Annotated in this window: 53 protein-coding genes and 4 tRNA genes (2 of these 57 cut by a window edge); 29 read left to right on the forward strand and 28 right to left on the reverse strand. The window is 56.2% G+C overall.

The genetic code is table 11. From position 1 onward, the window contains the following. The 22 genes from rsmH to KP705_RS06605 form a co-directional block, all read left to right on the forward strand. Positions 1-185: the final stretch of a 16S rRNA (cytosine(1402)-N(4))-methyltransferase RsmH gene (rsmH, locus tag KP705_RS06500; RefSeq protein ID WP_215764193.1), read on the forward strand. It extends 787 nt beyond the left edge of the window; the window shows 185 of its 972 coding nt (coding positions 788-972); the start codon falls outside the window, past its left edge; it ends in the stop codon at positions 183-185. Continuing rightward, positions 182-982 carry a hypothetical protein gene (locus KP705_RS06505; protein WP_046901377.1) on the forward strand — a complete coding sequence of 267 codons (801 nt, stop codon included), beginning with the start codon at positions 182-184 and terminating at the stop codon, positions 980-982. The genes rsmH and KP705_RS06505 overlap by 4 nt, the downstream gene beginning before the upstream one ends. Positions 983-1,067: 85 nt before the next feature. Further along, the gene (locus KP705_RS06510) at positions 1,068-3,035 is read left to right on the forward strand and encodes a penicillin-binding protein 2 (protein ID WP_046901376.1); all 1,968 of its coding nucleotides are present in this window, start codon (positions 1,068-1,070) and stop codon (positions 3,033-3,035) included. Between the two features lie 8 nt (positions 3,036-3,043). Beyond that, positions 3,044-4,495, forward strand: a complete 1,452-nt coding sequence (locus KP705_RS06515) for a UDP-N-acetylmuramoyl-L-alanyl-D-glutamate--2,6-diaminopimelate ligase (RefSeq protein ID WP_046901375.1) — start codon at positions 3,044-3,046, stop codon at positions 4,493-4,495. Beyond that, complete coding sequence (gene murF / locus KP705_RS06520; RefSeq protein WP_215764194.1) at positions 4,492-5,868, forward strand: UDP-N-acetylmuramoyl-tripeptide--D-alanyl-D-alanine ligase; 1,377 nt, start codon at positions 4,492-4,494, stop codon at positions 5,866-5,868. The genes KP705_RS06515 and murF overlap by 4 nt, the downstream gene beginning before the upstream one ends. Continuing rightward, positions 5,868-6,959 carry a phospho-N-acetylmuramoyl-pentapeptide-transferase gene (mraY, locus tag KP705_RS06525; protein ID WP_215764195.1) on the forward strand — a complete coding sequence of 364 codons (1,092 nt, stop codon included), beginning with the start codon at positions 5,868-5,870 and terminating at the stop codon, positions 6,957-6,959. Before murF ends, mraY begins: the two co-directional genes overlap by 1 nt. Continuing rightward, positions 6,956-8,302 (forward strand): UDP-N-acetylmuramoyl-L-alanine--D-glutamate ligase, encoded by a 1,347-nt coding sequence (gene murD / locus KP705_RS06530; protein ID WP_215764196.1) that lies wholly within the window; start codon positions 6,956-6,958, stop codon positions 8,300-8,302. Before mraY ends, murD begins: the two co-directional genes overlap by 4 nt. A gap of 5 nt (positions 8,303-8,307) precedes the next feature. Beyond that, entirely contained in the window at positions 8,308-9,501 is a 1,194-nt protein-coding gene (locus KP705_RS06535; RefSeq protein ID WP_086633620.1) for an FtsW/RodA/SpoVE family cell cycle protein, read from the forward strand. Next, positions 9,498-10,595, forward strand: a complete 1,098-nt coding sequence (murG, locus tag KP705_RS06540) for an undecaprenyldiphospho-muramoylpentapeptide beta-N-acetylglucosaminyltransferase (protein WP_215764197.1) — start codon at positions 9,498-9,500, stop codon at positions 10,593-10,595. The genes KP705_RS06535 and murG overlap by 4 nt, the downstream gene beginning before the upstream one ends. 41 nt (positions 10,596-10,636) lie before the next feature. Further along, positions 10,637-12,073 (forward strand): UDP-N-acetylmuramate--L-alanine ligase, encoded by a 1,437-nt coding sequence (murC, locus tag KP705_RS06545; protein WP_046901369.1) that lies wholly within the window; start codon positions 10,637-10,639, stop codon positions 12,071-12,073. After that, positions 12,070-12,984, forward strand: coding sequence for a UDP-N-acetylmuramate dehydrogenase (gene murB, locus KP705_RS06550; RefSeq protein ID WP_215764198.1), 915 nt, complete (start codon positions 12,070-12,072; stop codon positions 12,982-12,984). The genes murC and murB overlap by 4 nt, the downstream gene beginning before the upstream one ends. After that, positions 12,981-13,892, forward strand: a complete 912-nt coding sequence (locus tag KP705_RS06555) for a D-alanine--D-alanine ligase (protein ID WP_215764199.1) — start codon at positions 12,981-12,983, stop codon at positions 13,890-13,892. Before murB ends, KP705_RS06555 begins: the two co-directional genes overlap by 4 nt. After that, positions 13,892-14,836 (forward strand): cell division protein FtsQ/DivIB, encoded by a 945-nt coding sequence (locus tag KP705_RS06560; protein WP_211516637.1) that lies wholly within the window; start codon positions 13,892-13,894, stop codon positions 14,834-14,836. The genes KP705_RS06555 and KP705_RS06560 overlap by 1 nt, the downstream gene beginning before the upstream one ends. Continuing rightward, complete coding sequence (ftsA, locus tag KP705_RS06565) at positions 14,833-16,230, forward strand: cell division protein FtsA (protein ID WP_215764200.1); 1,398 nt, start codon at positions 14,833-14,835, stop codon at positions 16,228-16,230. The genes KP705_RS06560 and ftsA overlap by 4 nt, the downstream gene beginning before the upstream one ends. Before the next feature lie 58 nt (positions 16,231-16,288). Next, a complete protein-coding gene (gene ftsZ / locus KP705_RS06570; protein ID WP_064273095.1) occupies positions 16,289-17,833 on the forward strand; it encodes a cell division protein FtsZ in 1,545 nt (514 codons plus the stop codon). 135 nt (positions 17,834-17,968) lie between these two features. Then, complete coding sequence (gene lpxC / locus KP705_RS06575) at positions 17,969-19,006, forward strand: UDP-3-O-acyl-N-acetylglucosamine deacetylase (protein WP_215764201.1); 1,038 nt, start codon at positions 17,969-17,971, stop codon at positions 19,004-19,006. A 68-nt stretch (positions 19,007-19,074) separates the two neighbouring features. Beyond that, positions 19,075-19,968 (forward strand): outer membrane protein assembly factor BamD, encoded by an 894-nt coding sequence (locus tag KP705_RS06580; protein WP_046901363.1) that lies wholly within the window; start codon positions 19,075-19,077, stop codon positions 19,966-19,968. 45 nt (positions 19,969-20,013) lie between these two features. Then, a complete protein-coding gene (recN, locus tag KP705_RS06585) occupies positions 20,014-21,732 on the forward strand; it encodes a DNA repair protein RecN (protein WP_046901362.1) in 1,719 nt (572 codons plus the stop codon). After that, a complete protein-coding gene (ligA, locus tag KP705_RS06590; protein WP_215764202.1) occupies positions 21,729-23,765 on the forward strand; it encodes an NAD-dependent DNA ligase LigA in 2,037 nt (678 codons plus the stop codon). Before recN ends, ligA begins: the two co-directional genes overlap by 4 nt. A gap of 86 nt (positions 23,766-23,851) precedes the next feature. After that, entirely contained in the window at positions 23,852-25,195 is a 1,344-nt protein-coding gene (locus KP705_RS06595; RefSeq protein ID WP_046902044.1) for a hemolysin family protein, read from the forward strand. Between the two features lie 95 nt (positions 25,196-25,290). Beyond that, entirely contained in the window at positions 25,291-25,851 is a 561-nt protein-coding gene (locus tag KP705_RS06600) for an isochorismatase family protein (protein WP_046901360.1), read from the forward strand. Between the two features lie 28 nt (positions 25,852-25,879). Continuing rightward, complete coding sequence (locus tag KP705_RS06605; protein WP_046901359.1) at positions 25,880-26,290, forward strand: Ivy family c-type lysozyme inhibitor; 411 nt, start codon at positions 25,880-25,882, stop codon at positions 26,288-26,290. Between the two features lie 44 nt (positions 26,291-26,334). Here the strand turns inward: KP705_RS06605 and KP705_RS06610 are convergent. From KP705_RS06610 to gpt, 3 genes are all read right to left on the reverse strand, one after another. Continuing rightward, positions 26,335-26,411, reverse strand: a tRNA-Arg gene (locus tag KP705_RS06610). A 20-nt stretch (positions 26,412-26,431) separates the two neighbouring features. Next, positions 26,432-26,508: transfer RNA gene (locus KP705_RS06615), tRNA-Pro, on the reverse strand. Between the two features lie 50 nt (positions 26,509-26,558). Then, positions 26,559-27,074 (reverse strand): xanthine phosphoribosyltransferase, encoded by a 516-nt coding sequence (gene gpt, locus KP705_RS06620; protein WP_046901358.1) that lies wholly within the window; start codon positions 27,072-27,074, stop codon positions 26,559-26,561. 61 nt (positions 27,075-27,135) lie between these two features. On the opposite strand from gpt, the gene KP705_RS06625 reads away from it, so the two are divergent. Then, positions 27,136-28,362 (forward strand): MFS transporter, encoded by a 1,227-nt coding sequence (locus KP705_RS06625; protein WP_046901357.1) that lies wholly within the window; start codon positions 27,136-27,138, stop codon positions 28,360-28,362. Between the two features lie 130 nt (positions 28,363-28,492). Here the strand turns inward: KP705_RS06625 and KP705_RS06630 are convergent. From KP705_RS06630 to ispH, 4 genes are all read right to left on the reverse strand, one after another. Next, positions 28,493-28,568: transfer RNA gene (locus tag KP705_RS06630), tRNA-Asn, on the reverse strand. Positions 28,569-28,676: 108 nt separating this feature from the next. Further along, the gene (rnhA, locus tag KP705_RS06635; protein ID WP_046901356.1) at positions 28,677-29,129 is read right to left on the reverse strand and encodes a ribonuclease HI; all 453 of its coding nucleotides are present in this window, start codon (positions 29,127-29,129) and stop codon (positions 28,677-28,679) included. After that, entirely contained in the window at positions 29,122-30,072 is a 951-nt protein-coding gene (locus KP705_RS06640; protein WP_046901355.1) for a homoserine kinase, read from the reverse strand. Before KP705_RS06640 ends, rnhA begins: the two co-directional genes overlap by 8 nt. Positions 30,073-30,078: 6 nt before the next feature. After that, positions 30,079-31,080, reverse strand: a complete 1,002-nt coding sequence (ispH, locus tag KP705_RS06645; RefSeq protein WP_046901354.1) for a 4-hydroxy-3-methylbut-2-enyl diphosphate reductase — start codon at positions 31,078-31,080, stop codon at positions 30,079-30,081. A 101-nt stretch (positions 31,081-31,181) separates the two neighbouring features. Between ispH and KP705_RS06650 the strand changes: the two genes are divergently transcribed. From KP705_RS06650 to KP705_RS06660, 3 genes are all read left to right on the forward strand, one after another. Then, positions 31,182-31,772, forward strand: a complete 591-nt coding sequence (locus KP705_RS06650; protein ID WP_046901353.1) for a hypothetical protein — start codon at positions 31,182-31,184, stop codon at positions 31,770-31,772. Then, complete coding sequence (locus KP705_RS06655) at positions 31,756-33,456, forward strand: alginate export family protein (RefSeq protein ID WP_215764203.1); 1,701 nt, start codon at positions 31,756-31,758, stop codon at positions 33,454-33,456. Before KP705_RS06650 ends, KP705_RS06655 begins: the two co-directional genes overlap by 17 nt. 73 nt (positions 33,457-33,529) lie before the next feature. Further along, positions 33,530-35,425 carry an OPT family oligopeptide transporter gene (locus KP705_RS06660; RefSeq protein WP_215764204.1) on the forward strand — a complete coding sequence of 632 codons (1,896 nt, stop codon included), beginning with the start codon at positions 33,530-33,532 and terminating at the stop codon, positions 35,423-35,425. A gap of 3 nt (positions 35,426-35,428) precedes the next feature. Here the strand turns inward: KP705_RS06660 and KP705_RS06665 are convergent, their stop codons facing one another. The 3 genes from KP705_RS06665 to KP705_RS06675 all read right to left on the reverse strand — a co-directional run bounded on the left by KP705_RS06665 (position 35,429) and on the right by KP705_RS06675 (position 37,423). Further along, positions 35,429-36,013, reverse strand: a complete 585-nt coding sequence (locus tag KP705_RS06665) for a hypothetical protein (RefSeq protein ID WP_046901350.1) — start codon at positions 36,011-36,013, stop codon at positions 35,429-35,431. 236 nt (positions 36,014-36,249) lie between these two features. Further along, complete coding sequence (locus KP705_RS06670; RefSeq protein ID WP_046901349.1) at positions 36,250-36,813, reverse strand: cob(I)yrinic acid a,c-diamide adenosyltransferase; 564 nt, start codon at positions 36,811-36,813, stop codon at positions 36,250-36,252. Between the two features lie 16 nt (positions 36,814-36,829). Further along, positions 36,830-37,423 carry a DUF4142 domain-containing protein gene (locus KP705_RS06675; protein WP_046901348.1) on the reverse strand — a complete coding sequence of 198 codons (594 nt, stop codon included), beginning with the start codon at positions 37,421-37,423 and terminating at the stop codon, positions 36,830-36,832. Between the two features lie 116 nt (positions 37,424-37,539). Here KP705_RS06675 and KP705_RS06680 point away from each other — a divergent pair, with 116 nt between their 5' ends. Next, entirely contained in the window at positions 37,540-37,968 is a 429-nt protein-coding gene (locus KP705_RS06680) for a DUF423 domain-containing protein (protein ID WP_046901347.1), read from the forward strand. A gap of 4 nt (positions 37,969-37,972) precedes the next feature. Here the strand turns inward: KP705_RS06680 and KP705_RS06685 are convergent, their stop codons facing one another. Beyond that, complete coding sequence (locus KP705_RS06685; protein WP_052750061.1) at positions 37,973-38,311, reverse strand: hypothetical protein; 339 nt, start codon at positions 38,309-38,311, stop codon at positions 37,973-37,975. A 72-nt stretch (positions 38,312-38,383) separates the two neighbouring features. On the opposite strand from KP705_RS06685, the gene KP705_RS06690 reads away from it, so the two are divergent. Further along, positions 38,384-38,908: a thioredoxin family protein gene (locus KP705_RS06690; protein ID WP_374195555.1), complete on the forward strand. Its 525-nt coding sequence runs from the start codon at positions 38,384-38,386 to the stop codon at positions 38,906-38,908. 49 nt (positions 38,909-38,957) lie between these two features. Here KP705_RS06690 and KP705_RS06695 read toward each other — a convergent pair whose 3' ends face one another. From KP705_RS06695 to KP705_RS06750, 12 genes are all read right to left on the reverse strand, one after another. After that, positions 38,958-40,646 carry a M3 family oligoendopeptidase gene (locus KP705_RS06695; protein WP_215764205.1) on the reverse strand — a complete coding sequence of 563 codons (1,689 nt, stop codon included), beginning with the start codon at positions 40,644-40,646 and terminating at the stop codon, positions 38,958-38,960. Positions 40,647-40,687: 41 nt separating this feature from the next. Then, a complete protein-coding gene (locus KP705_RS06700; protein WP_215764206.1) occupies positions 40,688-41,899 on the reverse strand; it encodes a pyridoxal phosphate-dependent aminotransferase in 1,212 nt (403 codons plus the stop codon). Next, positions 41,896-43,098: a pyridoxal phosphate-dependent aminotransferase gene (locus KP705_RS06705; RefSeq protein WP_046901343.1), complete on the reverse strand. Its 1,203-nt coding sequence runs from the start codon at positions 43,096-43,098 to the stop codon at positions 41,896-41,898. The genes KP705_RS06700 and KP705_RS06705 overlap by 4 nt, the downstream gene beginning before the upstream one ends. Before the next feature lie 165 nt (positions 43,099-43,263). Further along, the gene (leuB, locus tag KP705_RS06710; protein WP_046901342.1) at positions 43,264-44,373 is read right to left on the reverse strand and encodes a 3-isopropylmalate dehydrogenase; all 1,110 of its coding nucleotides are present in this window, start codon (positions 44,371-44,373) and stop codon (positions 43,264-43,266) included. Further along, on the reverse strand, positions 44,370-44,996 hold the full coding sequence (leuD, locus tag KP705_RS06715; RefSeq protein ID WP_046901341.1) for a 3-isopropylmalate dehydratase small subunit: 627 nt from the start codon (positions 44,994-44,996) through the stop codon (positions 44,370-44,372). The genes leuB and leuD overlap by 4 nt, the downstream gene beginning before the upstream one ends. After that, positions 44,996-46,423 (reverse strand): 3-isopropylmalate dehydratase large subunit, encoded by a 1,428-nt coding sequence (gene leuC, locus KP705_RS06720; protein WP_046901340.1) that lies wholly within the window; start codon positions 46,421-46,423, stop codon positions 44,996-44,998. The genes leuD and leuC overlap by 1 nt, the downstream gene beginning before the upstream one ends. 20 nt (positions 46,424-46,443) lie before the next feature. Continuing rightward, the gene (gene rplS / locus KP705_RS06725) at positions 46,444-46,836 is read right to left on the reverse strand and encodes a 50S ribosomal protein L19 (protein ID WP_046901339.1); all 393 of its coding nucleotides are present in this window, start codon (positions 46,834-46,836) and stop codon (positions 46,444-46,446) included. A gap of 24 nt (positions 46,837-46,860) precedes the next feature. After that, entirely contained in the window at positions 46,861-47,565 is a 705-nt protein-coding gene (trmD, locus tag KP705_RS06730) for a tRNA (guanosine(37)-N1)-methyltransferase TrmD (RefSeq protein ID WP_046901338.1), read from the reverse strand. Continuing rightward, the gene (gene rimM, locus KP705_RS06735) at positions 47,562-48,104 is read right to left on the reverse strand and encodes a ribosome maturation factor RimM (RefSeq protein WP_046901337.1); all 543 of its coding nucleotides are present in this window, start codon (positions 48,102-48,104) and stop codon (positions 47,562-47,564) included. The genes trmD and rimM overlap by 4 nt, the downstream gene beginning before the upstream one ends. 31 nt (positions 48,105-48,135) lie before the next feature. After that, positions 48,136-48,486 carry a 30S ribosomal protein S16 gene (rpsP, locus tag KP705_RS06740; protein ID WP_046902042.1) on the reverse strand — a complete coding sequence of 117 codons (351 nt, stop codon included), beginning with the start codon at positions 48,484-48,486 and terminating at the stop codon, positions 48,136-48,138. Positions 48,487-48,526: 40 nt separating this feature from the next. Further along, the gene (ffh, locus tag KP705_RS06745; RefSeq protein WP_064273075.1) at positions 48,527-49,942 is read right to left on the reverse strand and encodes a signal recognition particle protein; all 1,416 of its coding nucleotides are present in this window, start codon (positions 49,940-49,942) and stop codon (positions 48,527-48,529) included. Between the two features lie 129 nt (positions 49,943-50,071). Then, positions 50,072-50,593, reverse strand: coding sequence for a Spy/CpxP family protein refolding chaperone (locus KP705_RS06750; RefSeq protein ID WP_215764207.1), 522 nt, complete (start codon positions 50,591-50,593; stop codon positions 50,072-50,074). Between the two features lie 226 nt (positions 50,594-50,819). Here KP705_RS06750 and KP705_RS06755 point away from each other — a divergent pair. Continuing rightward, positions 50,820-50,909, forward strand: a tRNA-Ser gene (locus tag KP705_RS06755). Positions 50,910-51,278: 369 nt separating this feature from the next. On the opposite strand, the gene KP705_RS06760 is transcribed toward KP705_RS06755, so the two are convergent. The 5 genes from KP705_RS06760 to KP705_RS21105 all read right to left on the reverse strand — a co-directional run. Continuing rightward, entirely contained in the window at positions 51,279-52,943 is a 1,665-nt protein-coding gene (locus KP705_RS06760) for a glycosyltransferase (protein WP_215764208.1), read from the reverse strand. A gap of 11 nt (positions 52,944-52,954) precedes the next feature. Beyond that, positions 52,955-54,955 carry a glycosyltransferase gene (locus tag KP705_RS06765; protein ID WP_232309049.1) on the reverse strand — a complete coding sequence of 667 codons (2,001 nt, stop codon included), beginning with the start codon at positions 54,953-54,955 and terminating at the stop codon, positions 52,955-52,957. Between the two features lie 210 nt (positions 54,956-55,165). Then, positions 55,166-56,314, reverse strand: a complete 1,149-nt coding sequence (gene glf, locus KP705_RS06770; RefSeq protein WP_215764209.1) for a UDP-galactopyranose mutase — start codon at positions 56,312-56,314, stop codon at positions 55,166-55,168. A gap of 33 nt (positions 56,315-56,347) precedes the next feature. Beyond that, the gene (gene galE / locus KP705_RS06775; RefSeq protein ID WP_064273072.1) at positions 56,348-57,334 is read right to left on the reverse strand and encodes a UDP-glucose 4-epimerase GalE; all 987 of its coding nucleotides are present in this window, start codon (positions 57,332-57,334) and stop codon (positions 56,348-56,350) included. 74 nt (positions 57,335-57,408) lie between these two features. Beyond that, positions 57,409-57,671, reverse strand: partial view of an ATP-binding cassette domain-containing protein gene (locus KP705_RS21105; protein WP_203547561.1) — the end only. Its footprint extends 1,249 nt past the window's final position; the window shows 263 of its 1,512 coding nt (coding positions 1,250-1,512); its start codon lies off the right edge, out of view; its stop codon occupies positions 57,409-57,411.

The following is a 57,671-nucleotide window of genomic DNA, read 5'->3' on the forward strand; positions in this document are numbered from 1 at the left end:
ATCCGTCCCGCTATGACCCGGCGCCTGTCCGGAAAGAGCCTTCGGCTTTTTCTCTCCTGTATTCCCGCCCCCTGCCTGCCACGGAAGAGGAAGCGCGGGATAACCCCAGAGCACGCAGCGCCCGGTTGCGCGCCCTGGTTCGTAATTCCGCCCCACAACCGCCCGCCTCAGGAAACCGAGCATGATCCGGCCCTTCACCATCGCCTGCGCTGTTCTCGCCGCAGGGTCTGGCCTGTTTCTCTATACCAAGAAGCATGAGACGACGGTCCTCGACCAGAAGATCACCAAGGTCGTACAGGAGACGCAAAAAGTCCGCGCGCAGACAGCCATGATGCGCACGGAATGGGCCCTGTTGAACCAGCCGGATCGCCTGAACACCTTGGCAGCGCGCTTTCTTCCCGACCTTCACCCTATGGCCCCGGATCAGTTCATCCGCATGGCCAGTCTTGAAGCACGCCTTCCAAACCCGGGCTCTCGCCCTGTTCCAACAGATCCGCGAGAAAGCCTGCATGAAGTCGTCAACCGTGCGGCGACCGAGGCACATCTTCCGCTGCCGGCTCCTCCGGTTGTTCACCCAGTTGCGCCTGTTCAGCATGCTCCGGTTATTGCTGCAGCCACCCCTGCAGTTCCTGCACCTCATGTCATGACAGCCCGTGCCGTCACGACGCATGTTGCTCACCCTCATGCTGACCGGATTGTCCATTCCCCAGACATGGATCTGGCCTCTGCTCGTCCTGTGACGCCGCATGTCAGTGCGACAACCCGTTCGGACGTGACGCCAACCGTTCGTCTTGTGAGCTATCATGGCGCACGCCCGACACCGCTGGTCGCGGCTGCGTGGCATACACAACCCGTCCATCAGGTTCGTGAGGCGTCTTTGACCCGCGTTGCAGAAGAACGCCCACGCCCGCACCATCATGCCAGCTCTGCGCTGGGAAATGACGAAGACGCATTGCCCCCGCCAGTTCCGTTGGCTAACTGAGACCCTCTCTTCTTTATTAACTGCTCGTTCAGTATTTTCCGGATAGCTTCGGGCGAGCACCTTAGACAGGACGCAACGCCGCACGATGCCCCAGGACGTGCCACCCCCATCAGGTTCGCGTCGCGCAGCGCGCCCGGGCAAACGGGCAGAGCGGCGCGACTCACAGACGGCAGTGCGAACGCCTTCCCGCCGTCTTAATCTGGATCAGATGCATAGTCGCCTTCTGGGCGTCGGCATGGGTTTTCTGGCCATTTATGGCGCAGTTGCCCTCAAAGCCACGTTCGCAACGGTGCTGATGCCTATGGAGCCCGAGAAGCGCCAGATCGCACCTCAGGTTCCAGAAATTCCGAAAAGCGATCCACGTGGTGAAATGGCAGGCGATTTCGTCCTGCCTACAGTCAAACGCGCCACCATTACCGACCGTAACGGGCAGGCCTTGGCGCTGTCTCTCCCCGTCGCGCAGGTTTACGCCAACCCGATGGAACTGATTGATCCGGAGGACGCGACAAAGAAGCTTAAAACCGTTCTGCCCAAGCTGGATGAAGCCGAAACTGTTCGTCGTCTCTCGCTGAAGAAGCAGTTCGTTTACATCGCTCGTGATATTTCTCCTGTGCAGGAAATCGCGATCAATAATCTTGGTATTCCCGGTATTTATTTTGAAGCCGGTGAGCGCCGTCATTACCCGCTTGGCCGGACTGCTGCTCAGATCATGGGCAGCGTGGATATTGATGATCATGGCATTGCTGGCGTGGAGCGCTTTTTTGATCAGCGCCTGAATTCGGATCGCACGCCTCTACGCCTGTCTCTGGATGTTCGCGTTCAGGCTGTCGCGCATGATGAACTGATGGCAGCCAAAGACGAGTTCTCGGCTATCGGTGCTTCGGCCATTGTCATGGATGTTCGAACCGGTGAAATTCTGGCCATGGTCAGCCTCCCTGACTATGACGCGAATGATTTCAATCACGCACCGAACGACGCGCGCTTCAACCGTGCTGTGACAGGCATGTACGAGCCTGGCTCGACATTTAAGCTCCAGACAGCTGCAATGGGTCTTCAGCTTGGTGTGGTTCATATCTGGGATCGGTTTTCGACCATTCCCATTCGGGTTGGCCGCTTCACCATCCGCGACATGAAGACTGATCACTTTGCGCCATGGCTATCTCTGCCGGGTGTGCTGGCCTATTCATCCAACCCGGCTGCGGCTCATATTGCACTGGACGTCGGCGCCCAACGCCAGCAGGACTGGCTGCGGAGCATGGGCTTCTTCAACCGCGTCCCGGTAGAGTTGCCTGAAGCCGGACGCCCTCTTGTACCCGCATCGAAAAACTGGGGCCTCTCCACTGTCATGACTGTCGGCTTCGGTCATGGTGTGGCTGAGCCTCCGCTGGCCATTGTCCGTGGCACGGCGGCCACCGTGAATGGCGGCATTCTTTTGAAGCCCACACTGGTGGCCCGGGATCAGCAGGACGAAAGCCAGACACCTGATGCCAAGGTGCGTCCTGTTGTTTACAAGCCCGATGAGTCAGATAGCGGCGATGACATTGGAGCACAGACACCTGTCGGAACGCGGGTTCTGTCAGAGAAGACGTCTGCCCTGCTACGCAAACTGCTGCGTCTTGACGTTACCCTGGGAAGCGGCAAATCGGCTGAAGTTCCAGGGTATTACGTGGGTGGCAAAACAGGCACGGCTGAAAAAATCGGTGCTCATGGTGGATACCTGAAACACGTCAACGTTTCGGCCTTCACCAGTGTTTTCCCGATGAACAACCCGCATTATGCGGTGTATGTCATGCTCGATAGCCCACAGGGCACTGCGGCCACACATGGCTGGACCACCGCCGCATGGAACGCAGCGCCGACTGTCAAGAAAATCATTTCCCGTGTTGGACCTATCCTGAACCAGTTCCCGGATACGGCCAACAAGGACGCCATTGATGCATCTCTCGCCATCCCCATGAATCCGTCCGTGCCAGCGGGCTATCGTGCCCTTGGCCCTGGTAACGACCCTGGGGATCCGCGCAATCAGGCGCACACTCCCAAGACACAGCACTGAGCCTGCCCATGCGTCTCTCTGAACTCCTCCGGCAGAATGGTTCCGTTCTGTCGCCTTCCGTTGACCCTGAAATCTGCGCGGTCACAGCAGACAGCAGACAGGTCCAGCCGGGCACGCTGTTTTTCGCTCTCCGTGGCGCAAAACAGGACGGAGCAGCTTTCATCCCACAAGCGGTCGCGAATGGTGCGGCTGCCGTTATTGCTGATCATCCGGCGCAAGCCGATATTCCTGTTCTGCTCACCCCTGATGCCAAGCGCCTGCTCGCGTTGACCGCTGTAACTCTTGCTGGTCCGCAGCCGACCTGTATCGCCGCGGTCACGGGAACAAACGGCAAAAGCAGCACGGCAGAGTTTCTCCGCCAGATCTGGACGCTTCAGGGCTTCAAGGCCGCCAGCCTTGGAACGCTTGGACTGATTGCGAACGTTGACGTCCCGCCCCCACCGTCGCTCACAACGCCCGATCCCGTGTCTTTGGCCCAAACGCTTGCCTCTCTGGCACAGTATGGTGTGGATCATGTTGCGCTTGAAGCATCCTCACACGGACTGGAACAGCATCGCCTCGATGGCGTGACACTGAACGCAGCGGGCTTCTCAAATCTGACGCGCGACCATCTGGATTACCACGGCACGATTTCAGCTTATCGTGAAGCCAAGCTACGTCTCTTTGAAGACCTTTTGCCGGCAGATGGCATCGCTGCGGTCAATGCGGATATGGATCCGGAGACATTCAACGCCCTGAAGGCATTAGCAGCCCAGCGCGGTATGACACTCCGTACAGTAGGCAAGACAGGCATGGCCCTACGCCTCCTTGAAACCACACCCACACCTACCGGTCAGATCGTTCGGCTCTCCCTTTATGGAGAAGAGCTTCCGGAAATGACTTTGGCATTACCTGGCCTGTTCCAGGCTGATAATGCCATGCTGGCAGCCGCGATGTGCTGGCAGGATGAAAGCGAAGCACGAAGCATTGTGGAATACCTGCCGCAATTGACCGGTGTCCGCGGACGATGTGAGCGCGCAGCTGAGCTCTCCAATGGAGCAGCCGCCTACGTCGATTATGCCCACACACCGGATGCGCTGGAACGCGTTCTCGCCAGCCTCCGTCCACACACTCAGGGACGGCTGGTCGTCGTGTTTGGTGCGGGCGGAGATCGCGATCGTGGCAAGCGCCCATTGATGGGCGAAGTTGCAGCGCGCATGGCGGACCTGGCGATTGTCACAGACGATAATCCGCGCACGGAAGATCCGCAGAGTATTCGTTCCGCCATTCATGCAGCCTGCCCGGAAGCACACGAAATCGGGGACAGGAGGTCTGCGATCGCCGCAGGGCTGGACGCGCTTCAGCCAGGTGACATTCTGGTTGTTGCCGGCAAGGGTCATGAGCAGGGACAGATTGTTGGTCAAACCGTTCTTCCGTTCGATGACCGCAGCGTTATCCGTGAACTCGCAGGTGCAGCATGAGCGTTCTCTGGACATCCGAAGAGCTTCGTGATGCGACAAATGGCCGCCTTGAAGCCGACGTTTCCGTCACCGGAATTTCCATTGATACGCGGACACTGAAATCTGGCGACCTTTTCATCGCACTTAAGGGCGATGCCAGTGATGGCCACGCTCACATCGCGCAAGCCCTCCATGCCGGGGCAGCGTGTGTGATGGTGCATGACACCAGAGGCCTGACAGATCCACGCTTCCTGATCGTTGCCGATACGATGACGGGTCTGGAAGCACTGGGACGCTTCGCACGCGCGCGGTTCGGTGGAAAAGTCGTTGCGATTACAGGCAGCGTCGGCAAGACCACGACGAAAGACATGCTCCGCACCGCACTTTCTGCGCTCGGGCCGACACATGCTGCCATCGCCTCATACAATAATCACTGGGGCGTGCCTCTCACCTTAGCGCGCCTCCCCCGCGACGCACGTTTTTGCGTGAGTGAGATTGGCATGAACCATGTGGGGGAAATCGCCCCCTTGGCTGCGCAGGTTCGCCCGGACGTCGGGATCATTACCACTATCGGAACAGCACATCTGGGCCACATGGGAAGCGTGGAAGAAATCGCGCGTGAAAAATCCCAGCTCTTCAGTGCATTACCACCACACGGGACGGCCATTGCTCCAGACGATGCTGTGGGGCAAGACCTGTTTCAGGCAGCTCTTCCTGACCATACATCTCTTTGGTTAAGCGGCTTCTCTGCTGCCGCCCAAGTCCGGTTAGAAAACCTGGTCTGCACCGCGGAAGGCAGCACTTTTACCCTGACATTCCCTAATGCTCCGAGCGTGTCCGTCAGATTAACAGCTCCCGGCCGACATCTGGCGCGAAATACCGCGCTGGCTCTCGGAGCTGTCGCAGCCCTTGGCGAAAATGTGCAGGATGCGGCTAAAGCGTTGACCGGGTTTGTTCCAGGAGCAGGCCGCGGACAGATACGTACTGTGCTGAACGGCGTGCAGTTGCTTGATGAAAGCTACAATGCATCCACGACCAGCATTCGTTCGGCGCTAGAGACTCTCTCGCTTCTTCCCGCCAAACGGCGCGTCGTCGCTCTAGGAGACATCCGTGAGCTTGGCGAGTTCGCAGAGGCAGAACATCGTTCTCTTGCGGATGCCGTAATCGCATCAGATGCACTGGCTTTCTGCTGCGGCACCCACATGCACGCGCTTTACGAAGCTCTTCCCGAAACCGTGCGGGGTGGTTATGCCCCGGACGCGTCTTCCCTCGCCCCCCTTCTGTGTGATGCTCTCCGCCCCGGTGACCTTCTGCTTGTCAAAGGCAGTTTGGGCAGCCGGATGCGCGATGTCATTGCGGCCCTCGATAACGCTTCCAACCCGGTCTCTGCCTGATGCTGTTCAATCTCGTCGCCTCTCATGCCTCATCGCATGGCGGGTTCTTCAACCTCTTCCATTATCTGACGTTCCGCTCGGGTTGTGCGTGCCTGACGGCGCTGGTGATCTCGCTGGCGCTTGGCAACCCCTTCATTGCACAGCTCAAACGGATCCAGCGTGAAGGGCAACCTATCCGCACGCTTGGTCCGGAACGGCATATTCTGGAAAAGGCTGGCACGCCAACAATGGGCGGGATGCTGATCCTGATCGCGCTGTTCTCCGCGACGCTGTTGTGGGCAGACCTGACCAACGGTTTCGTCTGGGCCATTATGCTCACGACTGCCGCATTCGGTGCCGTTGGCTTTGCAGACGACTATCTGAAGCTCTCCCGCCGTAACACGAAAGGTGTGTCCAAGCGTGTACGGCTCGGATGTGAGTTTGCAGCTTCTCTCATCGCAGGCATCTGGCTCCAGCATCTGACGCCGCCGGAACTCCGTAATGCCGTCGCGTTCCCCTTCGTGAAGGATATCCTCCTTCCGCTCGGTTATGCCTTCCCACTTTTTGCCATGATTACGATCACAGGCTTCGGCAATGCCGTGAACTTCACTGATGGTCTGGATGGCCTGGCAATTGTTCCTGTCGTAATTGCAGCGCTCGTCTTTGCGCTGATTGCCTATCTCGTTGGTAACCATGTTTTTGCTGATTACCTCCAGCTTCACCCTGTTCCGGGCACCGGCGAACTAGCTGTGTTCTGCGCCGCACTGATTGGAGCGGGGCTTGGCTTCCTATGGTTCAATGCGCCCCCGGCGGCCGTTTTTATGGGTGATACAGGCTCCCTGTCCCTTGGCGGTGCACTGGGTGCCGTTGCTGTCGCCGTCAAACATGAGCTCGTTCTGTGCATTGTTGGCGGTGTGTTCGTCGCAGAAACACTCTCCGTCGTGATTCAGATTTTCTGGTTCAAGCGTACAGGCCGGCGTGTGTTCCTCATGGCACCGTTGCACCATCACTTTGAAAAGAAGGGCTGGCAGGAACCGAAGATCGTCGTACGATTCTGGATTGTCTCCATCGTTCTGGGGCTGTGTGGTCTGGCCACGCTGAAATTGAGATGACAGGCTTTCCGACAGATCTTCTCGCAGGCGAGCGCTATGCGGTTTGCGGCCTTGGTCGTAACGGTGCGGCCGTAGTCAGCGCGTTGCTGAACATGGGTGCCGAGGTTCAGGCATGGGATGATAACGCCCCGTCTCTGTCCCCTCATGAGCGGCTGACACTTGCACCACTGACAGACCTGTCCGGCATGACAGCGCTCGTCCTGTCTCCTGGTATTCCGCACATTCTGCCTAAGCCGCATCCCGTGGCCGAACTGGCCCGCGCTCAGAATGTGCAGATCCTGTCAGATGCAGAACTGCTTTATCGCAATGTCCGCAAAACCGGATCCAAAGCGCGTTTTGCCGCCATAACCGGTACTAACGGAAAATCCACAACAACAGCTCTGCTGGCTCATCTCCTGCAATCCGCCGGGGTTCCCTGTGTCGCGGGCGGCAATCTGGGCACTGCGTCTCTGGCACTTCCTCTTCTGGCTGATACCGGCGTTTACGTTATTGAGATGTCATCATACATGCTGGAACGGCTGGACCAGTTCCACGCTGCAACTGCCTGCCTGTTGAACATTACACCGGACCATCTTGATCGTCATGGAGACATGGATGGCTACGCGACAGCGAAAGCGCATGTCTTCGACAACATGACGTCCGAAGATCTGGCGGCAATCGGAGAAGACGATCCATGGTGCCTGACGATCGCGGAGAAAATTTCGTCACGGGGAATTCCCGTCACGATGCTGGCGCCGGATGCGGTTCCATCCTTCGACGGCCCGGCACTCCCCGGACGGCACAACCGTCAGAACGTTGCCGCGGCTTGGGCGATGGCAAAGCATCTTGGTTTGAGCGACACGGCTATTCGTGATGGATTGGCCTCATTTCCCGGTCTGGAACATCGGCTGCAAAAGGTAGCCGAGCGGGATGGTGTCGCGTTCATCAACGATAGCAAAGCAACTAATGCCGAAGCTGCGTCCAAGGCGCTTGGGTCCTACGACCGTGTGATGTGGATTGCAGGGGGAACGGCTAAAGCGGGAGGCATCGAGATGCTTGTCCCGTGGTTTGACCGCATTGCCCACGCGTTCCTCATTGGCCGAGATGCCTCTGTTCTTGCTGCAACACTTCAAGCCAATGACGTTCCCTACACGATGTGTGACACGCTTGATCGCGCAGTTCCCGCAGCGTTTGACGCAGCCGTTGCGGGTGGGGTCAAAACCGTTCTTCTGTCTCCGGCCTGTGCAAGTTTTGATCAGTTTCGCAGTTTTGAGGATCGTGGGTCACACTTTCTCCAGATTTGCGATAATATTGTGAAATCAGGCCATTCGGGCAAAATGCTCAAAGCAGAACAGGAAGGTTGACGGTCATGGCGGGCTCCTCCCGTGTCGATTCATCGGCAATCGCCCGCTGGTGGCGCAATACCGACCGGGTCACGCTCGCCTGTGTCGGAATTCTGATCGGCCTGGGTTATGTGCTGATGCTCGCGGCCAGCCCTGCCGTGGCTTCGAGAATTGGCGCATCCCGCAACATGTTCATCCTCAAGCAGGTGATCTTCCTGGCGCTGGCTGGGGCGATCGTGCTTGGTGTGTCTTATCTTTCGCGAGCCGGTGTCAAAAAGCTGGCCTTTATCGGGGGTATTCTTGCCCTCGCCGCCACAGCCATGACACTGGTGCACGGGATGGAGATCAAAGGCGCGCGCCGCTGGATCGCCCTGCCTATGATGTCCGTGCAGCCTTCAGAATTCCTTAAACCCTGCTTTGCCGTCATGACGGGCTGGCTGCTCTCCGCACGCCGGACGGTCGTTTTGCGGGGGAACATAGCGTTCCCCGGAATGCTGATCGCCTTCGCATGCTTTGGCGTCATTCTGGCGCTCCTCAAGTCCCAGCCGGACATTGGAATGTTGTCCGTCATCACCATGGTTTTCATGACGCAGCTCTTCGTCGACGGACTGCGTCTGTATTGGGTTGGGCTTTGTGTTGCAGGCATGATTGGTGCGTTCGGCATGGCGTTCGTCATGTTCCCGCACGTGCGCTCACGTGTTGAGCGGTTCCTGCATCCGGATGTCGGCGATCACTATCAGATCGACACGGCGCTTCGTGCTTTCGGAAATGGGGGTCTACTCGGACGTGGGCCGGGTGAAGGACGCGTCAAGGATCTGCTGCCTGATGCTCATGCCGACTTTGTTTTTGCCGTTGCCGGCGAAGAGTACGGCCTGTTGCTTTGCTTCGGCATTATCACCGTGTTCGGCATTATCGTTCTTCGCACCCTGCTGAAGCTTATGCGGGAAGAAGATCCTTTTGTGATTGTCTCTGCGGCAGGCCTGGTCACAGGGTTCGGACTACAGGCTTTCGTCAATATGGGGTCCACACTTCACCTCATCCCAACAAAGGGTATGACGCTGCCATTCATTTCGTATGGTGGGAGTTCCGCCATGTCCATTGCTCTGACCATGGGAATGGTCCTTGCCCTGACGCGCCATCACGTTGGTCCGGGCAAGATTGCCCAGCGTGTCGCCACCCCTTACACCCCCGGCTCCCTTCTTGAGAGAAACACCCCATGAAACGTCCGATTGTCGTTGCTGCCGGTGGAACCGGAGGGCATTTTTTCCCGGCTGAAGCTGTTGCAACCGTCCTGGCAGAACGTGGGCATGACCTTGTTCTTATGACAGACGCCAGACATGGACGGCGTGAGACCGGCCTGTTCAAAGATCGGCCTCAGTATGTGCTGGATGGTGCAGGCGTGGCTGGCAAAGGCCTTGGGGGGAAAGTCCGCGGCGTCACTGCACTTCTGCGAGGTATGCTGGAAGCACGCCGGGTCCTCAAAACACTCGATGCGGCCGCTGTTGTCGGGTTTGGAGGATATCCATCCATTCCGCCGCTTCTGGCCTCTCGCATGTTGCCAAAATCGCAACGTCCGGAAATGGTTATTCACGAAGGAAACGCGGTTCTCGGACAGGCAAACGCCTTTCTGTCGCGCTTTTCTCCGCTCATCGCCACGTCTTATGACAGCGTTGCGCGCCTCCCACAGGGCGCCCGCATCACTTTGACGGGTATGCCTGTTCGGGCCGGGATCGAAGCCCTGTTCGGGCAACCCTATACCGCCCCGACAGAGACTGTTCGGCTCCTGATCTGGGGTGGCTCTCTCGGTGCCCGCGTATTTTCAGATGTTGTGCCACAGGCTCTGGCTGCTCTGCCGGTTGGCTTCCGCACACGTCTGCATGTCACGCAACAGGTTCGTGCGGAAGACACCGATCGCGTTCGTGCCATCTATGAAGATGCTGGTATTGCGGTTGAGGTTGAACCTTTTTTCAACGACGTTCCCGAGCGACTGAAATCAGCACACCTGGTTATTGGTCGCGCAGGCGGATCTTCTGTCGCGGAACTGGCGATGGCCGGACTGCCATCCATTCTTGTACCCCTGCCCATTGCAGCCTCTGACGAACAGGGCGCGAATGGCAAAGCATTACAGGATGCGGGCGCTGCCTGGATGGTTCGTCAGCCGGATTTCACATCTGCCGCTCTCACAGCTCTTGTTGCGGACCTGATTACCCATCCTGAGCGTCTGTCCGCTGCGGCCGAAGCTGCACGTCAGTTTGCTCGCCCTCATGCTGCCGCAAAGGTAGCAGACCTGATCGAAGCTGGCCTTCGGTCCTGATCATCTCTTTTTTACCCTATTACCTCAAGAGTACCTGCCCCATGCGCGCCCTGCCCCTGAACATCGGAACCATTCATTTCGTCGGTATCGGCGGTATCGGAATGTCCGGCATTGCAGAAGTCCTGCACATGCTGGGCTACCGGGTTCAGGGTTCAGATATTGCGGAAAGCTCGAATGTTCAGCGTCTGCGACACGCTGGCATCCAGATCCACATCGGACATGATGCCTCCAATCTGGGTGACGCCCAGGTTGTCGTGACCTCTACAGCCGTCAAGAAAGACAACCCTGAGGTTGTTGCGGCGCGGGCAAAGCTGATCCCGGTCGTTCGTCGTGCGGAAATGCTGGCAGAACTGATGCGTCTGCGCTGGTCTGTCGCGATTGGCGGCACACACGGTAAGACCACGACGACAAGCCTCGTGGCGTGTGTTCTGGAGCATGCGAAGCTGGACCCGACCGTCATCAATGGCGGCATCATCGAGGCATACGGCACCAACACCCGTATGGGCTCCGGTGACTGGATGGTTGTTGAGGCCGATGAAAGCGACGGATCATTCCTCCGCCTTCCAGCGGTCATTGCGGTCATCACGAACATGGACCCCGAGCATCTGGATCACTGGGGTACTGAAGAAGCCATGCAGGCGGGCTATGACCAGTTCGTCTCCAACATTCCGTTTTATGGCTTTGCGGTGCTTTGCGTAGATCACCCGCAGGTTCAGCAGATGATCCCGCGCCTGTCCGATCACCGCATCATCACTTACGGTTTCAGCCCGCAAGCCGATGTTCGCGCTGAGAAGGTCGTGATGGACAAGCGTGGCGCAACATTCGAGGTTGTGGTCACGAACCGCGCCCGCAACCGGACGCGTCGCGCCGGTCCGTTCCGCCTGCCAATGCTGGGCCATCATAACGTTCTTAACTCTCTGGCAGCCATTGCAGTGGCGCTGGAAATGGAAATCAGTGATTCCGTCATCGCCTCGGGCCTGGCGTCCTTCAAGGGCGTAAAGCGTCGTTTCACGCGGACGGGTGAATTCAATGGCGTGTCGATCATTGATGATTATGGTCATCATCCGGTCGAGATTGCGGCTGTCCTGAAAGCTGCCCGTCAGGCAGGCGCAAAGAACGTCATCGCCGTGGTGCAGCCGCATCGCTATTCCCGCCTGAAAGGCCTGTTCGGCGAATTCTGCACCTGCATGAACGATGCTGACACCGTTATCGTGGCTGACGTGTATGCAGCTGGTGAAAGCCCGATTGAAGGCGCAGATCGTGATGCTCTGGTCGAAGGCCTGCGGGATCGTGGACATCGGTCTGTCGTGCCATTGCCCTCACCTGAACTTCTTCCTGAGATGGTGAACGCAATTGCAAAGCCCGGCGACTACGTCGTCTGCCTCGGTGCTGGCACAATTACCCAGTGGGCACAGACCCTTCCGCAAGAACTGGAAGCTCTGAACACCAAGAGCCCGGCGCCGGAAAGCGCTGTATGAGCGACAACTTTCCAGTTCAGGGCCTTCGCGGACGTCTGACGGCCAATGCACCGCTGGGAGCCCGCGCCTGGTTCCGCACTGGCGGCCCCGCTGACTGGTTGTTCGTGCCAGAAGACGAAGATGATCTGGCTGACCTGCTGCGGAACCGCCCCGTCGACATGCCCCTGACAGTTCTGGGCGCATGTTCAAATGTCATCATCCGCGATGGTGGCATTGAAGGCGTGGTGGTCCGGCTGGCCCGTGGTTTCTCGGACATTGAAGTCCAGACTGACGGCCTGGTAGTGGGCGCCGCAGCTCTGGATGTTACGGTGGCCGAGCACAGTGCCGCGGCAGGACTGGCTGGACTGGAATTTCTTGTCGGCATTCCCGGGTCCATCGGCGGCGCTGTACGCATGAATGCTGGCGCTTATGGTGCGGACATCAATGCCGTTCTCGATTGGGCGGATATTCTCACGTCAGACGGCGAGTTGCGTCGCCTCACCTGTGAAGAACTGGGCTTTGCGTACCGTCATTCGGACTTGCCGGAAGGCGCTATTGTCATCCGGGCCAGACTGCGGGGCACACCAGACGCGCCAGATGCCATTCGGGAACGCCTTGCAGAAATTCGTGCCTCTCGCGAAGCGTCCCAGCCTGTTCGTGCCCGCACTGGTGGCTCAACGTTTCGTAACCCAGAGGGTCACAAAGCCTGGGCGCTGATTGATGAAGCAGGTTGCCGTGGCCTGACGCTTGGTGGCGCTCAGGTCAGTGAGAAGCATTGCAACTTCCTGCTGAACATTGGTGATGCCAATAGCGAACAGCTTGAAACGCTTGGGGAAACTGTTCGCAAGAAAGTTCTGGACCACAGCGGAATTGACCTGCACTGGGAGATCAGACGCATTGGTCGTCGTGACGTAGGAGAGAAGACAGTATGAAGGTCGCAGTTTTATATGGCGGTACGTCCAGCGAGCGACCTGTCAGCCTTGTCAGTGGCAATGCAGCCATCTCTGCCCTGCGCGAGAAAGGGCATGAGGTAACGCCAGTCGATGTCGGCGCCGATATTGCTGTCACCATTCAGGCTTTGAAATCGGCCGCCCCTGAAGTGGTCTTCAATGCATTGCATGGCCCCAAAGGCGAAGATGGCGCCATTCAGGGTGTTCTGGAATGGATGGGACTTCCTTACACACACTCCGGCATCCGCGCCTCTGCTGTCGCAATGGACAAGGGAGCAACCCGCATGCTGCTCGCGGCTGCGGGGCTTCCCATTGCTGAAGGCCGTGTCATCACGCCCGAAGAACTGGCGGAAGCAGACCCGCTGCCCGTTCCCTACGTTGTGAAGCCCGTTGCGGAAGGATCGTCGGTGGGCGTTGAAATCATCCGCCAGGGTGACAACCGTCGTGCCGAAATCGCAAAAAACTGGCGCTTCGGCAAAGAAGCTCTTGTTGAAGCCTTCGTGCCGGGCCGTGAGTTGACTGCGGGCGTGATGGGTGATCGCGCTCTGGCCGTAACCGACATTCTGCCTGCCGAAACGGCTGCATTCTACGATTTCGAAGCAAAGTACAAAGCTGGTGGCTCCAGGCACGTCGTTCCGGCAGAACTGCCAGAAAGCGTGACGGAGCGTGCACTGGATTATGCTCTGCGCGCTCATCAGATTCTGGGATGTTCTGGCGCCAGCAGAACGGATTTCCGCTACGATGACGAGACGGATACTTTGATCGTCCTCGAGGTTAACACGCAGCCCGGCATGACCCCGACCTCACTGCTGCCGGAACAGGCTGCGCATTGCGGCATTTCGTACCCGGATCTTTGTGACTGGCTGGTTCAGGAGGCACTGACCCGCTGATGCGCAGGGACTCCCGCCCTCAGGAACCCGATTTCCGACGTGACCCGGCTTTCCGCCCGGCGCCGATGCCGCCTTACGAAGACCGGCCGTCACGGACGAAACTGTTCCTGCGCCGTCAACGGAAACTGATTCGCCCCGGAATCGTGTTCCTTGTCGTGGTTGGACTGGGAGGAGTAGGAGCGCGGCTCCTGTATGACGCAGCGTCGGAGGAGCGTTTTGCTCCCCTGAGAGCCAAACTTGTTGCCATGGAGCCACTGCCTATTCGGCACGTCATCATCAATGGTCGCGGCATGACCAGCGAGGCATCAATTTACGAAGCTCTGGGAACAAGTACTGGCCACCCAATTTTCGGTTTTTCTGTTGAAGCCGCACGCCAGCGCATTGATGAACTTCCCTTCGTGGATCATGCGACCGTCGAGCGGCGGATGCCGGATACAATCATCATTAACCTGACCGAACGTACACCCATTGCCGTCTGGCAAACACATGGGCATTTTTCGCTTATTAATCAGGCCGGCGAAGAAGTTCCCGATCAGGGCATGACAGGCAAGAATGCTCAGGCGTTTCTTCAGCTACCGCTTGTCGTTGGCGATGGTGCCAATACTGCTGCGTCCGTCGTCATTGACGCTTTAGCTAAACAGCCGGATGTCAAATCTCGTGTGACTGCTCTCATTCGTGTGGGAAACAGGCGCTGGAATGTGACCCTGAAAGACGGGACAACTGTCATGCTCCCCGAAGGCGAAGAGGCCGCAGCGTTTGCACGTCTCGCGCAATACCAGACAAGCATGAACCTGCTGGATCGGCCTGTCGTCTCGATTGACATGCGCCTTCCAGATCGCATGGTCATTCATCAGACACCTGCGCCCACACCTCCTCCTGACGCAGCCAAAACAGACACACCAGCCCCTCCTTCTGACAGCAGCCAGACGACACAGCAGCCATGACCGATCTTACACCAACGTCCGATCTTCCGGCCTTTCGCCGCCGGGGTGGTCTGCGGGGCCGGTCCCTGATCCCTGTGGGTGGCGAACGCGAAGTTGCGCTGAACCGCGCATCACGTGAAATCCTGCCGCTGCCTCCGGAAGAGACATCCAAACCTCGCGTCTGGCGCAATGGTGTTTTCGGTGCGCTGGATATCGGCACGACGAAAATGACCTGCCTTATTGGCAAGGGTGAGCCGGATGGTTCCATTCAGGTTCTGGGGTATGGCTGGCGGCGCTCCCACGGCATTCGATCTGGATCGATCGTCGATATTCGTGAAGCCGAAGCTGCCATTCGCGCCACCGTTGGTCAGGCAGAGGAAGCCGCAGAGCGACGCATGGACTCACTGGTCGTCAATCTGTCCTGCGGTCATCCCCGAAGCCGACTGATCGATGCCCATATGCCCATCGGTGGCCGTGAAGTGACGGATGGAGATGTTCAGCGCCTGATCGCGGACGGTCAGGCTCGTGCATGGTCAGAAGGTCGGGACGTCATCCATACCCTTCCCATCGGGTATGTCGTTGACTCCATGCCTGGCATTGCTGATCCGCGTGGCCATCAGTGTGAACAGCTGGCGACGAAACTGCACGTTGTTGACATGAACTCCAGTGCTCTTCGCACGCTGGATACCGTTCTTCAGCATTCAGAGCTCAAACTCGACGGATTGGTTTCCAGCCCCTTTGCCTCTGGCGTTGCCGTACTGGCTGACGAAGAACGTGATTTAGGCGTTACCGTCGTGGAAATGGGAGGCGGAACCACCTCTCTCGCAGTTTTCTGTGAAGGCCGACTGATCCATACGGCACAAATTCCTGTCGGCGGCCTTCATGTTACCCGTGATATTGCAGGCGTTCTTTCGACATCTCTGGAAACTGCAGAGCGCCTGAAAACCATGTATGGTGCGGCACAGCTCGGGTCCGACGATCAACGCGAAATCCTCTCCGTGCCCCTCATTGGAGAAGGCCGGGACCGTTTGGCCCGTATTCCACGCTCGAAAGTGATCTCCGTTATTCAGCCTCGCGTTGAAGAGACACTTGAACTTGTGCGCCATGCTCTGGACAATGCAGGTCTGGGGCGTCTCGCCAACGGGCGTGTTGTTCTGACAGGCGGAGCTTCCCTGATGGAAGGCATCGTGCCTGTCGCAACACGCATTCTTGCCCGGCCGGTTCGCATGGGCAAACCGCTGAACGTTCATGGCCTGCCGGAGACTGCTGCAGCTTCGGCCGGTTTTTCCACCGCTGCGGGGCTTCTGGCCTGGGCAGCGGGCGCAGATCGGGACTTTGGGGACATTTCAACCCCGGAACCTCGATCTGGCAGCCTTCTGAAACGTCTCGTGGGGTTCATCCGCGACCGTGGATGAGCTACACAGAAAATAACGCCCTTTTTTCCGTTGCTTCCTCGCAGTTCCGGACCTGATCATGACTTTGAACCTTACCCCGACCCCGAACTCTCACGTTGAACTGGCCCCGCGCATTACCGTCGTCGGTGTTGGTGGTGGTGGCACGAATGCCGTCAACAACATGATCGATTCGGAGCTCAAGGGCGTCGAGTTCGTTGTTGCCAACACGGATGCGCAGCAGCTCGCCCACTCCAAGGCTGAACGCCGCGTCCAGCTTGGCCCCCATCTGACACGCGGTCTCGGCGCAGGCGCCAAGCCGGAAATCGGCCGCGAAGCTGCTGAAGAAGCTGCACAGGAAATCGAGCGTCAGCTCGAAGGGGCGAATCTGGTCTTCATCACAGCCGGTATGGGCGGTGGTACGGGTACGGGTGCGGCACCAGTTATCGCGCGCATGGCCCGTGAACGTGGGGTTCTGACAGTTGGTGTGGTGTCGAAGCCCTTCAACTTTGAAGGTCGCCGTCGCACGCTGGCTGCTGAATCCGGTATCGCCGAGCTTCAAAAGCACGTCGACACCCTGATTGTTATTCCGAACCAGAACCTGTTCAATTCCGCAAACCAGAACACGACGTTCCGTGAAGCCTTTAAAATGGCTGATAACGTCCTGAACATGGGTGTTCGCGGCATTACGGACCTGATGGTCTCCCCGGGCCTCATCAATCTCGACTTTGCGGACGTGAAGGCCGTGATGGAAGAGATGGGCAAGGCCATGATGGGCACCGGTGAAGCCACCACGGAAGACGACGGTGAAGATCGCGCCGTTGCCGCTGCCGAGCGCGCCATTTCCAACCCACTGCTTGAAGATGCGTCCATGGCTGGCGCCCGCGGCCTGCTGATCAACATCACAGGTGGTGAAGATCTGACGCTTTACGAAGTGAACGCAGCTGCCGACCGTATTCGTGAAGAAGTTGCCGAAGAAGCCAACATCATCTTTGGTGCTTTGATCGATGAAAACATGAACGGACGTATTCGCGTGTCCGTTGTGGCAACGGGCATCGACACCCAGTCCAGAAATGATCCGGGCAACACAGAAACAACTCCTGCGTCGCCTCCTCAGCAGGCCCCAGCTGCCTCGGCCCCACGTGATACATCTGCTCAAAGCCGCCAGGCACCCCAGACGTTTCAGCCGGGATCAACCTACGCAGGTGGGCCGCCACGCCCGAACTTCAACCTTGACCCGAACGCGTCACAGCAGCCTGCATCGCCCCCACCGGCAGCAGAAAGCCCGGTTGCACCACCGCCACATGCGGCCCCTCAGCAGCCGCACGTCACAGCCCCGCAGGACGATGCAGCACCTCGCTCCCCGCGCGCTGGCCTGTTTTCCGAGCCGCCACGTGCACCAGCTCCAGAAGCCCCACGCAGCATTTTCGGCCTTATGACAGGCGCTTTCCGGAGCCGTCCGGCTCCGCAGCAAGCAGCCCCGCAAGCACCGCGCACGGAACAGAACAGCCGTGACGCATATCAGCAGACGGATCATCATAACCCCACCGACCAGCGCCATAACCAAGCGCAGTCTGACGGTAGCGATGATTCCACGCTCGATATTCCCACCTATCTCCGTCGCTGAATAAGCGAACTGCTTTCCTGCAAAATCTTGCGCATCGCAGGAAAGCAGTCAGGTAATATCCGGCAACAATCATTGAATGGCACTCCGGCGATGACTGGGTTTTATTATAAGCCAGTCTAAATCGTCGGGGGATTCATGCAGGTTACGCCAGCGCATCATGGAAAGTCGGTTCCAGCAGATCGAAAGGTCCGCCCGCTACTTTCCAGCGCGTCTGACAGCACGCAGACGCCTCTTTTCTCTGAGCGTCCCGATTTGAAGAACCTGCAGACCACCCTTGATTCTCCTATATCCTGCCGAGGCATCGCCCTTCACAGTGGGCTTGATGTCGATCTGGAGATTTCTCCAGCCGCAGCGGATACTGGTATTCGTTTCCAGCGGAGCGATTACCCTGGCTCTCCCTCGTTTCCTGCGCTCTATGACCGGATTATCGACACCAAACTCTCGACTGTTGTCGCGTGCAAAGACGATCCTTCTTTGCGTGTAGCGACCATTGAGCATTTGATGGCGGCACTTAACGCCTTGGAAATCGATAACGCGCTCATTTCGGTTAGTGGACCGGAACTACCGGTTCTGGATGGTTCGGCAGATGCGTTTGCTTTTCTGCTACGATGCGCAGGAAAGAAAACGCTAGATACGCCACGAAAAATTATTGAAATTCTTCGAAACGTTAGAGTTGAGGGCGACAACGGTGCTTTTGCCGAGCTACGCCCGGCTCAACGCGGTCTTTCTCTTGCAATTTCGTTAAATTTTGATGCTGAAGCCATTGGGTGTCAGCGCTATGCCATGCAGCTAGATCCAGCTCGTTTCCTGGAAGAAGTGTCTTTCTGCCGTACTTTTGTGAACCGCAAAGACATTGAGTATCTTCAAAGTATCGGCCTCGCCCGTGGCGGATCTCTCGACAATGCTGTTGTAGTGGACGGCAAGACCATCCTTAATCCAGCTGGCTTGAAAATCGAACGGGAATTTGCCCGGCATAAGCTTCTGGATGCTATCGGTGATCTCTATTGCTGTGGTTATCGCCTGAAAGCGGGATTTATCGGCCATAAGTCTGGTCACAAGATCAATAACGAGCTTCTGCGCAGCGTTTTTTCAGATCAGAAAAACTGGCGTTTTGAAGCAGAGACCCCTACCGTTTCGGCACGCGGCCATCGTCGCACACGCGTCGCAGCCTAAGGTTAAATGGCGGGTCTTTCGTCCCCGCATTCCCGTGATATAAGACGGGCTTCACGGGAAGAGCAGGTATGGCAAGCAGCACTCAGCATCATTTCGAAGTGTCCTGGAACGGACGGGGTCTTGTTCTGAAGGCTGCGGCCGTAAGCGGTTTGCTGCTTCTGTCAGGCTGTTCATTGCTTTCTCACAAGCATGAAAAGCCAGTCATTCCAAAGGCTGCTGACGCAGAGACGCTGTATAATTACGGTATCGATGCTCTTCATTCCGGCCGATATGAACTGGCGGGCGGCGAATTCGAGCTGCTTCAGCAGAACTATCCGTACTCGGGTTTCACCGGAAATGCCGAGCTGATGGAAGGCTATGCCTACTACCTCCAAGGTGAGTATGCGCTTTCGGTTCAGCAGCTTGAGCGTTATCTTCAGCTCCACCCGACCAGCCCTGATGCGGCCTATGCCTTCTATCTGCGCGCGCTTTGCTATTACGAGCAGATCGCTGACGTGCAGCGTGACCAGCAGGGAACGGTTGAAGCCCTTGATGCGCTGGAAGAGGTTATTACTCGCTTCCCACAGACAGCTTACGCACGTGATGCCCAGCTGAAGATCGATCTCTGCCGTGATCATCTTGCAGGCAAGGAAATGCTGGTTGGCCGCTGGTATCAGCAGCAGCGCAACTATGAAGCCGCAATGACGCGTTATCAGCGTGTCGTGCAGGATTTCCAGACCACGAACCACGTGGCTGAAGCGCTGGAGCGTCTTGTGGAAGTCTATTTGGCTCTCGGTCTCAAGGATCAGGCCAGACAGACGGCATCCGTACTGGGCTACAACTATCCAGACAGTCAGTGGTACCGCTATGCCTACGCAAATCTGCGGGATAACAAGCTGCTGTCCAGTGAGTTCAAGCAGCCGACCAAGACGTCCAGCAAGCCGCGTGGATTCTTTTCCCGCGCCTGGCATAGCGTATTCTGATGTGAGGCGTTTGAAACACGCCTCACTACACACAACATTCCCGTCATGCTGACCCATCTCTCGATCCGTGACGTCGTTCTGATCGAAAAGCTCGATCTGACCCTGGCCGCAGGTCTCACCGTTCTGACGGGCGAGACCGGTGCTGGTAAATCCATCCTGCTCGATAGCCTTGGCCTTGCCCTCGGAGACCGTGCCAATGCTGGACTGATCCGCTCCGGGGCAGCTCAAGCCAGTGTGGCTGCCATCTTTGAAGTTCCGTCCGGGCATCCTGTTTTCACTCTTTTGAGCGAACAGGGAATCGCACTGGAAGAAGCTTCGGAGCCTCTGGTGCTGCGCCGCATCGTCACGCCTGATGGACGCTCGCGCGCTTATGTCTCGGATCAGCCGGTTGGAATTAGTCTACTGCGGCGTATCGCGTCTCAACTCGTGGAAATCCAGGGCCAGCACGAGCAGATGGGCCTCGCCGATCAGAGCACTCACCTGAATTTGCTGGATGCATTCGGCGTCAAACGGGACCTTCTGGCGCGAACTGCCGCAACATTTCATCAATGGGCCAATGCTCGTACAGCCCTCGCAAAAGCACGCTCCGAAATGGATGCGGCTGCGCGCGAGGAAGAGTGGCTGCGTGCAACTGTTGATGACCTCTCGACTTTGGCTCCTCAGGAAGGCGAAGAAGAGTCGCTTGCCGCGCTACGTGTCAGTCTTCAGCAAGACGAACGGCGCGGAGAGGCTGTTGCCGCAGCTCTTTCTGAACTGACGCCGCGTGACCGACGCTCATCAAACCCTTCCGCAGCTTTGCGGTCTGCCAGCAGGGCATTGGTTCGGTTGCTCCCTTCTTCTGCAGAAACTGAAGGCAGCACCTCCACTCATCAGGCGCAGGCTCAGGAAGCTTTGGATGCGCTGGAAAAAGCCGAGGAAGCGTTAGCAGAAGCAGAAATGCTGCTAACGCGTCTTGCTGCCGATACGGAGAGCGATCCGCGACTGCTGGAAGAGACAGAAGAGCGTCTTTTCTCCCTGCGGGCCGAAGCCAGAAAACATAACGTCTCGGTCGCTGAACTGCCATCCTTTCTGGCGTCCCTGAAGAGCCGTCTGGCTGCGCTGGATTCGGGGAATGCCGAACTGTCACAGCTTGAAGTCGCTCTGACAGAAGCGCGGCTGGCCTATGAAGAAGCCGCGAAAGCTCTGTCCAAGGCGCGCGAACACTCTGCTCAAAAACTTGAGCAGGCCGTCAGCCGCGAGTTGAAGCCGGTCAAGCTTGAACGTGCCCGTTTCATTGTCTCTCTGCTCCCGCTCGCACCCGAACAATGGAACAGCCGCGGCATGGAGCAATCCTCTTTTCTTATCGCAGCAAACCCCGGTCAGGCGCCCGGTCCCTTGGCCAAAGTGGCCTCTGGCGGTGAGCTATCGCGTCTGATGCTGGCGCTGAAGGTTGTGCTGGCACAGCGCTCTGACGTTGGAACACTGGTTTTTGACGAGGTGGATTCTGGCGTTGGCGGCGCAACCGCATCATCAATCGGCGACCGGCTGCACAAGGTCGCACAGGACGTACAGGTCCTGGTCGTAACGCACAGCCCGCAGGTTGCCGCGCGAGGTGACCATCACCTGCGCATTGCCAAGCGCATCCGCAACGAGCGCACTGAAACACTTGCAGAGCCTCTTTCCCGTGAAGCCCGCCGCGAAGAAATTGCCCGGATGCTTGCGGGTGACGTCATTACTGATGCGGCACGCGGCGCCGCAGATAGCCTTCTGGAACAGACCGCATGAATTCTGCCGATCGTCACGCCGAACTTGAGACCCTGCTCGCCCGATGGGACGAGGCCTATCACGGCAAGGACGACCCGGAGGTTTCTGACGCAGAATATGATGCTGCCCGGCGTGAGCTTCTGGAACTGGAAGACGCCAACCCTGAGCTTCGTCGTGAGGGAGGAGCGAGCGATCGCGTAGGCGCCCTACCCGATTCGGCTTTTGGAAAGCACCGTCACCTTGTTCCGATGCTGTCTCTGGATAACGTCTTTGGGGCAGACGGATTTGAAGGATTTGTTTCCCGCGCCGGTCGCTTTCTGGGACTGGATGACGACGGCATTCAGGCTCTTCAATTTGTCGCCGAACCCAAAATTGACGGCCTCTCTATTAACCTGACGTATGAAAATCGAAAATTCGTCCGGGGCGTCACGCGCGGAAACGGTATTGAGGGTGAAGACGTCACGGCTAATCTGCTGACGCTTAAGGATATTCCGCACACTCTCCCTGATGATGCGCCAGATCTCGTAGAAATCCGCGGTGAAGTTTTTCTCTCAAAGAAAAACTTCCTGACCCTGAATGAGCAACAGGCAGAGCGCGGAATTAAACCGTTCGCCAATCCGCGAAATGCCGCAGCAGGATCTCTTCGGCAGCTAGACCCGGAAATCACACGCAGCCGGCCCTTGTCCCTGTTCGCCTACGCTCAGGGTTACGCATCGTCCGCTATAAGCGAAACCCATTCAGGATATCTTGAAGCCCTGACACGCTGGGGCTTCACGGTTAATCCCCTGTCCCAACTGATCGAACATGCCCGGGATATCCCCGCGTATGTGGACAGGCTTGCTCGCGATCGCTCCGGCCTCGATTATGATATTGATGGCATTGTCTTCAAACTGAACGATATTGCCCTTCAGAACCGGCTAGGGTTTGCAGGTCGCGCACCACGCTGGGCCATCGCCTGGAAGTTCCCGGCTGAACAGGCCATCACCCGGCTGCTGCGGATTGAAATTCAGGTCGGACGAACTGGCGCCTTGACCCCTGTAGCTCATCTGGAGCCCGTCAATGTTGGTGGCGTGATTGTCTCACGCGCAACCCTGCACAACGAAGACGAAATCGCCCGTAAGGACGTTCGTGATGGCGATCTGGTTCGCCTTCAACGTGCCGGAGACGTCATTCCACAAATTTTGGGCGTTGTGGAAAGCGATGAGCCACGCAGCCCGCGATATGTCTTCCCTGATCATTGCCCGGTCTGCGGATCACTGGCTGAGCGTGTTCATGGAGAAGCAGTGCGCCGCTGTACGGGCGGACTGACCTGTGAGGCACAAGTCGTGGAACGCCTCATCCACATGGTGTCACGAGGCGCGTTCGACATTGATGGCCTCGGAGACCGCAGCATCCGAGAATTTCATGCTGCGGGCTACGTCCTGCGCCCAGGTGATATTTTTCGCCTGAGTGCACATCAGGATGAACTTCAAAAACGGGACGGTTGGGGAGAACTCTCGGTCAGGAATCTCCTTCAGGCAATTGATGAGCGACGGACCATATCTCTGGCGAGGCTCATTTTCGGTCTTGGAATTCGCCGGATTGGGGAGCGTAACGCCCAGCTTCTTGCGCGGCATTACGGCACCTTTGAAGCCTGGCGCGACGCAATGGTAGCCGCGAATGCGGGCAGTGAAGAGCGGGAAGCGTTAGATTCCATCATGGGCGTCGGTGGTGCAATTGCAGACGAACTGGTCGCATTCTTTTCAGAAGCCCACAACGTCGAAACTCTTGATGATCTGCGGCAGCAACTTCACACAATTGAAGCAGAAGAAGCACCGTCCGAAGGCCACCTCTCGGGCAAAACTATCGTCTTCACTGGCACCCTGACCACAATGACCCGCCCTGAAGCAAAAGCGATCGCAGAGCGTCTTGGAGCACAGGTAACCGATAGTGTTTCCAAAAAGACGTCTCTGGTTGTGCTGGGAGAAAAAGCCGGATCAAAAGCAAAGAAGGCTGCTGATCTGGGGCTTGAAACTGTTGATGAAGCCGGTTGGAGAACATTGGCAGGGATTTGACAGTTTTAAGACATTGAGGACCTGCATGGCTGCCACCCGAAGATAATTGGCGTGTTCTGGTGTCTTCGGAGTATGATGCCGCCTGCATGCAAGTTTCTTCTTACACCCAGCACATGATTGTTCTTCTCCTGCTGGGCCTTCTCGCGACCGTCGTCCTGATCGCGGTCTCCATCCTGATCTCTCTTTCAGAGATTTCCTTCGCCGCAGCTCGTGACGTCAGGCTTCGCTCGAAAGCAGAAGCTGGCGACCCACGAGCTGTTGCCTTTCTGAAGCTCCGTCGCAACAGCGGGCAGGTCATTACCGTCCTGCAGATCTGCCTGAATGCCGTTGGCGTTCTTGGCGGTATCATCAGCGAATCGATGTTGAGCGAGCCCATCGCAGACGGCTTCCAGCTCATGGGCTTTTCGCCGTCTCTTTCGGCCAAGGGCGGCTCTGCCTGCTCCTTCATTCTTATTACGGGACTTTTCGTCCTGTTCGCGGATCTGCTTCCCAAGCGGATTGCAATGAATGCACCGGATCGGATCGCTCTTAAGGTTGGGTGGTTCCCTGCCTTGGCGCTGAAGGTTCTGTATCCTGCGGTCTGGGTCTTTTCGCGCGTATCGGATGTGCTTCTGCGCGTTATGAAAATCCCAGCCGCGGCCACTGTCGAACCCGTAACGCCTGAAGATCTGCGCGCTATTCTCGCCGCAGGCACAGCCTCTGGTATCCTGCTGGAGCAGGAGCATCAGATGATTCAGAATGTTCTGGGCCTTCAGGACCGCTCCGTAACGTCTGCCATGACCCCGCGTGATGAGATCGTCTTTCTGGACGTTCAGGAGACACCGGAGAGCCAGCGGGATAAGGTTCGCGTGCGTCCCTACTCCCGCTATCCCCTTTGCGATGGCGGACTGGATCGCGTGATCGGGTCTATTCGCGCAGAAGACGTTCTGGTTGCTGTTGTGGATGAGCCGCAATCCAAGGAGAGCCTGACGCCCGTCGCCAGTCAGATCTTCAAGATGCGCCGGGATGTTTTGTCCCTGCCTGACACGCTGAACCTGTGGGAAACTCTCGCACAGTTTGATGCTCATTCCGCAGGCTTTGCACTGATCGTGAATGAATATGGCCTAGTCGTGGGCCTTATCACCTACAAGGACATCATGGGCGCCCTGATGGATGGTCTGGTCAGCCCATTTGAGGAACAGGCCATTGTCCGCCGCGATGCCAACTCCTGGCTCATCGATGGGGCAGCACCAATCGGTGACGTTATTCGCGAATTGGATATCCCAATTTTCGACGATGCCCAGAATTTCGATACTGTTGGTGGCTTCGTCATGAATCGGCTGCGTCGCATGGCCCGAAAGGCCGATAGCGTCGAATCTTCAGGCTTCCGATTCGAAGTTGTGGACGTTGAAGGCTTCCGGATTAACCAGCTTCTGGTGACACGCCTCTAACAGGAAACCTTTCTTCGAAGCATGGAGGCTGATTAAGATCGCACAATGCGTTCTGCAGGACATGGTGCCTGCCTCAGCCTCGGAAGATTGCTCCTTTGCCTGATTTTCAGCACTCAGCTCTGATTATCGTCGACGTCCAGAATGATTTTTTGCCTCATGGAGCCTTAGCTGTTCCGAGAGGTGATGAAATCATTGCCCAGGTTAATGCCCAGACCCATCTTGGCTTTGGGGCTGTAATTGCCACTCAGGACTGGCATCCCGCAAATCACTGCTCTTTCGCGCCACAAGGCGGACCTTGGCCCGAACATTGTGTTGCAGCGTCGTCAGGTGCTGATTTTCCAAAATCTCTCGATCTTAGCCCGATCAGCCATATCATTCACAAAGGAATGGCGCAGAATCGGGATAGCTATTCAGCGTTCTTCGACAACGACCATGTCACCTCTACGGGCCTGAATGCGCTCCTCATCGGCCTTTCGATCAACCATGTTGTGATCTGTGGCCTAGCGCTTGATTTCTGTGTCGCGGCAACTGCTGAGGACGCCATGCGCTGTGGCTTCAGGACAGACATCGCGCTTGAGGCCTGCCGTGGCATCAACGCGGACCAAAGCGCCCTCCTCCAGAAACTGAGGAGCAACGGAATCACTTTGTCTGACTGAACGTGCTCGGCTGGAGAGGACACTACATATGAAACTGAAATTATTCGTAGCGATGTTACCCCTTATCGCACTCTCCACCTCACTTGCGTCTGCAGAAGTCCCAACGACACAGGAGCTCCTGAACCGTTCGGGCTTCAAGGAGGCCTATAAAAGCATGATCACGTTGCCGGCCTGGGTCGTATCAGGACAGGGCACATCAACGCCTGTGGAATATTTTTCCCAAGGTGGAAAACGCTATGCACTGGGTCACATGTGCAAGCCCCACGACTGTGCGGCGCAGCAGCTCGAAATCGTCATGGCAAACGACCATTCAGGTGCATGGGGGCTTTTGTCGATCAAGGCTAACAGCGCCTTGAAGCAGACTCTTCTCGGATCACCAGAACCAGCAATGGAAAAGGTTCTTCGGGATGCCTATAGCAAGAATAATCCTGCCAACTAATTTTTTGAAAATTGCTAGGCGCGCGGCGCTGCTGTTAAGCAGGCTGGCGCGCCCTGCTGGATTCGAACCAGCGACCCACAGCTTAGAAGGCTGTTGCTCTATCCAACTGAGCTAAGGGCGCAGTAAAGAAACCTTAAAGACTGGTCGGGGCGCCCGGACTCGAACCGGGGGCCTCCTGTACCCAAAACAGGCGCGCTACCAGGCTGCGCCACGCCCCGAACCGAGGCGGAACTTAGGTGGTATAAGTTCCGGACGCAATAGGGTTTTTTCAATCTTTTTCATTTCTTACGAGCGGAGGCACAAAAAGTGGTGCCGTATCCCACGGAAACAGCACCCAGGTGTCCTGAGCGACTTCCGTGACATAGTGGTCGGTCAGCGGTTTTCCGTCCGGCTTGGCATACAGGCAGGCAAAAACAGCCTTGGGCAGCATTTCCCGCACGAACTGGGCCGTAATGCCGGAATCAACCAGATCATCGACGATCAGGAAGCCTTCACCGTCACCGGCAGCGGTTGGCGCTTTCACAACTTTTGGCTGATGCTGCGTGCCTTCCTCACCAGCGTAGCTAATGACAGAAACGCTTTCGATCAGGCGGCAGCCCATTTCACGGCCTAGAATAGCTGCAGGGATCAGGCCACCACGCGTAATCGCCACGATACCGCGGAACGGACCGTGCTTTTCCATGAGCGTCGCAGCAAGAGTACGGGCATCACGATGGAGCTGGTCCCAGGTGACGGTTGCGTACGTTACGGGTTTGGGTATGGATGTAGCATTCATGTCTCTCATCTGCCTTCCGGCTCGGAATTTTGCAATAAACTTGCACGCCGGAAGTGACTAATGTGCCTGAATGATTGAACCAGCATTACGGGCCCTTCCCGGCCTCGGCCCACTGATTATCAGCCGAATCTGTTCCCAGCTTTCTGCGACGACGCTGACAATTGCCATCGGCTGGCAGATGTATGCCCTGACCCATAGCGTTTCATCGCTAGGCTATCTGGGCCTTGCACAGTTTCTACCGATGGTTCCCCTGACATTCATCTCCGGACACGTCGCGGACCGTTTTAATCGTCGTAGCGTGGTGCTGATCTGCCAGATTCTGGAAGTGCTCAGCACTGGCGCCCTTGCTGCCATCGCGGCTATGCATTGCCTGACCCCGGCCTATGTGTACGCTTTTGCAGCGTTCTACGGCACGCTCCGCAGCTTCGAAATGCCGTGCCAGCAGGCGTTTCTTCCAGCAATCGTCCCCCCTCAGCTTTTGCCTAGAGCACAGGCCCTGATGTCCTCGCTGTTCATGACGGCATCCATTGTGGGACCCAGCCTGGGCGGCCTTCTCTACGGGCTCGGCTCAGTCATCTGCTACAGCCTTGCAACGCTTGGATTCGCATTGGCGTTTCTAGGAACGCTGGCTCTGAAATTGCGCCATAAGGTCGCATCAAAAGAACCTGTGACGTTCGCCTCTGTATTTGCGGGCCTTGGTTTTCTGAACAGACGTCGCGACCTTCTTGGTGCAATTTCCCTGGATCTTTTTGCCGTTCTTCTTGGCGGCGCCACTGCCATGCTCCCCGTCTATGCGGATAGCGTTCTCCATGTGGGACCAATAGGGCTAGGCTTTCTGCGCGCAGCCCCCGCCCTCGGAGCGCTCTTTACATCAGCCTGGCTGTCCCGCCATCCACTTGGGGGCCGCGCTGGAATTACGATGTTTGTTTCCGTGATCGTTTTTGGAATCGCGACCATCGTGTTCGGCGCTTCGCACATCACATGGATTTCAGTCGCCGCCCTGATGGTTCTAGGAGCAGCAGACGTCATCAGTGTTGTCGTCCGGTCTTCACTCATTCAACTGGCGACACCAGACGCCATGCGCGGCAGAGTCTCTGCTGTAAATTCGCTGTTCATCGGCTCCAGCAACCAGCTGGGCGAATTTGAGAGCGGAATGCTGGGAACAGCCATCGGGCCAGAAGCAGCTGTTATCGCAGGCGGCGTAGGAACAATTCTTGTCGCGGCAACGTGGATTCGTCTCTTTCCCAGCCTGTGGGCACTGGATCGCCTGGAAGACGTCAGACCAGAAGAACTCTGAGCAAATACCACGAACTCATCACCGGAGCGGCATCAAGCGTCCGGTGATGGTCAATCAGTACAGTAGATATGAAAAAAGCCCCGTAAGGGGCTTTTCACTGTACCGAACCAATTCTTTCAAGAAGAAAGAGTGGCTCCCGAAGTAGGACTCGAACCTACGACCCAGCGATTAACAGTCGCTTGCTCTACCAACTGAGCTATTCGGGACCGGTGAGGAGGTATTTAGTCCAACCGCCGGGGTCGGTAAAGCCCCTTTTTTCATATTTCTGCATTTTTCTGAACTTTCTTCAGTAACCCGCAGAAAACATGAATTTTTCAGAGCTCTTCCCGTCCCCGGGTGGCCAATACATCCACACGTTCATTGTTCACATCACCAGAATGCCCCCTCACCCAGAGCCATTCGATTTCATGAGGTTTGGCCGCATCGAGAATGCGCTGCCACAGATCCATGTTGGCAACGGGATCACCAGCTGAATTACGCCAGTTCCGCCGTACCCAGCCACTGTGCCACCGCGTGATACCGTTCCGAAGGTATTCACTGTCTGTATGCAACGTGACCCGACACGGCCGCTTCAGAGCTTCCAGAGCTTCAGCCGCAGCCGTCAGTTCCATGCGGTTATTGGTCGTCTCCGGATGGCCGCCCCATAGCTCCTTCTCCTTGCCCTTAAAGCAAAGCAGTGCTCCCCAACCCCCTGGGCCGGGATTGGGTTTGCATCCACCATCCGTCCAGATCTCCACCGGAAGCTGATCCGCGCTCGCATCAGACATGGGCGACACCTGAGAAATGTCGGAGACGCCCCAGATAGGCCAGTGGATCCTTGCGGGTCACCAGTGCATCAGCCGGGGTATTGATCCAGTCGTAGAGGCGCGTCAGCAGAAACCGGGTTGAAGCCCCCTGACACAGAACTGGCAAAGCTTCCTTTTCAGCCACCTCTAAATTGCGGACGCTTTCGTAACCTTCGATCATGGCGTTAGCGAAAGCGGGTTCGAAAACCTTCTCATCGCGAAAACACCAGGCGTTCAGACAGATCGCCAGATCGTAAGCAAACAGATCCGTGCAGGCGAAATAGAAATCGATCAGCCCAGAGACCTGATCGCCCTGAAAGAAGACATTATCGGGAAAGAGGTCTGCATGAATCTGCCCACGAGGCAAACTGCCCGCAGCAGGCCAAGACTTTTCAATCCGTGACAGCGCCTCAGACAGTTCCTGCGTGAGACCCGGCAGCAGGTCATCGCCACTGCCCTGACAGCTCTCAAGGAGTGGGCGCCAGGCTTCCACAGACAGCCCATTAGGGCGTTCCGCTGTGTAGTCCTGCCCTAGCTGATGGAACGTCGCGAGGACCTGTCCCAGTGCATGACAGGCAGATGCTGTAATCTGAGGGACGGCTTGACCCGGAAGGAACGTGGTGATCGCCGCAGGCCGGTCTGCCAATACCCTGAGAGCGATCCCGTCTTTTGCCTGTACGGGTTGCGGGCAGTTCATGCCCTTACCCGACAGATGCTGCATCAGCCCCAGAAACCATGGAAGATCAGACGCTTTGACCCGCCGCTCAAAGAGCGTGAGGATGAACTTCCCTTCCGTGGTCTGGAGAAGGAAGTTGCTGTTTTCGACGCCTTCGGCAATGCCCTGGAAAGAAACCAGGGCACCGATGTCATATGTGCCAAGAAACGCTTCAAGCGCCTCGGCCGCCAGTTCAGTATAGACGGCCATGAAGACTCAGTTGTCCTCACCAGCAAGCGGACCTGGAAGGCGGAAATTGATGTTTTCCTCCTTCATGATTCGCTCTTCGATCTTCAGCGTGTACTTCGCAGCAAGCGCCGTCACCATTTCCTGCACGAGGCTTTCCGGAGCGGATGCACCTGCACTGATGCCGAGCGTTTCAACGCCTTCCAGCACAGACCAGTCCAGATTTTCCAGCTTCGGCACCAGAAGTGCACGGCGGGCACCAGAACGCTCGGCCACTTCCCGCAGACGCTGCGAATTGGAAGAGTTTGGCGAACCGATCACGATGACCAGATCACTTTCCGGCGCAATGGCCTTCACAGCTTCCTGACGATTGGTCGTCGCGTAGCAGATGTCTTCGCGCTTCGGGCCTTCAATAAGCGGGAAGCGAGTCCGCAGAATATCGACGATCTCAGCCGTATCATCCACAGACAGTGTCGTCTGCGTGATGAAAGCCAGCTTCGCCGGATCCTTTGGCTGAATCGTACGGGCTTCTTCAGCATCGTTGATGAGCGTGACAGCGCCCGGCGGAAGCTGCCCCATTGTGCCGACCACTTCCGGATGGCCAGCATGACCGATCATCAGAATATGGAGCTGCTCTGGGCCACCACCTGCAAAATGGCGCTCTGCTTCACGGTGCACCTTGGAAACCAGCGGGCACGTTGCATCTAGGTACAGCAGATTGCGACGCTGCGCTTCGGCTGGAACTGACTTCGGCACGCCATGCGCTGAGAAAACGACATGCCCGTCGGGCGGCACTTCGTCGAGTTCCTCAACGAAAATGGCGCCCTTGGCCTCCAGTCCTTCAACCACAGTACGGTTATGGACGATTTCGTGACGCACATAGACGGGCGCGCCATAACGGCGCAGCGCTTCTTCAACGACACGGATGGCACGATCCACACCGGCGCAGAAGCCGCGAGGCCCGGCCAGCAGGACGCGGAGCGTCTTCTGGTGTGCAGCACCTTCAGGTGCAAGAGTTGTCTGATCTGACATGGTGTTCCCCAAGCGGGCGGAGTTCGATATGTAGGACCAGTATCGACCGGATTGACGCATGTCGCAACGTCCGGGCCGCTTTGTGGGAGTTTCTACAGCAGATGCCAGCCTTTCGGCGCCTTGCCACGTCCCTGTTTGTCCCGGCTTTTGCCGTCGTCGCGATTTCAACACTCGCGGGATGTGACGAATCCAATCCGGGCTTCTTTGCCCCCACATGCCCGGTCACGGATATTCCCAGCGCCGCAGCAGACCGGTTTGTCTATGACGGAAAAGATCCGGATATCGGGAATCTGGTCAGCCATGCACAGCTCACCGCCATTTCAGGAGACTGTGAACGTGGCCCCAAAGGCCCCAAAGATCAGCAGATGATTCGTACCCGCCTCAGTCTGGCAATGAACCTGACGCGAGGACCTGCCTCCAAGACCGGCACCATCGACGTCCCCTATTTCATCGTCATCATGCGTGACGGAAAAATCGTGGATAAGAAGGTCTTCACAGATACATTCAAGCTGGAGCCGAATGTCAGCAACCAGTCTGTTCGTACGGATCTGCGCCTTGTTGATCTTCCTGCATCCAAAAATATTCAGGAAAATCCTTACACGCTCGAAATCGGCTATCAGCTGACCAGAGATGAGCTGACTTACAACCAGCAACATCTACCCGTCGTAAAGTTCCGTGGCCGGACACAGTAAGGGCCTTTTTCCTTCTCTTTCACCTGACGTCAAAATCCAGATTACGCTGAAAACGACCCTGGCCTGCCTGGCAGGCTTTGGGTCTTCAGCCTTTTCCGCGACTCCTGACGTTTCGGCATCGAAAGAAGAAAGGATCAAGGTCCATCACGCAGAACGCCCGGAAATCCAGAACTTTCCTCATGCAGGGTTTCTGGAACAACCACGCCGCCTGACGCCGAGCCAGAATGTGGCGCCTATCGGACGCCAGCCCCGATGGGGTGGATTCAATCGCGGCAATGGCGAAGGCGCGGGCTTTGGGCCTGTCGGACGCTATGGTGTCGCGCCATGGGCGGAAGACTGGTCATATCTGCGTGACAAGCGCCATCAGAGCGACATTTTCGATCCATTGAAGTTCATTGCTCTGAACAGTGAACGCACAATCTGGCTTTCCCTGTCCGAACGCACCCGCCTCCGCAACTGGTACAATGACTATCCGATGCTGGGGACGAACACCCACTCCGGCTCAGGTCGCTTCGTCACGCGCAATATGTTGGGAGCCGACCTTCATATCGGAGAACACTGGCGTATCTTCGCGCAGCTCGTAAACGGTACGGCCGCAGGCTGGAACGGATATGGCTATGGAGGCACTTACCGTAAGCGTCTGGACCTGCATCAGGCCTTTATCGAATACAAACGCACGATTGGCACAGCAAAGACGGGCCTGATGTTTGGAAGGCAGCAGTTTCTCGATGCGCCGTCCTATGTCCTGTATGACCGGGAGCCCCCGAATATCCAGATTACCTGGAACGGACCGCGCGCTTACGCGATTTTTCCGCATGTCCGGTTCGATCTCTATGACTTCGTTGCGACAGACATCACCCCAACGGCCATGTTCCATGACACTCAGGACTGGAACACGCGTCTCTATGGTTTCAACACAACCTTTGACGTCCCGGCGTTCCATCTGGGGCAACAGCGTGTTCAGTCCTATCTTGATCTGTTCTGGATTGGCTTTCATCTTGGTGGAAAAACAGGCTCTGTCCCGCTGGTCAGTGCGAGCAAAATCAGCTCCGTAACGGGTGCGACAAATCGTAACAATTTTGGTTTTCGGTGGTACGGCACAGCCCAGCAACTGGAATACGCCATCGGCGTCCTCTGGCAGCAAGGCAATTTCACACAATACGGAACCACTGCCCGGCGCCAGGTCTCTGCTTATTCTGTAAATACGACATTGGGATACAGACGTTCCAATCTGCCTCTCAAACCCTTCTTCGGAATTCAGACGGACGTCTATTCCGGCGGCAATGAAAACCGTCGCACAGGAACAGTCGGGACTTACAGTGCGCCTTTTGCCCCTCAAAATCCGTATCTGGACTACACGGGCTACATTGGCGCAGCGAACCTGATCAATCTGTCCCCCATTGTCGTGGGGTCCTACGGTAAGGTGTCTTTGCGGATCAAAGTCCCGATTCTATGGAGGGAGACCACAGCGTCTTCCGTCTATTCAATCAGTTCAGCTTATAATTTCCCCAGGTTTTGCAGCCACTTCATCGGCGTAGCCCCTAATGGTCTGCTGACATGGGCCGTATCCCGACACTGGAACTGGACACATGTCGTCGCCTGGTTTGCAGCGTCGCATGATCTGAAAAATGCTGGCGCAAAAAGCGGGCTCTATTATCAGTCCAGCCTGTCATTTGCTTTTTGATGAATGGTTGCGGTGTGGGCCTCCGCAGCGTAATGCCCGAAAAAACAACGAGACATCACAGGATTGCCCCACCATGAAACTTATGGACAGCCGCGAACTGACCTTGCGGGGCATCATTCTGGGTGCCCTGATTACCGTCGTCTTCACGGCAGCAAATGTCTATCTGGGATTGAAGATCGGTCTGACCTTCGGCTCCTCCATTCCTGCGACCATCATTTCAATGGCCGTACTCCGTCTGATGGGCGGCGGGACGATGCTCGAAAACAATATGGTGCAGACGCAGGCTTCGGCGGCAGGAACACTCTCCTGCGTCTTCGCAGCGCTGCCTGGCCTGATCATGGTCGGGTATTGGCACGAATTTCCATATTTTGTCTCACTCCTGCTGACACTTGCAGGAGGCATGACCGGCGTCATCTTCACAATCCCGCTGCGTCGCGCATTAGTGAAGAATTCTGACCTCCCGTATCCGGAAGGTACCGCCTGCGCTGAAATCCTGAGAGCCTCGTCTCCGGAAGGCGATGCCGAGAGCCTACGCTCCCTGACAAAAGGCAGCCTTGTCTCTGCTGCCGTTGCTTTGGCGACATCAGGGTTCAGGCTACTGTCCGACGGCGTTTCGGCCGCTACGAGCTTCGGCGCCTCCGTGTTTCGTCTGGATATCAGCTTCTCCCTCGCACTTCTGGGAACGGGTTATCTTGTCGGCATCGGCGGTGGCATTGCCATGCTACTGGGTGTTCTGATGGGCTGGGGCGTCATGGTTCCCATTCTGGGGCATCTGAACCCGACCGCGGACCCCATGGCCGCGGCGACAGGTTTGTGGCTTCATAAAGTGCGCTTTATAGGCGCGGGAACGATTGCCGTTGCCGCAATCTGGACGCTGCTCGCACTGGCCAAACCTGTTGCGATCGGACTGAAAGAATCTTTGTCCGTTAAGCATCGCGCGTCACAGGATGAGAGCGACTTGGATCTCGCGCCGCGCACGTTGATCGGGCTGAGCATCGGGCTGGCTCTCGTTCTTTCTGGACTGTTTACCCAGTTCCTGTGGCCTGCAATGCCACACGGTGCATCCCTTGTGACGCTCGTTGTTCTGGGGTTGGGCGCCTGTTTCGGTCTGGGCTTTCTGGTCGCGAGTGCCTGCGGTTATATGGCAGGCATTATCGGATCATCGTCTTCCCCGATTTCGGGCGTCGGAATTATCGCGATCATTGCCATTTCCGTCACACTCTGGGGACTGGAAAGTGGCGGCGTTCTTTCGCCCGACCAACGCCCGACGGTTATTGCATTCGGACTATTTGTACTCTCTGCCATCACTGCGTCTGCTGCCGTATCGAATGATAACCTGCAGGACCTCAAGACCGGACAGTTGGTCGGTGCGTCTCCCTGGAAGCAGGAAGTTGCTCTCCTCATAGGGTGCGCTGTGGGTGCCGTGGTTATTCCATGGGTCTTGCAGACACTTTATCAGGCCTACGGATTTGTTGGTGCCATGCCGCGCGCGGATATGGATCCGACCCGAGCTCTCGCAGCACCGCAACCCGCGCTCATGGCTGCCATCGCGACAGGTATTCTCTCACACAACCTCGACTGGCTGATGCTGGAAATTGGAGCGGTGATCGGGATTGTACTGGTTATTGCGGATATTCTTCTGAAGCGGCGTAATCTAGCTCTGCCGCCTCTAGCCGTTGGTATGGGAATTTACCTGCCCGCCAACGTGTCCGTGACGATCGCGATCGGAGCAGGCCTCGGCTGGCTGCTGCGCAAGTCCCCTAAAGAACAGGGTACAATGATCGCATCGGGCTTTATTGTGGGAGAAAGTCTGGTTGGTGTGGCCGTGGCAGCCCTTGTGGGTGCCACAGGCAGCACGGAAACACTGGCCCTGCCCATTCCGGACATGGTTCGGTCAGGATTAGGCTGGGCTGTGTTTTTAGGCATCATGATATGGTTCGGGCGTTGTGTAAGACGCCCGACAGCCTGAACTTCAGGCTTTTACCCACCACTGAACAGGTTCCGGCTCATCAAGAAGGACAGCCGGGGCCTCAACAGCGGCCTTCTCGACTTTTTTCACCACAGTTTCGTCCTGCACTTCCTTCCGCGGACGTCCAACAGGGCGCGGCGAACGGCGGGCTGCTTCAGCAGCCTGCTCACGGGACTGGTGAAGCTGTGCTTTCAGAGACTGAATTTGGTCCTGATGCTCACGCAGATGACGGTTGAGCTCCGTAATCTGGATTTTGGCGTGAGCTTCACGCGTTTCATATGTTTTGAGTTGCGTGCGGGCTTCAGCCAGATAACGCTCGGCTTCTTCCCAACGACGCTGCTCACGCTTTACAGACTGACGAAGACGTTCAATTTCGTCCTGGTCGTCCTGGCTCGGAGCATTGCTGCGCTGTGCAAATCCACGGCTTGCCTGATGCTCAACAACAACCTGACCATCTCGCACAAAGCGACGGCGACGTTCTGTTGTTGGCGTGATGGGACGCGCCTTCTGGGGACGGGAAGATCCTGATCCCAGACGAGCAAGCGCCTCTCGCAGTTTGTCTTCACTAACCTGCTGATCGTCCTGCATTCTTCGTTTTTTCAACCAATTATAAAATTTGTTCTATGTCACCTGATCAGAATGCCCACCTAGAATGACGGAGGCTCTGAAAGGCGTAAAGCCGATCAGAAAAAAGCATGTCCTGACAAGGAAATGAAAGTCGACACTGCCGGGTTTCTAACTCATTCCGGTGTATCAGACTGAATTCTTCTATCAGATCTTATATGTCCTGTCATCAACACAATAAGACTGTATTCATCTTTCTTTTACTGCCACTGACCCGGTTGCCAGAGAATGTCATCTGCTCCGTGAGCATTGGCATAACGTGCAAGAACGAAGAAATAATCAGAAAGGCGGTTTAGAAACCTGAGCCCTTCCTGTGGACCATGCTCCAAAATCACAATCCGCCGTTCCGCGCGCCGCGCAACAGTCCGGGCCATGTGAGCATGTGCAGAAACAAGAGAACCTCCAGGCAGAATAAAGCTTTTAAGCGGAGGCTGCTGAAGACGCATGTCTTCAATGCGTTCTTCCAGCCAACTAACAGCCTTTACTGTAAGACTCTGAGGACGTTCTTTGTCCGGAATACATAAATCTGCCCCTAAATCAAAAAGACAGGACTGTATCTTCCGAATATCAGAGGAAAGATCTCGTATACTTTCCTCTGATCTCAGAGAGCAATCGAGCAAACCAAGAAGAGCGTTCAGCTCATCGACCGTCCCCATGGCCTCAATTCTCGGACAGGCTTTTGAGACACGCGTTCCGTCTCCCAGTGAAGTCTGCCCTGAATCGCCGCCACGCGTTACAATACGATCAAGCCGAACACCCGTCATAATTGCCCTCTAAAGCTTAGTGACGACCGAAGTGATGATGGTGACCTTTAACAGTCTTCGCGCCGCTCAGGTCCTGTGCACGAGTCGTATGGTCCTTGAGCATCTTCGTGGTGTCTGATGCCAGCGTCTTGATATCAGCCGTTCCGCCAGACTGCGATGCCGTTGCCAGAGCACTGCTGAGAGCAGGCGTCTGAACGCTCACGACTTCACGCAGGAAAACGCGATCAAAAGCAGCGCCATACAGATGACCGAAGGATGCAACGTGCGCCTCGTCGCCAGCATTCAGCTTGTCAGTGACGGTCAGGTTGGCGTCACTCGCCACCTTGGCAACAGCCTTGCGGTTAGTCGTGTGATCACTAACCACTGTTGCAGCAAAAGCCTTCACAACGTCACTGTTGCTATGCGTCGCAGCCAGTGTCGCAATGCTCACCTGCGTCAGATCCATGGCATCGACCTGCTGAAGAAATGCGGCATCCGCTGTCGAAAGCGTATAGGTTGATGCAGCAGACGGCAGTGCCGGTGCTGGCGGTGCATCCGGGGCATTACAGGCGCTCAGGCCTGCCAGCATGGCAATTGAGGCAAGAGCTGCGAAGCGTGCAGTAACTGTCATGAAGAGACATTCCTTCCATCTGCGAGACCAGGACAATGTCCCAGCCACTCTGGCTGAATGGTCCCGGCTTCAAGCGGTCCATTCATGTTCGGCACCACTCATGATACATTCAGGCCATGTCCGCAAATTCTAGCACGCATGATTTTTCCGGCGCCTTCCGCTTCTGTTTCATTGCCGGAGCTGTCGAAGGCGCATCCGGAGTGGTTCTCGGGGCGCTTGCCTCTCACCTCCCGGACCATATGTTTGCCATCCCCAATGGCCGTGCCGTTCTGCACTCCGGGGTGGACATCCTCATGTGGCACGCCATTGCACTCTGCGCGCTTTCACTAGGAGCGCGCTTTCTGACGCTACGCCTGGCACGTCTTGCATGTCTGACGATGCTGGCAGGCACGCTGCTCTTTTGTGTCTCCGTCACGCTTTTCGCGCTTTTTGATCTGAAAATCGGGACACTTTCAGTAGCCCGCATAGCCCCCTATGGCGGTACCTTGCTGATTTTAGCATGGCTTCTTGCAGCAGTGTCCGGACTAAGACGGCGCTCAGCCTGAGACTTCAGGATCTGTTTCTGATCATCTTAAGAGCAAAAAGCCCAGCCACCTGAACGACCAGCGCCACGGCAAAACAGAACAGAATAATACCTACAAGAATGAGCTGTTCCCGCCCGAGCGCCGTTTCAATATGAAACACGCTGTAAAGCGACTGCCAGGCATGCGTCGCCGCAGTCTTCTGAGAAAGCTTTACGGCAGGTTCCCAGAAACGAAAAATGGCGGCAAGTGCCAGGGTAAGCCCAACGAGGACGACGGTCCTCAGGAGCGTCTCCAGAATACTGACTTCTGCACCCTGCTGAGCGGAGGGCGATGAGGGTGAACCGTGTTGCGTTATCAAAAGCATGACCTTCCGAATGAAGTAGGCTTTAATCGTTTTGCTGTGACACTGCGTTATGTGATGCAGACCACTCGATCAATGAAAGCCTTTTTTATGCGCGTTTCCCTTCTTGCCGCCGCCGGACTGGGTCTGGCGCTTTCCGCACCTTTTTCAGCACAGGCTGCAAGTACGCCTGCGCCCAAACTGACGGAAACATCAGCCCCGCCGGTCGCAACACCTTATCCAGATACGTCCGTCGCCCAGGAGCAGGTGCGCGATGCCTTTGCGCTCGCTGCCAAAACGGGCCGTAAGGTGCTTCTCGATTTCGGCGGCAACTGGTGCCCGGACTGCAAAATGCTCTCCGGCATTTTTGCCCTGCCCGACGCCAAGGCATGGCTGGACAGCCAGTTTGTGATCGTCCCGGTGAATGTCGGGCGCATTAACACCAATCTCGAGCTGGCCCAGAAATACGACGTGACGATCAAGGCTGTTCCGACCGTCATTATCGTGACGCCAGATGGAAAGGCCCTGAATGGTGATGGCTCCAAGGCTCTGGGAAATGCGCGCAGCATGTCCCCACAGGCCGTTCTTGACCTGATTTCCGAGTGGAACAGCCGCGGATAAACCGTTCATTCTGGCTCTGAAGTTACCCTTCAGAGCCAGAAGCGTTGCCTCAGATTCCGAGTTCCTGCTCGGCTTCATGAACGACTTCCGCCAGAGCATCCTCCTCAAACGGGGATACCAGACCGGCATCAGCCACAAGCTGTGAGAACGGCTTGGAGCCGCCTTCCGAGCACAGCTGGCGATATGTCTCGAATGTGGCTTCCCGGTTCATACGGGAACGAAGCCAGAGCTGCAGTGCACAGCACTGAGCCAGAGCATAATCAATGTAATAAAATGGCAGACGATAGATATGGAGCTGGGCCTGCCAGCGGCCACCCTTTGCCGGATAAGCCAGATCGCCCCAGTCCCGCCAGGGCATATACCTTTTCTCCAGGCGCGCCCAGGTCTCGTGCCGTTCTGCCGCTGTCATCTGCGGATTGGCATACACTTCATGCTGGAAGTGATCGACACAGACACCGTAGGGAAAGAATGAAAGCGCATCGATGAGATGCATCCGGCGATACCGGTCCCCTGCCCCGTCTTCGACCAGCGTATCAATTTGCGGCCAGGTCAGAAATTCCAGACCCATGGAATGAATCTCGGCGGCTTCCATGGTGGGCCAGAGCTGATCGACCCAGTCCTGATCGCGGCTTTTCCAGTTCTGGAAGGCATGCCCCATCTCGTGGGTAAACACGCCGATATCGTTATGAGTGCCATTGAAATTGGCAAAGATGTAAGGGCTGCCAATGGTCGGGAATGACGTGCAGAAGCCACCGCCTGCCTTGTTGTCCCGGTTTTTCAGATCAAGATATCCGAGATCCCGCATCTGAACGTAGAAATCACCCATTTCGCCTTTGGGGTCGAGCGCACGGAACATGCCTTCTGCCCGCGCCACGAGCAGATCATGATCTCCTGCTGGCTCCGGATTGCCCTGTAAATCGATCAGTGCTTCGTCCCAGGCCCAGACCTTGTCCCATCCCATTTTAAGGCGACGGCGTTCCAGCAGTGACTGAACCAATGGGGTAACAGAACTGAGAACCTTTTCCCGGAAGGATGCCACCTGCTCCGGGCCATAATCTGTCCGGCGCATACGGCGGTAACCCAGCCCGATATAGTTCTCGAACCCCAGCGTTTTCGCCATCCGGTCACGCAGCTCAACCAGACGCCCATAAAGCGTATCCAGTTCTTCGCCATGTTCTTCAAAAAAGGCCCAACGAGCCTGTTCGGCGGCATGGCGGACGTCCCGATCCGACCCCTGCAAGTATGGCACAAGCCCTGAAAGGTTGAGAACCTTGCCATCAAAGTCAATTTTCGCCGAGGCCAGAAGCGCCGTGTATTCGCCCGTCAGGCGCGCTTCTTCTTCCAGATCCGTGCTGATCCGGGGATCAAACGTCGTGGTGTCTGCTTCCCACAAATGAACCACATGTGGCGTCAGGAGTGCTTCCAGACCGGCACGATCAGGGTCTGCCAGCAGACGCTTCTTGATGATGACTTCATGGTCCGTCGCAACAGGCGAGAGGCGATCCGCATAATCACGGTCCGTCTTCGCCGTCTCGTCCTGCGTATTGCGGGAGAACTGGAGATGAACGTGGGAGGCCCAAGATTCATACTCTCGCCGAACGGCATCAAAAGCCTTGAGAGCCTCTTCGCGCTGCCCGCGATCAAGCAGCGACGAAATGTCCGCGTAGCGCGCCTTAAGAGACGCTTCGTCTGGACGGGGGAAAGACAGGTCAGAGAACGGAGGGATTGTCTGTGTCATGATCCAATTCTGACACTCCGCTCCGTTTCCGTCCATGCTTCTCAGGTTTTGCGGATACCTTTTACAAACCCATCAATGCGGCGACATGCCTCCGCAAGCTGGTCATCGGACGCTGCACATGAGAGGCGCAGATAAGGGCTAAAGCCAAACGCAGTTCCCGGAACGGTCGCAACATGAGCCTCTTCAAGCAAGGCCTCTGCAAACGCCACATCCGTATTCAGCAATCGCCCACTGGCAGAAGTGCCGCCAATCAGTCCGCCAACACCTGGATAAACGTAGAAAGCGCCTTCCGGAACGGCACATGTCAGCCCTGGAATGGCCTGAAGCGCTTCAACCATGTTATCCCGACGACGCTGGTAAGTTTCGCGCATCTGCTGAATACGATCCAGCCCACCTTTCAACGCTGCGGCAGAGCCTGCCTGAGCAAGCGTGCAGACACCGGACGTTGTGTTCCCCTGAACTGCAATCATCGCCTTTATGAGCGGTGTCGGACCACATGCAAAACCGACGCGCCAGCCCGTCATGGCATAAGCCTTGGCCATACCGTTAATGACAAGAATGCGGTCTGCCAGATCAGGCGCTACCTGCAAGATGGACAGATGCCTGCGACCATCAAACGTCAGGTGCTCGTAAATTTCATCAGACATGACAAGAACATGCGGCGCCTCGCGCAAGACATCGGCAATGGCTTCAAGGTCATGACGTTCAAGGATGGCACCGGTGGGATTGTTCGGAAAATTGAGAACCAGCCAACGGGTTTTAGGCGTAATCGCAGCCTTGATTGTCGCTGCGTCAGGCCGGAAACCATTTTCTTCCGGGCAGGAAATTTCAACTGCCGTCCCACCCAGCATCCGGGCAATCAGTGGATAGCTGACCCAATAAGGCGCAGGAACGATAACTTCGTCCCCGTCATCCAGCGTTGCCGCAAAAGCATTATAGATGACCTGTTTGCCCCCATTGGCCACCATAATACGGTCGGACGTGACCGTCAGATCATTATCCCGCTTGAACTTATGAATAATAGCGTCAATCAGCGCCTTTTGGCCCGGAATAGGAGGATAACCCGTATCACCAGCCAACCCGGCGGCATAAGCGGCTTCAATGGCTTCTGGCGGTGATGGAAAATCCGGCTGTCCAAGGGCAAGTGAAATGACGTCTTCACCCTCTGCCCGCAATTCGCGGGCCCGCGCTGCCATAGCGATAGTGGCTGGCTTGGGGAGTGTTGCCAGACGGGATGCAATACGAAACGTCATGACAGGCCCTGACAGAACTGCTGAATGCGGGTGCAGGCTTCCTTCAGAAGCTCGGTGCTGGTGGCATAGGAAATCCGGAAATATCCGGGCGTCAGGAAAGCACTTCCGTGAACTGCGGCAACGCCCGTCTCATCCAGAAGAGCCGTAACAAAGGCCTCGTCACTGTCGATCAGATGACCACCCTTACTCGTTTTTCCAAGCGTTCCCTCGATGGATGGGAAGACGTAAAACGCTCCTTCCGGCTTTGCACAGCTCAGGCCAAGTGCGTCATTGAGCATGGACACCACAAGATTGCGGCGCTGCTCATAAACGCTCACCATTTCCCCAATGAAATCCTGCGGGCCTGAAACGGCCTCCTTGGCCGCAGCCTGAGCAATGGAGCATGGATTGCTCGTGCTCTGTCCTTGCAGCTTGATCAGCTGGCGCGTCAGCTCCACAGGCGCTGCGGAAAAGCCAATCCGCCAACCGGTCATGGCATAGGCCTTGGACACGCCATTCATCGTCACCGTCCGGTCCCGCAGACGCGGTTCAACCTGCACAAACGTCTTGGCCACGGCGCCTTCATACATCAGCTTGGCGTACATATCGTCCGTCAGGATCCACACATGCGGATGCTCCAACAGAACCTCAGTCAGCGCCTTTAGGTGATGTTCGTCATAAGCTGCACCTGTCGGATTGCAGGGCGAGTTCAGCATCAGCCATTTCGTCTTGGGCGTAATGGCAGCGCGAAGCTGGTCCGCCGTCAGGCGGAAACCGTTCTCAGCCGTTGTCTGGATTACGACAGGTGTTCCGTCTGCCAGTGAGACGATATCAGGGTAAGACACCCAGGCCGGGGCCGGAATGATGACTTCGTCGCCCGCATTCAGAGTAGCAACCATCACATTATAAATAACCTGCTTGCCACCCGTTGAAACGCAAATTTCCTCGGGGCGGTAATCCAGATCGAAATCAGCGTTCAGTCGGGCCGCAACGGCTTCACGCAGCGGCATCGTACCTGCAACATCCGTATATTTCGTCTCGCCATTCTGAATGGCCCGAATGGCGGCCTGCTTGACGAAATCCGGCGTATCAAAATCCGGCTCACCAGCTGAAAGACTGATAATATCGCGGCCCTCTGCCTTCAGGGCACGGGCTTTCTGGGTAATCGCAATCGTCTGGCTCGGCAGGATACGGTTCAGACGGTCGGCAATGAGAGACATGATGGGTTCCCGGTGGCTTTATCGCGCAGAGACCCTAGCGCCGTCCGCCCTCATTTGACCACAGCCCATCGGCACATGACTGACACGTTTTTTGTGCACAAAAAAAGCCGGGCGACTCCTTTATGGAACTACCCGGCCCTTAAGCAGAAACAATCTAAGGTAAAATCAGGCCAGCTTTTCCATTTCGCGCAGGACGGCCTGTCCCATCATATCCGTACCAACGCGAGCCATGCCCGGAGACATGATGTCAGCAGTGCGCAGGCCGCTTGCCAGAACATTAGACACAGCCTTTTCGATCAGTTCCGCATCCTCACCCCGGTTGAGCGAGTAACGTAGCAGCATCGCAAAAGACAGGATCTGTGCCAGCGGGTTTGCAATACCCTTGCCAGCGATATCCGGCGCGCTGCCATGGATCGGCTCATACAGCGCATTGCGCTTGCCATCTTCACGCACGATACCGAGCGTTGCAGACGGCAGCATACCCAGAGAACCCGTGAGCATTGACGCCAGATCGGACAGAATATCGCCGAACAGGTTGCCCGTAACGATCACATCAAACTGGTTCGGGTTACGAACGAGCTGCATGGCGCAGTTATCGGCCAGCATGTGGGACAGTTCCACATCCTGATATTCGCGCTTGTGCAGATCCGTGACGACTTCCTTCCACAGGAGGCCGCTTTCCATCACATTGCACTTCTCGACGGAACAGACGCGATTGCCGCGCTGACGGGCCATCTCGAAAGCAACGCGGGCAACACGCTCGATTTCGGACGTCGTGTAAACTTCCGTGTTGATCCCACGGCGGGAACCATCCGGAAGGGTCTCGATACCACGCGGCTCACCGAAATAGATACCACCGACCGTCTCACGGACGATCATGATATCCAGCCCGCGCACCACTTCCGGCTTCAGAGCAGACGCATCAATAAGCGCATCAAAAAGCTGGGCCGGACGAAGGTTTGCGAAAAGCTCAAGCTCCTTGCGCAGCTTCAGAATGGCCACTTCAGGGCGCTTGTCGAACCCGACATGGCCCCAGGCCGGATCACCAACCGAGCCAAACAGAACCGCATCAGACTTCCGGGCAAGGTCGATAACCTCATCACGGATAGGAACGCCATGGACCGCAAGGGAAGCCGCGCCAACGAGCTCTTCCGTGATGTCCAGCTTCAGGCCACGGTTTGCGTCCAGCCAATGCACAATCCGTGCAACTTCACGCATGACTTCCGGGCCGATACCATCACCGGCAAGAACAAGAAGCTTGTGGGCTTCACTCATTTTGCAGTTCCCATGCTGATTGACGGCACCCATGCGCGGCTGGCCTGATGTTCAAAGCTGCTGATTTCCGCATCATGCGCCAGCGTCTGGCCAATATCGTCCAGACCTTCGAGCAGCATGTGACGGCGGAAGGGATCAACCTCAAACGGCACAACATTCCCGTCGGGGCGAATGATGATCTGCTTTTCCAGATCGACCGTCAGACGGGAATTCGAACCCTGGCGTGCATCACCCATCAGTTCGTCACAGATTTCCCGTGGCAAACGGATCGGCAGGATACCGTTCTTGAAACAGTTATTGAAAAAAATGTCGGCAAAGCTCGGCGCGATGACACAGCGGATGCCGAAATCCAGCAGAGCCCACGGCGCATGCTCACGAGACGAGCCGCAACCGAGATTGTCATAGGTGATGAGGATTTCAGCCTGACGATACGGCTCTTTGTTCAGCACAAAGTCCGGGTTCTCGTTGCCATTCTCGTCGTAGCGCTGCGCGGCAAAGGCGTTCTTGCCAAGACCCGTGCGCTGGATAGTCTTCAGAAAGCGTGCCGGAATGATCTGATCGGTGTCGATATTCTCACTCGGCATCGGAGCCGCAATGGCGGTCAGTTCCGTGAACTTGTCCATCAGACGGTTTCCTTCATCAGCTCACGCACATCACATAGCGTGCCCGTGACAGCCGCCGCAGCAGCCATGGACGGTGAGCACAGATGCGTTCTGCCGCCCGGCCCCTGACGACCTTCAAAGTTACGATTGGATGTAGAAGCGCAACGCTGTCCCGGCGTCAGACGATCCGGGTTCATCCCCAGGCACATCGAACAGCCTGCCTCGCGCCATTCAAAACCGGCATCAAGGAAAATCTTGTCCAGCCCTTCGGCTTCGGCAGCAGCCTTCACAAGGCCTGAACCTGGAACGATCATGGCACGAACTGTTGCCGCAACATGCCGCCCGCGCACAACTTCAGCAGCAGCTCGCAGATCTTCCAGACGGCTGTTGGTGCAGGAGCCGATGAACACGACATCTACTGGTGTTCCAGCAATCTTCTGGCCAGCCGTCAAACCCATGTAATCCAGAGCGCGCTGAACCTGCGCAGCCTGCGCGGGGTCTTTGAAGTCTGATGGGGACGGCACGATGCCATCAATCGGCAGAACGTCCTGTGGGCTGTTACCCCAAGTGACGGAAGGCACAATGTCCTCGGCCTTCAACGTCACTTCCGTGTCGAAATGAGCGCCTTCATCCGATGCCAGTGTACGCCAGTAAGCACACGCCTGCTCGAACGCTTCACCCTTCGGGGCAAATGGACGGCCATTCACATAGGCAAAAGTCGTTTCGTCGGGAGCAACCAGACCAGCCTTTGCGCCGCCCTCAATGGACATGTTGCAGAGCGTCATACGCCCTGCCATGTCCAGATCGCGGATTGCAGAGCCGGCAAATTCAATCACATGCCCGGTGCCACCTGCCGTACCGATCTTACCGATAATGGCCAGCATGATGTCCTTGGCTGTCACGCCCGGACCTACTTTACCCTCAACAGAAACACGCATGTTTTTTGCGGGCTTCTGAAGTAGCGTTTGGGTCGCCATGACGTGTTCGACTTCAGACGTGCCGATACCAAATGCAAGGGCGCCGAGTGCGCCGTGCGTCGAGGTATGACTGTCACCGCAAACAATCGTCATACCTGGCAGGGAAATGCCCTGCTCGGGCCCGACAACGTGAACGATGCCTTGAGACGCGGAACGCAGCGGGAAATAGGGAACGCCGAACTCAGCGACATTCTTCTCCAGCGTTTCGATCTGGAGACGGCTTTCCGGCTCTTCAATCGGCTGGGAACGGTCGGACGTGGGGACGTTGTGGTCCACCACGGCGACTGTTGCGTCCGGACGGCGAAGGCGACGTCCGGCCATCCGCAGACCTTCAAAAGCCTGCGGGCTTGTCACCTCGTGAACGAGGTGACGGTCGATGTATAGGATGCACGTCCCGTCTTCGAGGCGGTCAACAACGTGATCGGCCCAGATCTTGTCAAACAGGGTTCTGGGCGAAGAAGAAACGGGCATCCTTATACTCCAACCTTGACTTAGGAAGCGGCTTTTTCGCCAGTCTTCGGCAGATCGCGCGGGCGCTCTGCAATACGTGCAGACTTACCCGAACGGCCACGCAGGTAGTACAGCTTTGCGCGACGCACCTTACCACGACGCACCACTTCAATGCTGGCAAGGGACGGAGCGTACAGCGGGAACACACGCTCCACGCCTTCACCGTTGGAAATCTTGCGAACCGTAAAGTTGCTGTTCAGGCCCTTGTTGGAACGGGCAATGACAACGCCTTCGAAGTTCTGCACGCGCTCACGCGTACCTTCAACAACGCGGACGCCAACGCGAACCGTGTCACCTGCGATGAATTCCGGAACGGCGCGAGCCGCGGAAAGACGCTCGATTTCGCGCGCCTCGTACTGCTGGATAATGTTCATGACCAAACTCCTGGAAACAAAAATTCAATGAACCTGCTGTCGCGCCAGGTACGCATCCCAGAGATCGGGGCGACGCGCCTTCGTGACTGCGATTGACTGTTCATGACGCCAGCGGGCAATGGCGCCGTGATGGCCGGACAGAAGGATTTCAGGCACTTCGCGCCCATCCCAGACTGCCGGCTTGGTATATTGCGGGTATTCTAGCAGACCTTCGGCAAAACTCTCGTCCTGTCCGCTGATCTCAGACCCCATAACTCCGGGAAGCAGCCGTACACACGCATCCAGAAGAGTCAGAGCAGGAATTTCTCCGCCTGACAGTACGACATCGCCCATACTGAACTGTTCGATGTCGTGCTTTTCCAGTACGCGCTCGTCTACCCCTTCAAAACGCCCGCAGAGGACGACAACACCTGGGCCAGCCACAAACCGCTCTGCATCTTCATGCGAGAGACGACGTCCGCGGGGTGTTGGGTAGATGACGGGTCGACCATCCAGCGCCGGAAGCGCCGAAAGAGCCGTATCCAACACATCCGCCCGCATCACCATGCCGGCTCCACCACCAAACGGCGTATCATCCACCGCACGATGGCGGCCCTGTCCGTGAGCACGCAGGTCATGCGCTTCACAGGACCAGATGCCACGTTCGAGCGCCCTGCCCGCCAGGGAAAACCCAAGCGGCCCCGGAAACATGTCCGGAAACAGGGTCAGGATATCAGCGCGCCAACTCATGCCCGGACTTGTACCTCTCCATCGAGATCACCTTCGACCTCGACTTCAACTGGCGGCACGACGGTGACGCGACGGTGCGCGAGATCGACATGCGGCACACAGGCCAGCGTGAATGGAACGATCAGACCTCGATCAATCTCGATGCTGACCCCCGCACCATAGTCATGAACTATAGAGACGGTTCCAAGCACTTCGCCATCTTCGGAAACTGCGGTCATGCCGATCAGGTCGGCATGATAGAACTCGTCTTCCTCGACAGCAGGCAGAAGCTCACGCGCAACATATAAACGACGGTTAACCAGTCGTTCGGCAGCTGTGCGGTCTGGCAGAGTGTTCCCCTGAGCATCTGTCAGAGCAGCCACTCCCGGAGAAACCCAGCTTGCTGTCCATACAACCCCACGCGCATCATGCAGCGCACCGAACATCTCGACAGAAGCCGGATCATCAGTAGCAGCATGAAGATGAACCAGACCGCGCACTCCATGCGGACGACCGATGGTCGCGATCAGGACATCACTGTCAGGTTTAAAGGGTGGCACGGATCAAGCGTCCTGAAACGTCAGCAGTAGATCAGGCTGCGGCAGCTGCAGCAGCGGCTGCTTCTGCAGCGCGAGCCTGAGCCTTGGCCTTCGGAGCGGACTTCTTCGGCTGCTCGTTGTAAGCAGGCTTCGGAGCCAGACCAGCGTTACCAAGGAAACGTGCAACGCGGTCAGTTGCCTGCGCGCCGTTGGACAGCCAATGCTGGATGCGCTCGCCGTCAAGGCGGATACGATCAGCATGGTCGGACGGCAGCATTGGGTTGTATGCGCCAACCTTTTCGATGAAACGGCCATCGCGCGGGCTGCGGCTGTCTGCAACGACGATGTGGTAGTACGGACGCTTCTTGGCACCAGCGCGTGAAAGACGAATCTTGAGGCTCATGAAAAACTCCTGAAAGACAAACTTGAAAACTTGATGCTGATCAGACGAAAGGCGGGCGCCCACCGGGCTTGCCCATTCCCTTCATCATGTCGGCCAGACCACCTGCCCCACCCATTCCGCGCATCAGGCCACCAAGGCCCATTTTGCTGATGCGCTTCATCATTGTGGACATGTCGTCAAACTGCTTGAGCAGACGGTTCACTTCCTGAACCGTCGTTCCAGAACCTGAGGCGATCCGCTTTTTACGGGATGCCTTGATGATTCCCGGCGTTTTGCGCTCCTGCTTGGTCATCGAAGAAATGATGGCCTTGTGACGTTTGAAAATCGACGTGTCGATCTCCTTGTCACCCAGCATATCCTTGATCTTGCCCATACCAGGAAGCATGCCGAGAATGCCCGAGATCGACCCCATACGGTTGATCTGGTTGATCTGGGACACGTAGTCATCCAGATCAAACTTACCGGCGAGCATCTTTTTGGCTACGCGCTCGCCTTCTTCGTGGTCGAGCGTTTCCGCTGCGCGTTCCACGAGGCCAGCAACGTCACCCAACCCCAGAATGCGACCAGCCACACGTTCCGGATGGAATTCTTCGAGCGCTTCCAGCTTTTCGCCAGACCCCGTCAGCTTGATCGGTGCGCCCGTAATGGCCTTCATGGACAGTGCGGCACCGCCACGGGCATCACCATCCATTCGGCTCATGACGACGCCAGTAATACCGACGGCTTCATTGAAGGACTTGGCTGTATTGACCGCGTCCTGCCCCGTCATCGCGTCCACGACCAACAGCGTTTCTGCCGGGTTCGTGACAGAACGGATCTCCCGAACCTCGTCCATCAGAGCTTCGTCGATAGACAGTCGGCCAGCGGTATCGAGAATGACGATATCGTAGCCTTCGCGACGGGCTGTTTCCAGCGCACGCTTCGCGATATCTACCGGCGACTGCCCCGCTACGATTGGCAGAGACTTCACCAGCCCCGTAATCGCGTTAACGCGCTCAGCAAGCTGCTGAAGCTGGAGCTGCGCTGCTGGACGCTGCACGTCCAAGCTCGCCAGAAGAATCTTCTTGCGCTCACGGGAAGAGAGACGCAGGGCGATCTTACCCGACGTCGTGGTCTTTCCCGAACCCTGCAGACCAACCATCAGTAATGGAACTGGCGGCACGGCTGAGAGATTCAGAGGAGCAACACCGGCGCCGCCGAGCGCGTCAATCAGGGCATCGTTAACGATTTTGGCGACAGCCTGGCCAGGAGAAACGCTTTCCAGCACTTCATGACCAACTGCACGCTCACGCACCTTATTGACGAAGTCCCGCACGACAGGCAGCGCGACGTCCGCCTCCAGCATCGCGAGACGAACTTCACGCATGGCCTCGGTGACATCAGCCTCCGAGAGCTTTCCATTCTTGGAAAGCCCTTCGAGGACACCGGACATCTTACCTGAGAGTTGATCGAACAACGGGCCACCTTATAGCAAGCAGAAACACGCCACTGCGCGAGCCTTCGCGATGTGGCGTGTCCGGAAACAGGTTCGCTCTATCGCTTCGTGACGCGGACGTCAAGCAATAGAGCGCCTCAACCTTAGAAATCAGGGTGCAGGCGGCGGCCCGTCTTCGGGCGGATGGCCCATAATGGCGTCCAACTGATCATGGAGCGAACGAATTTTCTCCATGGTCGCGTTCGCCTGGCGGCGCTGCTCAGGCGTCAGGATATCATGAAGCTTCTCCTGCGTCTCCAGTCGAGCCTGCGCTTCCTGCACATGCAGGTCGGATTCCTGCTTGGTCAGATCAGCGAGAAGCGTACGATCCAGATCACCCTCTACAGAAAGAGCCGTGCGGATCTTGTCCCGAAGAGACTTCAGCTTTTCATGCCGAGCCTTCATCTCCTCATGATCTTGACTGAAAATCTTATGGACCTGAGCCTTCTGGGCCTCAGTCAGAGTTATTCCCGGCGGGAACGGCGGAAGCATGCCCCCAGGGCCCGGCCTGCCGTGCATGCCATCAGGCTGCGGTCCAGGCACTCCCGGATGGGCGTGCGCCAGAGCGGAACCAGCCAACAGCCCGACGGAAGCTAGAGCCGGGAGGAGAACAGAAAGACGAAATGCCGTCATGGATGCTATATCCTTGATGGTGATGAGAGGCGAAAAAGCGTTCCCGCCCCATTCCCTTCAAGATGACAGTTTTTTCGTTACAAAACGCCCCATGTCCTGTTTCGAAGAGTAAACCCCTCCAAGGTATGTAACAAAGAAGGAGGCTTGACGTGAGCGCCATCTCATCGCATGTAGCCGCCTACGTCCTGCACGCAGGACACGACTCCCGATTTTACAGTCGGGGTCTGGAGAGGTGGCCGAGTGGTTTAAGGCAGCGGTCTTGAAAACCGCCGTGCGTGGAAGCGTACCGTGGGTTCGAATCCCACCCTCTCCGCCAGATAAATCGAAAATTCCCATATCTTTCAGAGAATTATTTGATTTATCAAAATCCGTCCTTTCTTAAAAAATGCGTCGTCGTGATGTATTCAAACGCGATATGCCTCGTCTGGACGTGTCTCGGTTTAGTCTGAGGCATTACACTGGATGACCATTACCGCATCTGACTTCAGGTCGGATGTTCAAAGTAGCTGACGAACATCGACAAAAAAATTCAGCCACTCAATGTCATCGCAAAACACGTTTTATTTTATAAAAGGCCATTTCGATCTGGTGAGCAGCGCCACCTTACTCGCCAGTTGATGGATCTTGGCTGGAAACAGCAGCGCGCCCCGAAGGCTTTCTGGATAATTCTCCTCTCCAGAAAGACTCAGTTTATCGAAAGACCTAGACGTTTGGCCCACCAAGCTGGCGTCGCCAACCTCAGTAGAGCTTCGGGCTTGCGGGGGGGGTGCGTTACGAGAAAAAATACTACGCGAAGCAGACTTTTCACTATGTCGCGCGCCTGAATAGGATCGCGCCAGAGTTGTGTTACCTGCCCTTCGCTAAAGAGCCATACCCTGACAGGGCGACGACGTGTTCCAACCTTCCAACTGGCAGCGTCAACCTTTACACCAGGAGTGGTCATAGCGTTTTCCCGAGCCAGAATATCTCTCAAGACCCGAAGAACCGTGATGAAGGTTCGTGACAGACCAGTATGGAACACTTTTAAAGAAACCTGTCCCCGCTCCAACGACTGACACATCACCTCATCATCTTTTACAAGGGCCCGATGTTTTTCCTCACTCCAGTGTTCTACCCCCTCTACTCCATCAATATATGCTTGCAGCGCCTGAATTCCGGCACGGGCCTCTGAATAGCGATAGAGAGCGATAGCGTTAAAAACACCTCGAACGAGCCGAATGATAGCCGGAGATGGTAGGGAACCGCACTGAAGTGCTGCACAGATAAGCGCATTTCGTCGATCGTAATATTGATGCCACGGTCGTGTCTGATTCAGGAGATGCGGGTGGGCAACATAAATTCCTGGCCACATAACCGTCGGAAAACCTGCACGCTTCAAGCGCAAACCATATTCGGCATCGTCTCCGCGAAGAAACAACGGCAGTGGGAGCCCACTAACTTCTACGGCCTGACGAGGAAAACAGAAGCACCACCACCCGCAGAAATCGACATCGACAGGTCGCTCGAGGAAGGAGCGAGCCTCCATCTCCCCTAGCCGCACTCCCTCGCGAGGCAAAAAATCTGTCGTCATTGCCTTGATAGGATCAAAACCATGCCCGACAGACAGGAGGCGATCCCGATGGTCAAGATCGATCATTACGCCGCCCAGGCATATCTTTGGAGAAGCGAAATATGCCAAGGCGGAACGAAGTCGGCAAAACAAGTCCACATCAACTTCTACGTCGTCATCCATGAGCAGGACATGCGTAATACTTTGGTCCTTCAAAGCCTCCATGATCCCGCGAGTAAAGCCGCCTGCTCCCCCTAGGTTCTCTTGCTCGAAGATCCAATATTTTTCCTGATCGCCCCGCAGAACCAATCGGTCCCTGAGAGCACTCTTTCCCTGATTGACGATAATGCAACTTTCCAGGTCCTCCATCTGAGGAGCGATCTGGTCAACAAGCACCTGAAGTTGCGTATCTCTATCTCGGGTACATACTACGACCGCAATACTGACCTGACGTTCGGGAGGACGATCACAAACCCAATCCACTACAATGTCCTGGGTCCGCAACGGAACTTCACGTTTTCCCTCATACAGAGTGTAAGAGAGACGATCCCCGCATTCAATCAGGGGCGGCAGAGCAAAGACCATCTCCTCCTGCACAGAAGGCACTTCAAGAATTAGCTCTGGAGCCGCCCCTTTTAGGTGTCGGTAAACTTTTACCAGCAGTTCCGCTTTTGCCTGAACTCGAAGCCCTACATGCCTAAATCGTGCATGAGCAGCCCAAGCCTGCGGGAACAGGTCCCTCGAAAACACCTCAAGGGATGAAGATGCTTTCGAAGGCTGCAACAAATACCAAGCTGGCATTAACCTTACATTCAGACGCGATCGAACGTCTGAACCAGATCGCGCCAGAATGGCTCTGAAATCAGACGATCGTACTCGTCTGCCCATTGAGTCTGGATGCTAGAAACGTCCTTACGGTAAGCACGCAGCGCCTTGGACAGACGCTCGCGCGCTTCCTTATAAAGCTCGGGATCATTCGAAAAAATATGATACCCAATCTGCTGAGGATCATAGTACGCCCAGTCGCGACCGGAGCGAATATCGCGCCAGTTAATATCATTCCGGCTATTGAAGACTGTCATCTGACGGCGACGTGCAGAAATCGCATCAAGTGGCGTTTTCTTTCTGGTGATTAGTGACACATTCCCGTTACGGCTCAAGCGCTGATAGATATTGTAGCCGCGCAGAAGAACGCCTCGCCCACGTTTTGTACGGCTAACCCACGGAACAACGAACTTGTCAGACGTTCCAGGCGGGGTCGGAATTACACCAACCGGAAGAGACTTCTCGAAGCGGTGATTGGCATTGAAGCGTTTATAGACCTTCATGATGTCTGCATGCAGATCCGCAGCATCCGTATCCGCGAGGATACCTGGCCCCTTAAGAAAGTCTTCGATCGCCAGAACAAGCAGCATGGCCGAACCGTAGTGATAAATATCGGCAAAGCCACGGAAGCGTCGAAGAAGCAGTCGCGTAACACGACGCATGATCTTGGCAATGCGCTTATCGACCTCCTCGCGGGACGTCTCGAAGCTGTCTCCGACCAGAAGCGCATATAGCACCTCAATATGGCAGGAGAGGCGAATCAGCTCATTGCGGATATTGTAGTACGCGAACCAACCTTCGGGTTTTGCATAATACGGCTCATGCCAGACTGCGATTCCCGGGATAGACAGCACATGGCCGCCGCGCATTGTCAGACGCACGCCATATTCAACATCATCCAGATGCACAAAGCACGGGAGTGGCATTCCGAACTTGCGGAAACCATCCACGTGACCGCCAAACAGCCACCAGCCGTTAAAATTCAGCGAATGGTTGCGCATGAGAGCATCTTTTGCGGACAACTCACCAAGATCACTTGGGGCAAGCCGTGCGAAAGGACGCTCGAAGCGGTCTGGAACCCAGTGCGCACCACCGTCTGCCAGACGCGATGGGTCGTATACATCCAGTTGTGCGCCGCCAATGAATACTTCTGGGTCCAGGCTGAGCCGGAACAAGTTGGTCATACGAGCGATGGCTGTTTTCTCAACGTCGGCATCGTCGTCGAGCATCACGATATGTGTGTAGCCACCGTTTTCCAAAGCTTCAAACATACCGCGCCCGAAACCGCCGGCCCCCCCAACGTTACGCTGCTGTATGACGCGGACGTTTTCGGGCCAATGTTCCTGACGTTCGACCGTCCGGGCATTATCAACAATGATGATACCGTAACCGGGGTATTCTGCTTCAAGTGCGCTGACCAGACGGTCCACATTGCCCGCAAGCTGCTTCTCACGACGGAAAGTGCAAATTACGAAGCAGGGGCGGACTTCCTGCAGCTTCGCATTGTACACGCCCCACGTCGCACGGAGCAGAATGACATCGGTTGGCGTTCCCTCGACACCCAGCGCATTCCATGCACTCCGGTACGCTTTATGCAGGAGAGTGCCGCCGTCTGCTTCAGACTTTTCACTGGTTTCCTGGGCCGCTGAATAGAAATCCAGCGCTTCAATCGTAAAGTACCAGCGGCCAAGTTTAGCCTCAGCCCCTACAATGTCGAAATCAATTCGAATTGTACGAACTTCGTGAGGATCTTTGCCGACATGCTTTTCCATCGCGAATTCAGTGACCACACCGGCTTGAGAGCGATGAAAGAGGCCAACACGACAGCTTCCTTGTACTTCAAGCTCTAGGTAGAGCTTCGCATTCGGAACAATATGGTTAATTTCACGCTCGTAAAGCGCGGTCATGAAACCATCAAATGTGACCACCCGCCCACGTTCAACAATAACGTTCCCGTTATCATCGAGGTCTGTATATGGCTTTACCATATACAGAGACTTACTTCTCTGGTCTGGAGAGAAATTTATAGGAAAAAACGGGAAAAGGTCAGCATGTGAATACTTGCTTACCTCTGGGGTACGATTAAGAACATTCATGGAAGAACCGTTACCTACAAAAATTTACTAACACGTTTCATATCGCAAAGCCTCACTTCCGCGAAACACGGATAGCAAGGCTCGCAAGACAAAAAAAACGACTCAGGAAGGATCAATGAAGAATGCGGGCAGCACAGTGTCTACCGCCAGAAGCTCGTCGATTTGATCACAAGCTTTCAAAGCCTCTGAAATCGTCACATCCATGTCCAAGTAACGGTAAGTACCCAAGCGCCCCAAGAAGGACACGCCTTTGGTAGCTCTCGCCAAGGAAATATAGCTGTCAAGCATTGTTTTTTCGTTAGCGAGTCTAATTGGATAATATGGGACATCTTTCGGTTCAGCCAAACGACTATACTCCCGGAAAGAAACCGTTTTCTTCAGGGAATCTGCTTCCCACGGAGCAAAATGCTTGTGCTCTGAGATACGCGTAAACGGCACATCCTGATCACAGTAGTTGATTACTGCGGCACCTTGATAGTCGCCATCACTATCGATGCGCTCGAAATCGAGTGTCCGGTAGCCTAGGCGCCCAAGCCTGAAATCGAAATAACGATCGATCGGACCGGTATAAAAAACGTGCCGGAATTCTTCGGACAGATCCTCAAACTTCGTATTCAGGCGAACCTCGATGTTCTCGGATTTCAGGATGTTTTCAACAATGGCTGAGTACCCCTCTTCCGGCATACCCTGATACGGATGATTGAAGTAATTATCATCATAATTGAAGCGTAGCGGGAGCCTCTTGAGGATGGAAGCTGGCAGCTCAGTCGGTTCCAGTCCCCACTGTTTCCTCGTGTATCCGTAGAAAAAGGCTTTGTAGAGTTCCGGCCCGATCATCGAGAGTGCCTGCTCTTCGAAGTTCTTCGGCTCCTTGATCGACGTGTCAGCCTTTTCCTCGATAAAGGCACGAGCCTCTTTGGGAGACATAGTCGTATTGAAGAACTGATTGATCGTCAGGAGATTGACAGGAAGCGTATACATCCGCCCTTGGGAAATCGCCTTTACACGATTGATGTACGGCCGAAACGTCCCGAATTGCTGGATATAATCCCATGCACGCTGGTCAGCAGTGTGAAAAATGTGCGGGCCATAACGATGCACCATCACGCCCGTCGCTTTGTCACGTTCAGTATGACAGTTTCCGGCGATGTGGGACCGCTCGTCAAGAAGAAGGACTTTATGGCCCTTCTCGGAAAGATGACGGGCAATAATAGCTCCACTGAAGCCAGCACCGACAATACAAAATCTCATAACGTTATTCCAATTTTAAAAATTTTTGCCAGATTATACTTCATATCCATTGGGATGACTTTCACGCCAACGCAGCGCGGTCTCCACAATGCGATCGAGATCTCCAAAACGCGGCTCCCAGCCAGTCTCTTTCCGAAGTGTGGTGGAATCAGCCACAAGTAAAGAAGGATCTCCCTGACGTCGTGGTGCTGCCTCCCAGGGAACCTTCCGACCGCTCACTCGCTCTACGCTGCGGATGACTTCAAGATTCGAATATCCTTGCCCGTTACCGATATTATACGTGACGCTACGATGGTCGATCTGGCCAAGCGCACGCACATGGGCATCAGCAAGATCTGTGACGTGGATATAATCGCGGATACAAGAACCGTCTCTGGTAGGATAGTCCGTACCAAACAGCTTGAGTGCTGGACGCCGCCCTAGGGCGGCATCAATGGTTAGGGGAATCAGGTGGGTTTCAGGGCGATGATCTTCCCCTGCCCGTCCCTCCGGATCTGCACCTGCGGCATTGAAATACCGTAGGCAGGCACTCCTCAAACCATAGATCGAGTCAGCCCAGTGGAGCACACGTTCGATCATGAACTTGCTCTCACCGTAAGGCGACCCAGGCTGAACCGGCGCGGTTTCAGGGATAGGATCCAGGCGTTCAGGCCCACCGAAGAGAGCTGCGGTAGAAGAAAAAACTATTTTCTTCACGCCCTGCTCGACGCAAGCCTGTACGAGATTTAACGCCGTCAGATAATTCTGCCGCAGATAGTGCAGCGGTTCGCGCATACTGTCACCGACAAGGGACAAAGCCGCAAAATGCAGAACACCATCCCAGGGCCCTTGGGCAACAACTTCTGCAGTTGCCTGATAGTCGAGTAGATCCACCTTGTGGAAAGCAACACCAGCCGGAACAGCTGCACGGTAGCCTGTACTCAGATTATCGAGAACGACAACCTCATGACCCGCGTCCAGCAAAGCAAGAACGACATGACTGCCGACGAAACCAGCGCCCCCAGTAACGAGATAACGCATTCAAAACTCCCAAAAAGATTGACGCATCCGAGGCATTCAGAAAATTCGTCAACGAGCTACCAAAAACCGAGCCCTTAACGCCACAGCCATTGCAAGACGTCCGGAAGGATGGAGGCTCCATGAACATGAGAAAGATCTCCCTCCCCGGTCACCAACTGATAGTCATACCCCTTGAAGGCCAGAGCCCTGGCCATAGTGCGATTTCCTGCTGGCCAGTCCAGCCCTTCAAAGCGACCGGACAGTCGGGCATTGATCCCCACCTGCAGGAATACCCGCAAGGGCTTGGGATCGGATTGCATGATGATATCCGGGTACGCCCCGCCCCCGCGGATATCTA

It is taken from the genome of Gluconobacter sp. P1D12_c (assembly GCF_018812105.1).
Classification (GTDB): Bacteria; Pseudomonadota; Alphaproteobacteria; order Acetobacterales; family Acetobacteraceae; genus Gluconobacter; species Gluconobacter oxydans_A.

What these genes read in the sequence shown, in the direction of transcription:
- leuC (WP_046901340.1), bottom strand. Translation starts at nt 46,423, where the DNA reads ATGCCCGTTTCTTCTTCGCCCAGAACCCTGTTTGACAAGATCTGGGCC.
- gpt (WP_046901358.1), bottom strand. Translation starts at nt 27,074, where the DNA reads ATGAGAGACATGAATGCTACATCCATACCCAAACCCGTAACGTACGCA.
- KP705_RS06760 (WP_215764208.1), bottom strand. Translation starts at nt 52,943, where the DNA reads ATGCCAGCTTGGTATTTGTTGCAGCCTTCGAAAGCATCTTCATCCCTT.
- KP705_RS06690 (WP_374195555.1), top strand. Translation starts at nt 38,384, where the DNA reads ATGAAAGCCTTTTTTATGCGCGTTTCCCTTCTTGCCGCCGCCGGACTG.
- KP705_RS06625 (WP_046901357.1), top strand. Translation starts at nt 27,136, where the DNA reads ATGATTGAACCAGCATTACGGGCCCTTCCCGGCCTCGGCCCACTGATT.
- galE (WP_064273072.1), bottom strand. Translation starts at nt 57,334, where the DNA reads ATGCGTTATCTCGTTACTGGGGGCGCTGGTTTCGTCGGCAGTCATGTC.
- KP705_RS06665 (WP_046901350.1), bottom strand. Translation starts at nt 36,013, where the DNA reads ATGCAGGACGATCAGCAGGTTAGTGAAGACAAACTGCGAGAGGCGCTT.
- KP705_RS06700 (WP_215764206.1), bottom strand. Translation starts at nt 41,899, where the DNA reads ATGACGTTTCGTATTGCATCCCGTCTGGCAACACTCCCCAAGCCAGCC.
- KP705_RS06680 (WP_046901347.1), top strand. Translation starts at nt 37,540, where the DNA reads ATGTCCGCAAATTCTAGCACGCATGATTTTTCCGGCGCCTTCCGCTTC.
- murC (WP_046901369.1), top strand. Translation starts at nt 10,637, where the DNA reads ATGCGCGCCCTGCCCCTGAACATCGGAACCATTCATTTCGTCGGTATC.
- murF (WP_215764194.1), top strand. Translation starts at nt 4,492, where the DNA reads ATGAGCGTTCTCTGGACATCCGAAGAGCTTCGTGATGCGACAAATGGC.
- KP705_RS06695 (WP_215764205.1), bottom strand. Translation starts at nt 40,646, where the DNA reads ATGACACAGACAATCCCTCCGTTCTCTGACCTGTCTTTCCCCCGTCCA.
- KP705_RS06510 (WP_046901376.1), top strand. Translation starts at nt 1,068, where the DNA reads ATGCCCCAGGACGTGCCACCCCCATCAGGTTCGCGTCGCGCAGCGCGC.
- KP705_RS06670 (WP_046901349.1), bottom strand. Translation starts at nt 36,813, where the DNA reads ATGACGGGTGTTCGGCTTGATCGTATTGTAACGCGTGGCGGCGATTCA.
- KP705_RS06505 (WP_046901377.1), top strand. Translation starts at nt 182, where the DNA reads ATGATCCGGCCCTTCACCATCGCCTGCGCTGTTCTCGCCGCAGGGTCT.
- trmD (WP_046901338.1), bottom strand. Translation starts at nt 47,565, where the DNA reads ATGAGTTGGCGCGCTGATATCCTGACCCTGTTTCCGGACATGTTTCCG.
- murB (WP_215764198.1), top strand. Translation starts at nt 12,070, where the DNA reads ATGAGCGACAACTTTCCAGTTCAGGGCCTTCGCGGACGTCTGACGGCC.
- KP705_RS06560 (WP_211516637.1), top strand. Translation starts at nt 13,892, where the DNA reads ATGCGCAGGGACTCCCGCCCTCAGGAACCCGATTTCCGACGTGACCCG.
- KP705_RS06580 (WP_046901363.1), top strand. Translation starts at nt 19,075, where the DNA reads ATGGCAAGCAGCACTCAGCATCATTTCGAAGTGTCCTGGAACGGACGG.
- KP705_RS06640 (WP_046901355.1), bottom strand. Translation starts at nt 30,072, where the DNA reads ATGGCCGTCTATACTGAACTGGCGGCCGAGGCGCTTGAAGCGTTTCTT.
- ispH (WP_046901354.1), bottom strand. Translation starts at nt 31,080, where the DNA reads ATGTCAGATCAGACAACTCTTGCACCTGAAGGTGCTGCACACCAGAAG.
- KP705_RS06595 (WP_046902044.1), top strand. Translation starts at nt 23,852, where the DNA reads ATGCAAGTTTCTTCTTACACCCAGCACATGATTGTTCTTCTCCTGCTG.
- KP705_RS06765 (WP_232309049.1), bottom strand. Translation starts at nt 54,955, where the DNA reads ATGGTAAAGCCATATACAGACCTCGATGATAACGGGAACGTTATTGTT.
- recN (WP_046901362.1), top strand. Translation starts at nt 20,014, where the DNA reads ATGCTGACCCATCTCTCGATCCGTGACGTCGTTCTGATCGAAAAGCTC.
- murG (WP_215764197.1), top strand. Translation starts at nt 9,498, where the DNA reads ATGAAACGTCCGATTGTCGTTGCTGCCGGTGGAACCGGAGGGCATTTT.
- lpxC (WP_215764201.1), top strand. Translation starts at nt 17,969, where the DNA reads ATGCAGGTTACGCCAGCGCATCATGGAAAGTCGGTTCCAGCAGATCGA.
- ligA (WP_215764202.1), top strand. Translation starts at nt 21,729, where the DNA reads ATGAATTCTGCCGATCGTCACGCCGAACTTGAGACCCTGCTCGCCCGA.
- KP705_RS06535 (WP_086633620.1), top strand. Translation starts at nt 8,308, where the DNA reads ATGGCGGGCTCCTCCCGTGTCGATTCATCGGCAATCGCCCGCTGGTGG.
- KP705_RS06660 (WP_215764204.1), top strand. Translation starts at nt 33,530, where the DNA reads ATGAAACTTATGGACAGCCGCGAACTGACCTTGCGGGGCATCATTCTG.
- mraY (WP_215764195.1), top strand. Translation starts at nt 5,868, where the DNA reads ATGCTGTTCAATCTCGTCGCCTCTCATGCCTCATCGCATGGCGGGTTC.
- KP705_RS06605 (WP_046901359.1), top strand. Translation starts at nt 25,880, where the DNA reads ATGAAACTGAAATTATTCGTAGCGATGTTACCCCTTATCGCACTCTCC.
- KP705_RS06515 (WP_046901375.1), top strand. Translation starts at nt 3,044, where the DNA reads ATGCGTCTCTCTGAACTCCTCCGGCAGAATGGTTCCGTTCTGTCGCCT.
- KP705_RS06705 (WP_046901343.1), bottom strand. Translation starts at nt 43,098, where the DNA reads ATGTCTCTCATTGCCGACCGTCTGAACCGTATCCTGCCGAGCCAGACG.
- KP705_RS06650 (WP_046901353.1), top strand. Translation starts at nt 31,182, where the DNA reads ATGCCAGCCTTTCGGCGCCTTGCCACGTCCCTGTTTGTCCCGGCTTTT.
- ftsZ (WP_064273095.1), top strand. Translation starts at nt 16,289, where the DNA reads ATGACTTTGAACCTTACCCCGACCCCGAACTCTCACGTTGAACTGGCC.
- rplS (WP_046901339.1), bottom strand. Translation starts at nt 46,836, where the DNA reads ATGAACATTATCCAGCAGTACGAGGCGCGCGAAATCGAGCGTCTTTCC.
- rpsP (WP_046902042.1), bottom strand. Translation starts at nt 48,486, where the DNA reads ATGAGCCTCAAGATTCGTCTTTCACGCGCTGGTGCCAAGAAGCGTCCG.
- KP705_RS06555 (WP_215764199.1), top strand. Translation starts at nt 12,981, where the DNA reads ATGAAGGTCGCAGTTTTATATGGCGGTACGTCCAGCGAGCGACCTGTC.
- KP705_RS06750 (WP_215764207.1), bottom strand. Translation starts at nt 50,593, where the DNA reads ATGACGGCATTTCGTCTTTCTGTTCTCCTCCCGGCTCTAGCTTCCGTC.
- glf (WP_215764209.1), bottom strand. Translation starts at nt 56,314, where the DNA reads ATGAGATTTTGTATTGTCGGTGCTGGCTTCAGTGGAGCTATTATTGCC.
- ftsA (WP_215764200.1), top strand. Translation starts at nt 14,833, where the DNA reads ATGACCGATCTTACACCAACGTCCGATCTTCCGGCCTTTCGCCGCCGG.
- murD (WP_215764196.1), top strand. Translation starts at nt 6,956, where the DNA reads ATGACAGGCTTTCCGACAGATCTTCTCGCAGGCGAGCGCTATGCGGTT.
- rnhA (WP_046901356.1), bottom strand. Translation starts at nt 29,129, where the DNA reads ATGTCTGATGCGAGCGCGGATCAGCTTCCGGTGGAGATCTGGACGGAT.
- leuD (WP_046901341.1), bottom strand. Translation starts at nt 44,996, where the DNA reads ATGGACAAGTTCACGGAACTGACCGCCATTGCGGCTCCGATGCCGAGT.
- leuB (WP_046901342.1), bottom strand. Translation starts at nt 44,373, where the DNA reads ATGAGTGAAGCCCACAAGCTTCTTGTTCTTGCCGGTGATGGTATCGGC.
- KP705_RS06685 (WP_052750061.1), bottom strand. Translation starts at nt 38,311, where the DNA reads ATGCTTTTGATAACGCAACACGGTTCACCCTCATCGCCCTCCGCTCAG.
- KP705_RS06675 (WP_046901348.1), bottom strand. Translation starts at nt 37,423, where the DNA reads ATGACAGTTACTGCACGCTTCGCAGCTCTTGCCTCAATTGCCATGCTG.